This window comes from Staphylococcus sp. TCBT05 (assembly GCF_055179755.1).
This window is the reverse complement of the sequence record NZ_JBUQDQ010000038.1, coordinates 1-57,671: the sequence shown is the minus strand read 5'-3', so window position 1 is coordinate 57,671 and position 57,671 is coordinate 1. Positions and strand designations below refer to the sequence as shown.

Sequence of the window (57,671 nt, the reverse complement as noted above, 5' to 3'; positions counted from 1 at the left end):
TATTTGCTTTCGATGTCGCTTTTTCATCAATCGCTACAGTGGGAATCGTATTAGTGTCATATGCCATTAATTGGTCCAACGTTGCGAATGGTTCCTCCAAATAAAGAATGTCCGCTTCACTTAAAATCTGCAATTTATCTCGTTCATTATCCGTTAAACTTTCGTTAGCATCAATAGCTATCTGTAAATTAAATGGTAAAGCTTGAACCTTTTGAACATCATTCAATATATTATCAGACCATTTAAGTTTAACTCTTTGGGGCTCAGTCTCTCTCAATTGTAGTAAATTACTATCTGTTAAACCGCTCACAGTCGCACCATAAGGCACATTAAATTGTTCTAGTTTATAGAACATTTGATAAAACGCCATCACTAACATACTTCTTGTTGCAGGATAACCTTCCAATCCTTCCAAGGATGCTTGAACGGTTTGCATTGAATCAAAGGTCTGTCCTTGATAAGTTTTATACCAATATTTAACTTGAGATAAGACGTCTGATATTGTTTCATCATCATACCAGTTTGTTTCAAATGCATTGCACTCACCATAATACGCTTTACCATTACTCATCTTTAGACTCACAAATAATGATTTTCTATAGTCTAATTTGACTTTGGGTGTTATCACAGGATGTTTAAAATGTGTTTGATATTCAAATAGTTTCATCTCAATCAATTTCATAAGAAAACTCCTAGCTATGATTTAAATTGATTTCTTTGCAATTTGCCAGTAGATGTATATGGCAATGCTTGAACTCGTCTATATACTTTAGGTACTTTATATTTTGCTAAATGTTGTTCTAAGTAATCTTTTAAATCAAGTTCTTGAATCTCCTCTTGAGCCACATAATAAAGACATGGCACCTCGCCCCAAACATCATCTTTAATACCGATACATAATGCATCTTCTATTGTTGTATATTGTTTGGCAATTGATTCTATTTGATATGGATAAATATTTTCACCACCACTAATGATCAAATCCTTACGTCGATCATAAACCATTACATAACCTTCGCTATTAATTTCTGCAATGTCACCCGTTTTAAAATAGCCTTCTGAATCAAAGCTACCTGCAGTATTTTGCGGATATAAATACCCCTTCATCACATTACCACCTTTAATTAGTAGCTCACCATGACCATTATGATCTGGGTCTTTAATTTTCACTGCGACATTAGAGCTTGGCTTTCCAACAGTATCAAATCGCTCACTTAACATTTCAGGTGACGCTGTTAGAAATTGAGAACAAGTTTCTGTCATGCCAAATGAATTATATATTGGTAAATTATAAGCTAATGCCTCTTCAATTAATGCGCTAGATAATTTAGCACCACCTAATAAGATACGCTTGATATTAAACGGCTTGGTCAAACCACTATCCAATAGCCACTTCAACGTTTGTGGTACTAATGACACATGTGTAGGTCGTTCGTTCACAATAATATCAAGCATTTGCGCAGCATCAAATTTTTGTACAAGACGCACAGTAAAACCTGAAATCATCGCTCTTAATAGTACACTTAACCCTGATATATGATAGATTGGTAACACAGACAACCATTTCGTTTGTTCGTCAAACCCCAAACTTTCCTTGCAACTAAGTGCACTCGCAAAATGATTGGCAAATGTTTGTGGTACTGCTTTTTGAGGTCCAGTCGTACCAGAGGTAAACATAATAGAAGCAATACTTTCTAATGAAAAGTGAGGTACAATTTGTTGATCTGACATGTTAGACTCAAGCTCTGCTAACTGTATAATTTTAAAGTCCAATAATGACAATTCATGTGTCGCAATAATATATTTAACATTTATTGAAGACATTTGAGCCAACATTTCTTGTTGCGTTAATCTCGTATTCAACAATGCAACTTCAATACCAGCCGCCCAACAGGCATTGATTAACAAAGTTGATTTGATGGTATTATCTATATAAAGTCCCACCCTCTTAGGATTGTATTTGGCTAACACATAACCCAGTCTCGTTACATATTGATATGCATCCTTAAAGGTAACTTGATTTACTCCATCATCTAAAAAACATCCATCTCCATTTATTTCTGCTTGTTGTTCCAACCAAAATTTCACGCTAACATTCCTCCATCTCACCATTCATTATAACGCGTTTTATATTAATTAACAGGGTATCAGTTTCAATTTTTGCTTTGTCGTTGATATTCATTACACAGCATATTTAGATATACACTTGTTGTTAATTATTTAAATCAACATAAAATTTACTATTTTCAACTAATTTACATGACTATTGATATTTCTAAAAATCCCATTACTTATTGATATCAAATATTTAATTATTACTATTTTAAAAAAACAGTAATACTCCAAACTGTATTGTTGTACAATGTATTTATAACATTAAAATGTTGTCTGCATTTTAAAAATAAAATTATTAAGGAGATTATATTATGACAGGAGATAAAGATACACTGCCCTCTCACAAACAAAATCCAGACCAAAATAGACAATACGACAATACGCATCACCAACAACAATGGGAAGCATATCAAGCGCAACAGAATAAGAAAAAAAGCCGAAAATGGTTATGGGGTATCCTCGGTGGATGTGGCGGTTGTTTATTACTAATTATTATAACTATTATAGCCATTGCTATATTTTCTTCTGTTGTCGTAAACAACAATGGTTCTTCTGATGATGGTGCCCAAATAGAAAACGATAGCAATGCTACAAGACAGGAAAAAGCAGCTTTAAATAAAGCAAAAACATATTCCGATACGATGCATATGTCTAAGCAAGGTATATACGAACAGCTTACTTCGAGTTACGGAGAAAAATTTAATAGTAATGACGCACAGTATGCTATTGATCATCTCAAAGCAAATTACAAAGAAAATGCTGTAAAAAAAGCAAAAGATTATGCAGATTCACAAGATATGTCTAATGATGCTATCTATGACCAACTCACATCTAGCTATGGCGAGAAATTCACCCAAGAAGAAGCACAATATGCCATTGATCACTTAAATAAATAATGTAAAAATACTGAAATTTTAAACACTAGCTAATCATACAATAGGCTAGTGTTTATTTTTTACAGAAAATACTTAAATCATTCAAAGTTTTATAAAAACACAATATCGTTATTTCTTAAATCAAAAGTAATTCAATTTGTTAGTATAGACAAATACATTCCGACTAAAATACTTCTAATACATGTACATAAACAAGCTATTTGGGGCAATTACTTAGTTAACAAAAAATCTTCTTAAAGATATGACAATGATTTTGATTTAGCGCAATATATTAATTATAATAATTTGTAATAAGCAATGCATGGTGCAACTTAATACATTATCTATATTTACATCATTATTTTAATTGCGGAACGTTAGGAGAATTTATATGGTTTATTTCATCATCATTATGAGTTGTGTTTCACTATTTTTATTAATTACCAGTTGTTATGGTTTTATTAATCAGCACCAATATAAAAATTCTTTAGATTTTAATTCAATGGAGCATTTTGAAATCGAAGCATTTAAAAAACAACATCTAACAATGAAAATTTTTTCAATTAGCCTTTTTGTTTTGTCCATAATTGTATTTATTTTAGTGATTTATTTAATTAAATCACAGTTATAGCATATTTTATCCACGCATTCATCATGTCTAAATCCTTAAAATTTTATAATTAAACATGCAAAAAAGACCAACTGAATCCAATTGGTCTTTTAATTATTTAAAAGGTTGTTATACCTAAATTAACTTTTTAGTTATATACGATCCAAAGGTACTTATCATAAGCAATACGAAAAAGATTGTGAGACATAACAGTGATGTCCCCGTTACTTCAAAACCAATGTTGAACAATACATTCTCACTTGTTTCATAATAGAAATTTAAAATTAAAGTAACCAAAATCCCCATACTTGCAATCCAACCCATGATATTTGAGAGTATACTTACATACTTTAAAGTCTTGTTATTCATCTAATAATTGCAACTCCCTAATGAATGGTTTTGATGATATATATAATTTAGCATACAATATTATTCATAGAAAGTTTTTTTAAACCTAAAGCTAAAAATAGCTACTTGAATGTAAAATCAGCTTATAATTTCTTAACTAATCTTATTAAATCTCTACATAATATGCCATTTTCGTAAATCGGCTCTTCATAATTATTTGTAAAATAATTCATTTCAACTGCTACAATTCGAAATCCAGCCTTTTGATAAAAAGCCAATTGCCCAATACTTGAATTGCCTGTTGCTACATTTATCGACCTATAACCCCTTTGCTCAGCAGCTTTGCAAATCGCATCAACTAGATATTTCCCTACTCCTTGATTTTGTTTACTTTCCACAACAGCAATATTTGTGATTTCTAAACTATCTAATGATGATTTAATAATAAAACTTCCTATAATATCACCATTTTCAGTTAATACGTAACAACAACCTTCAGACAAACATTTTTTAAGTTGCTGCATGGAAGGATCCGCAGTTAACAATAACTCAAACGGAATATCCATTGTTTTAGATACCTTACGTAACATCACACTACCCCCTCTTTCCAACAAACTATAAATGCATTAATACGAATAAATAACTATCCTCTATTATGTCAGTTTCATTTAAAAAGAACATGCAATATCAGCTAACACAAAATGATTTAATTATAGAATTAGGTTAAAATTAAAAATAATTACCAATTGTACCAAACTTTTTTGTTATAATTTTATATGTACTACAATAATAATAATTTAACGCGAAAACGATAAGGAGTGAGATAAAATGAAAAAATTATCATTTTTATTTTTAGCAAGTTTTTTACTTCTAACTGCATGTGCGCACAAAGAAGAAAGTAAATTAGATGATACTAATGATAACAAATCTTCTAATAATGAACACAAGAAAAATAATGATAAAAAGAAAGACAACAACACGAAAACTAATAAAAAGTCAGATGAGGATAAGAAAAAAGAACAACAGACAGACGACAAAGAAAGCTTATCAAATAAAGACAGTGATAATTCAAATAATATAAGCCAAAACACTAATTCACAAGAAGTCGCAAATAATAACAACCAACAGAACGATCAAACACAACAAGAAACTAATCAACAAACTAATGCCACACAACAACAAGTAAATAATACAGAAAATAGTAATAACAAAAATTCTAGCACACAAACTCAAAATACTAACGATGTAAATGCTGAGATAAATGCAGCACAAACAGAAGATGAGTATTATAATGCACTAAGAAAAAAATATAATGGCGGACTCTCATCAGCTGAACTGCAGACAAAATATGCAATAGAAAATGGTTATTACGATGGTGATAATGCTGATCAAGTTTATGAAAAAATCCAAGAAGAAGAAAATAAAATTGAAAATGGTGTATACGATCAATATAGAAATAATTAACAACAGTATCAAATAATATCATTCTTTAACTATCAATTTAAACAATAACAAATATTACATGGCCAATTCCTACTAATCGATATAGACCTATAGCTAGAACAGAAAGGAATTTAAACGTAGCATATTAGTTATAGATGGATTTAGAATGTTATCTCTTGTAATAAACTTAAAATCCATTCTAAAACTTAAAAATCCTTGCTATTTCATCGACTAATCAATCGATAAAATAGCAAGGATTTTTTTATGAAAAGAGTTTTGAAAAATTTTAACTGCAGTTATCACCCATTTTTAAAATCAATTTCAATTGGCACATCAACTTAATCATAAACGTTTCACCTTATGTAATATTATTTATAAATGTGCTGCCTAGTACATCTCTAACATCATGTATAACTAAAAATGCTTTTTCATCCTCTTGGTAAACTAAATTTTTTATTTTAGTAACTTGTGATTGATGAACAACCACATAAAGCATGCCTGACTCATTTTTTGAGTATCCGCCTTTACTTGGTAAAATAGTAGTTCCTCTCCCAGTAAAACTATTAATTTTATCTGCTAATACTTCATTTTTTTCAGAAATTATAGTTACCGCCTTCTTAGGATTGAATCCTTCAATTATAAATGACGTTGCTCTTTCAGTGATAAATAACATTATAATCGTAAATAACACATTTCTTAATGGCAAGACAATTAAAAATGACAAAACAATTAGACTATCTAATAAAAAAATAGTCTTAGACGTTTTAAATCCAAAATATTTATTAAATATTCTAGCTACTACTGCTGGCCCACCTACTGTACTACCTGTAGACAATACAAAACCAACACTTATACCAATGATTGCTCCACCAAATACTGAATTAATAACAAAATCATGAATACCTAAATTAACATTTTTCGTTAATTCTAAAAATAATGATAGTGCTGTATTGGAAATAACTGTATAAATTGCAACTGTTTTACTAAGATATTTCCATCCAATTATAATAAGAATTACATTTATAATTAATGATGTTAATGCTGGTGAAAAACCAAGTGAGTATTTTAATGCTAACGATATACCTACAGTTCCACCATCGCCTAAATCAGATCCTAATAAAAAGCCGTTTACTCCAATTGCATTTATAAATGTTCCTATTAAACATATAATAATATTTTTATAATGGTTCTTTATCAGAGATTTCATAGCATTTACCTCCTCATTGTTAAAATAACTTATACATAATACCATATTTAAATATACAAATGATATACTTTTTAATACCATACAATCTTTTAAACATAAAGTTATACAGTCTTTATATATGATCTATTAGTTAAGATAATCCCAAAACTTTCGAAACAGTTCTTTTTTTATGATCAACTTCAACAAATTTAAATTATGAAAGTATCAATGTTTCTTTTTGCCTAAACCATAAAAAAAGTATTGTAGAAGATGATTTGAAAACAGTTATTTTCGATTTAACAATTACGTATGAAAATAAAATTATTAATGATGAATTTGTAGTATTCTCTCATGAAATTAATAAATCAAATAATTAAGCAAGCGACTTAAATGAGATAGACAATTATTTTTATGAACCTAACATATCATTTACAGTATTCGAAAGTATTACAGAAGATATCGTTTTCTATATAAATATAGATTCAGGATTAAAACATTCTAATAATCCTAATGACTCTGGTCTTTCTATAAGACTAGAAGTTGAAAAACAGAATTTAAATCATTCATTAGTCGAATATAAAATATTTATCATAGTAGAATTTCCGCTCTCCTATACTTTGTTACTAATACCTTTTTATCGCCTTTGGATTCTATCTCTACTTCAAGATATCCTATTTTATATTTGAGCTTTCCTACTCCATATTTTTTAACAACATTTACAATTAGCTACCAACTGAGATCACTGAAGAAAAATTACATAACAAGATAAAATTAATGCCCATTTTGATAATGAATGTGGTAATATCATAAGAAGTATCCATCATGAATTTGCATTAAGAGATATTATAGTTCAAATACAATTTAACAATATAGAATTCAAGAGTTTTGCTCGCAAAAGAGCATAGGAGTTACTAGTTTCTCTTATTAGAACAATTGATACATTCAAACAAGGCTATCACTCATTATATGAAATGGCTATTTTTTTTGAGATTTTAGAAAGTTTTGTACAATAATGTTTAGAGAATTATAAAATTAAGTACGATTTAACCACACTCTTCGGAGATTATCTAATACAGTTTTCTCCCCTACGTGTGCTTGAATATAAAAACTTATAGAATGGGAGCAATGTGGAATGAAAAAGGTTTTAATTTTATTATTAGCAAGCTTTTTAGTATTAGCAGCATGTGGCAACAAGGAAGAAAGTAAACCAGAAGGTAAAAAAGAAACTAAATCAACAGACGAAAATAAAAAGAAAGAGTCTAAAAAGCAAGATAGAAAGAAATCTGACAACGATAAGAAAAAGGATACTGACATTGACAAACAACAAGTAGCTAACAACACCGATAGTCAACAAGATAATGACAGCGTAAGCAATGAACAACAAGACAATGCAACACAAGCTACCGAAGATCAACCAGCACAAGCAAATTACCAACAATCCCAACAAAATATTACAACTACAGAAAATAACAATACTTCGAATACTAATACTGTACAAAAATATGATTACGAGAACAACGGTATATATAGAACACCGTCTCAGCAAAAGGCACACGAGGATTGGGTGAATGGTCAAGATGAATGGAATAATGCAACACCTGCTGAAAGAGTAGAAATTCAAAAGAGAAATGCAGCAGAGGCAGGCGTAGAATATAATCCAAAAGATTTTGAAGTTGAATAACCACACGGGCAGTCCCCACTGCCCTATATATTTTTACCTTTTTTAGGATAAAATTTTATGCCTGTTAATAAAAAAGAAGAAAATAAAATGCTAGAAGCCTTGCGCGATATGTGAAACATAGATCCATATGAACGAACTCTTGAATTTGACATATTTTACAAAAGCAATACAAAAAAAACACCGTACCTCTATTACATAAAGGTTACGGTGTTTCATAAAAAATTAGAAAATATAAGTAGCGGAGAGTGAGGGATTCGAACCCTCGAGACGCTTGTGGCGCCTACACACTTTCCAGGCGTGCTCCTTCGGCCAACTCGGACAACTCTCCATTTCATTGTATTAAAAAAACAGAAGCGATATTTCACTTCTGTTTATATGACCCCGACGGGACTCGAACCCGTGTTACCGCCGTGAAAGGGCGGTGTCTTAACCGCTTGACCACGGGGCCATGGCTCCACAGGTAGGACTCGAACCTACGACCGATCGGTTAACAGCCGATAGCTCTACCACTGAGCTACTGTGGATAAATATTATTGGAGCGGGTGATGGGAATCGAACCCACAACATCAGCTTGGAAGGCTGAGGTTTTGCCATTAAACTACACCCGCGTATTAAATTATTATGGGGCGGATGATGGGAATCGAACCCACGGGTGTCGGAACCACAATCCGATGCGTTAACCACTTCGCCACACCCGCCACAAAAATCAGTAATGGTTCAGGACAGAGTCGAACTGCCGACACATGGAGCTTCAATCCATTGCTCTACCAACTGAGCTACTGAACCATAATATGTAATGGCGGTCCCGACGGGAATCGAACCCGCGATCTCCTGCGTGACAGGCAGGCGTGTTAACCGCTACACTACGGGACCAAAAACTATGTAATTGCGGGAGGCGGATTTGAACCACCGACCTTCGGGTTATGAGCCCGACGAGCTACCGAACTGCTCCATCCCGCGTTAATATTATTTATAACGCCTACCCAATTAATATATCATGTTTGTTAAGTTAATGTCAACACTTTTTTAAAAATAATTTACATTCACTTAATAAGTTATTAAATATTAAATGCGATAATTGTCGTTTGGACATCGCGTCTATCTCTTAAGACTTTATTAGTATATAAAGTTTTCGGCGTATAGTCAACAACTTCAAGAAAGTATTTTGTGTAAAAAAGGAACATAACAATATATTTTTACTTTTAGTTCCTTATTTATACAAATATTAATGGTAAATAAGGATTAAATCCCTATTTTTTTAGCTTTAAATGAACATGACATTTTAGTTCAAAGCTATTTTTCGTCATATATTATATTGAACTGAGTTACTTTTTCTTTTCAGATTATAAAATTATTCATATTTATTAATACTTTATTTCGTCATTATAGCTTGCATTTTCATTTGTAACGCATTAAAAGTGTCAAAGCCATCAGATTCTAAAAAATGTCCCCCATGGCTCGTAATTTTACAGCTACCACCTAATGTATCCATCAAACGTTTTGTTTCTTGGTAGTTAACATATTTATCATCGACTGCACATAATCCATAAAATTGTTCTACTTTAGACTTAACATCCTTATAATCAATAGATACATCTAACTCTATATTTTCATCTATATCATGGGCATCCTCTTTGAAACCTGAAATACTGAATAACCCTTCAACCTTGCCAATCGCTGTCTTTTCAATATATTTTAGTGCTGCCAATGTTCCGTATCCGTGAGTTACAAAATATGTTTCATATTTTTGTACTTGTATTTGCTCTTCCATTCGCTTAACCCAAGTATTCATATTTTCTCGATCTTCTACCGGTATATTGAATAAAGTCACATTATACCCCTCTAATATTAAATTATTGGCTAACCATTCGTACCAATGATTTGTTGCATCGCCATATTTTGAATGGACTATTATTATATCTGTCATTATAAGTCCCCCACTTCACTAAATTAAAGCCTATCTTATCCTTTTTTATTACTATATTAATATGTATATCACATTATTATTATCTCATATCTTCTTTATGTTTTTAAATTTTTTAATTAAAAAAGTCATTTCTAACTCTTTTAAATATTGAGTAGAAATGACTGTCTGTTTATAAATTTAAATCTATGAATAATTCTTCAACTGCATCTTTACCTTGTCTAATACAGTCAGGTAAACCGACTGCTTCAAATGAAGCGCCTGTAATTCGTAGGTTTGGATAAGTTTTTTTCACATGCGTTTGAATGTCTTTTATTTTATCTATATGGCCAACTTTGTATTGAGGCATACTTTTTGGCAATCTATTTACAATACTAAATTCTGGATCACCTTTAAATTTCATCATTTGACTTAAATCACGTCTCACAATTGATACGATTTCTTCATCTGTATGATCTTGAACTACTGTATCACCTGGTTTACCAATATAGGCCCTTATCAATACTTTTCCATCCGGAGTAGTAAAAGGCCATTTCTTCGTTGTCCATGTACAAGCTGTAATATCAGTTTGACTTGTACGCGCAATTACGAATCCAGTACCGTCATGAGTATTTTCAATATTCTGCTGATCAAATGCCAAGACAACTGTAGCCACTGAAGTCGAATCCATCGATTTAAAATAATCAAATACTGGGTCGTTTTCAAACCATTTTGTAAATGTTTCATGAGGTGTAGTAATTAGTAATCCATCATGACTAAATGTAGAATTGTCATCTATAACTAAGTCATAACTTTTTTGATTTTTACGTATTGCTGATACTGGCGTATTATATTTTATTTCAACACCTTGTTTAATAACATAATCAACTAAATGCTCAATAAATGAACTTAAACCATGTCTAAATTGTTTAAATTGACCTTTTGGTGCACCTGGATATAATTGACGCTGTTTTTGACGTTGTTCCTTTTCATATTTCATACCTTTAATTAGGCTACCAAATTGTTCTTCTCTTTGTTTAAACTCAGGAAAGGTACTCATTAAACTTAAATCATCAATATCTGTACCATATATGCCACCCATCAACGGTTCAATTAAATTTTCAAGTATTTCATCGCCTAATCGTTCACGGAAAAACTGACCTACAGAGATATCATTATCGATACTTAATGATGGTTTAATTAAATCTTTACCCGCACGTAACTTACCTAATGGAGAAATTAATTTTGTCTTTAAAAAAGGCTTTATATCTGTTGGTATACCAAGTATTGAACCACCGGGAATTGGATATAGTTTATTTTTAGCATAAATATATGATTGCCCTGTTTGGTTTGTGATTAAATCCTCACCTAATCCAATCTCTTCAGCAATTTCTGTCATAATTTGCTTTCTGCCTAAATACGATTCTGGTCCCAATTCAATCGTATATCCATCTTTTCTATAGGTTTGTATCTTACCGCCTGCTCGATTCGATGCTTCATAAATTGTCACCGAACATTCTGGGTGTTGCTTTTTAATAAAGTAAGCACTAGACAAGCCAGTGATACCTGCACCGATGATTGCAATATTTTTACTCACAGTATTTCACGCTTCCTTTAATAAACATTTTTAACTTCGTCTACGATTGCACCTATAAATAAGGGGTCTGTATTTGGCATAGTCGGTCTATAATAATTTACTCCTAATTCATCACAGACGACCTTACATTCATAATCATTATCATATAGTACTTCTAAATGTTCACACACAAATCCCACTGGTGTGTAAATAAAATGTTTGTATTTATATTCATCATACAATTCACGTGTAAGGTCTTGCACATCAGGTCCTAACCAAGGTGTTCCAGTATTACCTTCAGATTGCCAACCTTCAGCAACATGTATAATATTTGAATGTTGTTGCAATAATTCTGCAGTATGATGTAATTCTTGTGGATATGGATCATTATTTCTTTCGATTAATCCTTTAGGTAAACTATGTGCAGATACTACAAGCACTGTATCTTCATGTTCAGTTGAAGGTATCTGTGTCAAAGTTTCGTTGATTTTTTGAGTCCAGTATTGAATAAATTTCGGTTGTTCATAATAATGTTCAACATGTTTGAAAGTTATATTATATTGTTCTGCTGCTTCTACTGCACGTTTATTATAAGAGCCTACAGAAAAGCTTGAATAATGAGGCGCTAAAACAACTGTAACCGCTTCAGTAATACCATCGTTATGCATCGCTTTTACTGCATCTTCGATAAATGGATGAATATGTTTCAATCCGATATAAAGTTCAAATTCGACATCTGAATATGCTTCATTTAATGCTTTACATAATGCTTCTGCTTGATTATTTGTAGTTCCCGCTAATGGTGATAAACCACCGATGAATTTATATCTATCTTTTAGGTCTTGCAACTCAGCTTCAGTTGGTTTTTTACCATGTCTAATATCAGTGTAATAAGCTTCAATATCACTTTCTTGATATGGAGTACCGTACGCCATAACTAATAAGCCTATTTTTTTTGTCATTTTAATATCATCCTTTGTATTGTTTTTATAGATGGACATGACATAATTACTTGTCTTTCTTGCTCGTTATATTTTATGCCTTACTATCTTTGTGTATATTGGTGAACAAACTGAGTTACCTTTTTCAAGGTCTCAGGATCAACTTGTGGGAATACACCGTGTCCCAAATTAAATATATGTTTACCGTGATTTAAACCTTCATCTAGTATCGGTTTTAATCTTTCCTCTATTACATCCCATGGTGCTAATAAAATAGAAGGATCTAAATTACCTTGTAACGTCTTATTAATATTCAAATTATTTGCTTCTTTAATCGACATTCTCCAATCCAAGCCCAACACATCGATAGGCAAATCATTCCATTCATTAACTAAATGACTTGCACCAACACCGAATAGAATAACAGGGACATCATGTTTCGCCTTTATGCCACTAATTAATTTGTTCATTGCTGGTTTGATATAATAACGATAGTCTTGGACATTTAATGCACCAACCCAAGAATCAAAAACTTGAATTAACTCAGCGCCTGCTTCTATTTGAGCAGATACATAGTTAATTGACATTTCTACAAGGTGATCCATTAAAGCAAACCACGTAGCTTCATCTCTATACATCATCGCTTTTGTGAAATTGTAATTCTTAGAAGGTCCTCCTTCTATCATATAACTCGCAAGTGTAAAAGGCGCTCCAGTAAATCCGATTAATGGTACATTTAATTTTTCTTCTGTTAATAATTTAATTGTATCTAATACATATGGTACATCTCGTTTTGGGTCAATCATCCCTAACTTTTCGACATCTTGAATGTTTTTAATAGGATTATGAATAACAGGGCCGATACCTGATTTGATTTCAACATCTACACCAATGGGTTGCAACGGTGTCATGATATCTTTATAAAGCACTGCAGCATCTGTATTGTAATTGTCTACAGGTAAGTGCGTAACGTATGCACATAACTCTGGTTGATGCGTGATTTCGAATAGTGAATACTTTTCTTTTAACTTTCTATATTCTGGCTGTGACCTTCCTGCCTGACGCATAAACCATACTGGCGTGTGAGTGACATCTTCACCATTTATCATATTTAAAATTGTATTATTTTTGTTATGCACCTTAATGCCCTCCTACATTATAATCATTCTTATCTATAATACCACATTGGCATATATTGCGTATTTCTTTGTGCTTAAATGTCATAAAAAATTCAAATCAACTTACATATATGTCTCAATCATTTGACTATTGTTTTCTAGTGAAAATCTATTATAATGTTATCTAAGCATATTTTATAATTATTTGGGAAAATAGATAGAAGTATATAAAAAGCATTTTATTCCTATTATATATTGTAAAACAAAGCAAGGGGGAAAATCTCATGAAAGTTTATGCATCATATGGTACATTTGGTTATTTAAATCAAATTAGACTTAACAATCCTGATCACAATTTATTACAATTCTCAGCATCTGATTCTTCAGTTATTATAGAAGAAACAGAAGACAAATCAGTGTTAAAACAGCCATTAGTTTACGATGTGTTGAAATCAGAAGGTGAATTAAATAAAGATCATTTCTTCTCAGTGATATTTATTCCAACATCTGATGATCACGCATATCAATTAGAGAAAAAATTAGAAAATGTTTCTACAGATTTTAACCAATACGCTGGTTATCGAAGCTATCGCTTTTTAAAACCCGAACAAGGTCTAACTTACAAAATTTATTTCGGTTTTGAAAGTAGAACAGCATATGAAGATTTTAAAGCATCTGATGTATTTAAAGATAATTTTGACAAACTTGCTTTAAGTCAATATTTCGGTTCAAGTGGTCAACATTCAAGTTACTTTGAGCGTTATTTATTCCCGATTGATGACAATTAATATTTAAAAATCAAAAAAAGTGGTTACTATTCATTTAAAATGAGTAGCAACCACTTTTTTTAGTCTCTTAAAAGTGTTTCTTGATATTTTAATTTTTTCACTACATTTCTAACTGTAAGCCAGCCTACTAGGAAAAAGATTACCCCAGCAAAACCATAAGTAGGATTTACAATAAAGTAAACGATTAAGAATATGATCCCTATAATGAACATAAGTCGATTTAAAAATTGCTCATATCCCCTAATCACTTTACTATCAGGAACTGGCCATACTTGAGGCCAAAGCCCATATGCTTGTTGTGTATAGAATTGTGCCATTTGCAGTAAGATAATATACATAAACAAACTACCTATGATGAGTGCTACCACTGGTTGTTGTAACCAAATGATTAATATAATTGCAATCACTACAAGACGCAATATAATATGAAATGCATCCTTCCCTCTAGCGAAGCTGCGCGTAAATAAATATAAATACATATGCTGTGCATTGAACTTTTTCTGTTTCGGTGTAGTTAATAATGGATCTAAATAACTTCGTCTTACCGCAGTCTCTTTTAAATGTTTGACGTCAGTAAACATATTTACAAATTTATAATAATTCATGTGATGTTGTTGTTCTATTTTAATTAATTTTTCCCAAGGGAATAAATGTTTATCTGTACTTTTGTATAAAATAATGGCTAACCCAATAAGGATAAATACTGCTACTATACTTGCTATGCTTTTCACTCCTAAAGCAACATAATAACTCGATGTATATATAATCAGGAGTAAGGTATATAATGACCAGCTTTCTAGTTTATATTTATACCATAACCATTTTAATACAAGGCCTAATAAAGGTAATAATAATGCCAAGATTGCAAATATAACGTAAAAACCAAATGTTTGACCATTTAAGACATAGAATAATGGAAACAATATCACTATCATTAATATCTGTAACCCAATTCGAGTAAAATAACTATAACTTATACTTTGTTTCATATATTCTGACATGTGTTTTTCAAATGGTAGTAAGAATAATCGATCTGCGTCTTTTAATAATGTTCTAATTGGAAAAATTGAAATCACAGCCATAACTACGCTAGCAATTAAGGCATAATTTATATGTTTAGGTATCGATTGTAACCAACCAGCATACCCCATAATAAAGGCACCGAGTAAAATAACTAGAAATACAGAGAAGTGGCCATTAAAAATAAATTTATTATAATATCTCTTCTCTTTAGCTATTTCACGTTTGCGTTGGATAAATAATTGTTTCGCATTTGTGGTCATCTATCGTGTCCACCCTGTGTAACATGAATATATATTTCATCTAATGTTTTTCCATGTAATCCAGTTTGTGCTCTTAATTCTTCTAAATTTCCAAACGCAACACGTTCACCTTTATCCATTATTAAAAATCGGTCGCAATATCGCTCGGCTGTAGCTAAAATATGCGTACTCATTAATACAGTTCTGCCTTCTTCTTTCTTTTCAACCATTAAATCTAACATTGATTGAATACCAAGTGGATCAAGGCCTAAAAACGGTTCATCAATGATATATAACTCTGGATCGACGATAAAGGCACAAATAATCATCACCTTTTGCTTCATGCCCTTTGAGAAGTGACTCGGAAAAATATTGAGTTCGTTTTCTAAGCGAAATGTTTTTAATAAAGGTAGTGCACGCTTCATCGCTTCTTCCTTATCTATATCATATGCCATAGCAGTCATATAAATATGTTCTTGTAAAGTCAATTCTTCATAAATAACGGGCGATTCTGGTATATAGGATAATTTCCTTCTATATGTTTCTACATCTTCATTAATATTTATATCAGAAATCGTTAATTCGCCTTCCATTGGTGTCAACAATCCAAGCATATGTTTGATAGTTGTACTTTTTCCTGCACCATTGAGTCCAATTAAGCCTACAATTTCACCTTTTTTTAATTCAAAATTCATATTTTTAATAACAGGTCGTTTACCATAACCGCCTGTTAAATTTTCTACTTTTACTGTCATGAGGCACCTCCATAAATTATATTGTATCAAAAAATGCGTGTTCTTCATAAATTTACAATGATAAATGACGGAAAGAAACGACTAATGCTATAATAGTCAGTAACTATCATAGAAGGAGTGAAGATTTATGTCAGAAACAATCTTTAGTAAAATTATAAATGGCGATATACCTAGCCATAAAGTATACGAAGATGATTATGTTTATGCTTTTTTAGATATTTCACAAGTAACTAAAGGTCATACATTATTAGTTCCAAAAAAAGTTTCTGCTAATATTTTTGAAACAGATGAAGAAACTATGAAACATATTGGGGTTGCTTTACCAAAAGTTGCAAATGCAATTAAGAAAGCTTTTAATCCTGATGGACTAAATATTATACAAAATAACGGTGAATTTGCCGATCAATCTGTTTTCCACCTTCATTTCCACCTGTTACCAAGATATGAAAACGATGTTGATGGTTTTGGTTATAAATGGACAACACACGAAGATAGTATCGATGATCAACAAAAAGCAAAAATTGCAAAAGAAATCGCTGCTCAATTCAACTAAACATGCTTACCACATAGTATAATGGGTATATAAAAAATGTTAATGAATAAGAGATATTTAGAAATGAGGAGAATTTTTATGAAAACAGCTCAAATTTTATTAGGAATTAGTGCTGGAGTTGCAACTGGTCTAGGTGTTGCATTAATGAATCGTGATAAAAAAGAGTCGATTGAATTAAACGCCCAAACTAGAAAGCCAACTGGCGCTGAATCAGAAGTAAGCAGAGAAATTAATTCTATCAAACAAAATATAAATGATATTGTAAATTATGTAGCTCAAATCAAATCTGAAAGTACAGAATTTGGTAGCTCAATAGGCGACGAAGTAAAAACAATGATTGGTGACTTTAAATCAGATATTGATCCTAATATTAAACGTCTGCAATCTCACATTGAAAACCTTCAAAATCGTGGCGAAGAAATCAGCAAAACATTTGAAAGTGATAAATAACTCTTATTGAATACTAAGCTACATCGTTTTATTATTATAAATCAAATCCAACTTACTCCTATTCTCTATGGAGTAAGTTTTTTTATTTCAATTTTAAACACTAATTTTCTATGAACACATTAATACCCTTTCGCTAGTAATTTGTAGGAAATTATAGCTTGACGTTTAAGAATTTAAGTTAGATAATACGAAAGTATATTAACTGTTCTTATTAATCAAAAGGAGTATGGTGTTTAAATGTATTTATGCTCTCGTCAAATTGATATAAATGCACGTTTCGGACTACCTAGAATTGCATTTCTAAGTATCGTTACAACGATTATTACTTTTTTAATTGCTTATGAAATTTTGTACTTCTTTTCAGATACAAAGTTAACGGATCGATATTTTATAATATTTTTAATTTTCGTCGTTTTTTTATATCCAATTCATAAGGCCATTCACTTAGCCTTTTTATTTCCGTATTATAAATCCTTTCGAAAATACAAATTAATTAGAGGTAAGTATGTCCCATTTTATAATACCTATGTAAACACTCCTGTGAATAAGTATTATTTTTGTTTTGATTTAATCACACCTGTGTTAGTCATCACACCGATTTGTGCATATATTAGTGCTTTATTTCCACAATATGGTCATTACCTCATGTTTATCATCGCTTTAAATATGGGTTACTCAGTGATGGATTTTCTTTATTTAAAAATAATTCTTTTTTCTAATGAAGGAAAATTTATCGAAGAGCACCAAACAGGTATAAATATTTTAAATAAAGTAGAAATGAATCAAAATTTACAATAACAATTTTATGTAACAAATTATCTGTTAACATAATTACAAAGCAACTTCTATTACATGGATATAGAAGTTGCTTTTTTTGTTTTTTAATTGTCATTAATACTTTGCTCAATATCATTTCTCAATTTATTATTTATTAATATTACGCATACACTATCAAATTATCGCTATGCTATATCTTCTAACTAACTTTAGTACATTTATTTAAATTACTTCCAAAATTGCAATTCCTCCTAGTACTATAGTCTTATTAACGGGGTTTCTAATTGGTGTATAATCAATAATATGTTATATTTACGTTGTTATTATTACAAAAGGAGTTTCCAACTATGAAATCATTTAAAAAAGTTTTACTTCCAATTACGGCAAGTGCCTTATTATTAAGTGCTTGTGGTAATAGTGCTACAGATTCTAAAGATGATACAATTATTTCTTCAAAAGCTGGCGACGTTAAAGTCGAAGATGTAATGAATAAATTAGGCGACGAACAAATCGCAAATAGTTCATTCTCTATCTTGTTAAACAAATTATTGGCAGATAAATACAAAGATAAAGTTGATACTAAAGATATTGATAAAGAAGTTGAAAAAGAACAGAAGCAATATGGCGGTAAAGACCAATTTGAAAGCATGTTAAAACAACAAAAAATGACACTTGATGACTACAAAGAACAGAAAAAATTACAAGCTTATCAAAAGGCATTGTTAAATGACAAAGTAGATATATCTGACAAAGATATTAAAGAGAATACTAAAAAAGCTTCACACATCTTAATCAAAGTTAAAGAAAACAAAGATGATAAAGAAGGCCTTTCAGATAAAAAAGCAAAAGCAAAAGCTGAAGAAATTCAAAAAGAAGTTGCTAAAAATCCTGATAAATTCGGAGAAATTGCTAAGAAAGAATCAAAAGATACATCATCTGCGAAAAAAGATGGTAGCTTAGGTTACGTAATCAAAGGTCAAATGGATAGCACATTTGAAAAAGCATTATTTAAATTGAAAGAAGGCGACGTATCTAAAGTCGTTAAAACAGATTACGGTTACCATATCATCAAAGCTGATAAAGAATCAGACTTTGATAAACAAAAATCAAAACTTAAATCACAATTAATCCAACAAAAAGTGCAAAAGAATCCTAAATTACTAACAGATGCTTACAAAGAATTACTTGATGAATATAAAGTTGACTACAAAGACAGAGATATTAAAAAAGCTATTGAAGATTCAATCTTAGATCCAGATAAGATTAAACAACAGCAGCAACAGCAGCAACAACAACAAGCTATGCAACAAAGTGGTTCTAGCATGTCAACTGGACAATAACGTATTATATCAAGAAATTATTGGTTCATTAGACAAGACGCTTATGCTACACATAGTAGACACTAAGACAATTTAATAAATATATACGTATGATATATATAATACAAATCAAATCATTAATATCATTAATGTAGTCAGTGACTTAATTACTTCTAACTACAAAATAAACGTCAATTTCTATCTTTTACTAATAGAAATTGACGTTTTGTTTTTCTGTACAGTTATTTTACGTCACACTGCCCTAGTCTGATACTATTCAACAAAATTGAACAATTTATAGATCAGTACATAGCGATATCTAACATAAATCAGATATGTACAATATATAATTAAGCTGTATACAGATTAGCATACTATCCTTTTAAAATTCACGTACCTTCAACCATGCTCTACACATCTATTATTATCAGCTAGCTCCAAATCATCATTTTTGATATTGATTCAATATCGCCTTCAACTTCGTCATATAATTTATTTTTAATGATTCAGGGTATAGAATTTTAACATTTTCACCAAGTGATATTAAATAATCAATCATATACTGTAGTTCACCTTCATTATATCCACCAACAATAAATGGTTTGTCCTCAATATATTCTAATGACATATTAGGATAGGATTTTTTTAAAAATAATTCCACTCCAAAGGCTGTTAATTCACATTTAAAGTTTATATCGTGATAGTTCTGTTCATAGTCAATTTCTAAATCAGACAATTGTGAGCGTGTATATTTAGCTAAATTATCTTCTACTTTTTCAAGCATATCTACATAATCACAGCGATATATGCCCCACTGACCACGAATCAAGTCCATGCCACTAAAAAACCATACACCACTTCTATAAAATAATTCATAAATCTGTATACGCTCATAAATAATTGGTTCATATTGGGAATAATGTATCATTACAACATCATTACTCTGGATAACTTCTAATATCGTAGCTAAATATTTTGTTTTTTTCACAGGTGAAACTGTATGAAAATGTATGTAATTTAGCGTTTCAGTAATTTCATTCCTTAAATTTGGCGATATTGTTGCGGACAATTTTTCACTAAGTTGAGCATACGTTTTTTCAAAAGGAGTTGTAGTTAATGCGCTCATTGATTTTAATGCATAAAATATTGCCAACATCTCATTATTATTGAAGTAAATTGGAGTCAATAAATTTTCAGAAATTATTTTATAACCACCGAATCGACCATTTTCAACATACAATGCTAATCCCATTTCTTCTAAAGCTTTTATATCTCTTATCGCTGTACTTTTCGAAATATTAAATTCGACCATAAGATCCTTTAAATGAAAGCTTGATTTATCTTTAAAAAAAATGAGCTCCATATTTAAACGTTCTGATTTTTTCATAAAATACTCCTTTCAATGGTTTCATATTCTGACACCTTTAAATAATATACTAAGTATATCAAATGAATAAGGAGCTATTACAATGAAAACACTATTAATTAATGCACATCCAAATTACTATAATATGAATACGTATTCTGCTAAATTACAAAATTTATTCAAGCACGAAATCGCAACACACTTCCCTGATACAGAAATAACTACTTTAAATATATATGAAACTGTAATTCCTAAGTTAGATAATCAACAATTATTAAACATTTGGGAAAAGCAAAATAATCATCAAAAACTTGATACCATTGAATCTCAACTGTTTAATATTTGGACCGAATTAATTACTCAATTTAAAGAGCATCACCGTATTGTAATTGTGATGCCTATGCACAATTTTAATATACCTTCAAAATTGAAGGACTATATGGACAACATTTTAATTGCTCGAGAAACATTCAAGTATACTTCTGATGGTTCAGTAGGATTAATGACTGATAATTATAAAGGCTTATTATTACAAGCGAGTGGATCCGTCTATACTAATAATGATCGTTATACCAAACTTGAATTTTCATATGACTATTTAAAAGCGATGTTTGAAGAAATAATGGGCTTTGATTCATTTGATATCGTTCGTGCAGAGGGTACAGCGATTTATAGCGATAATGAAGTAATGACAAATGCCCAACGAAAAATGTTTAACAAATTGCCAGCATTTTATAAATAAAAAAGTAACAATCGCTGTTTAAATGACTTATAACGCTTCTACAACAACTTATTTAAGCACATAAAAATCCCACTATAAACTATAATAATCACAGTTTATAGTGGGATTTTGTATTAATCGATTGACTTCGGATTATAAAATTGACGGCCTTCTAAACCAAAGATACGTTCAGTAAATTGACCTTTGTCAGTCTTTTTATAGGCTTTTTCAAACATATTCATCTTAGCATCTATGTTATCGATAAAGAATAATATTTCCGCTTCCTTTAAATGTGGTAATTTCGGTGATCCGAACTCCATTTTACCATGGTGGGCCAATATCATGTGTCTTAGTAACATAACTTCTTCACCATCAATTTTCAATTCTCTCGCTGCTTCTGCAACTTCATCACTCGCAATTGAAATATGCCCAAGTAAATTCCCTTCTACTGTATAAGAAGTAGCCACTGGACCACTTAGTTCTTTTACTTTACCTAAATCGTGCAAGATAATCGAACTGTATAACAAACTACGATTAAGTAACGGATAAATATCACATATTGACTTAGCCACACGTAACATTGTTAACACGTGATAGCTTAGACCACTAGAGAAATTATGATGATGCGTACTCGCAGCTGGAAATGTGAAAAATGCCTCCTGATACTTTCGGATTAAATGACGTGTAATACGTTGTAAACTCGCATTTTCAATTTCTAACATAAAGTGAGCAATTTCATCTTGTATTTCATCTGGCGATAATGGTGCTCCATCAATAAAATCGTGTGGTTTAAGGTTTTCTTCAGATGTTGCAAGACGAATTTTATTGATCTTCATTTGCTTTCTACCACGATAATTAATGACATCACCTTGTACATGTACAATTTTTTCTGGTTCTAATATTTTCATATCATCCTTAGTAACTGTCCACAATTTCGCCTCTATATCACCACTTTTATCTTGCAAGTAAAGTGTCATATAATCTTTCCCTTGTGCAGTAACACCCTGTGTCGCTTTGTGAATTAAGAAAAAGTGATCTACAGCATCTCCTGGGTTTAATTTCTCTACATTTCTCATTATTTACCGCCTTCCTCATATTTGTTCAGTGTGATTATTTGTTTTGAAGGCACACTTGTATCTTTCACACAAGTAAAGTATAACATTTGATAATTTGACGGCATTTGTCTTAAATAGTTCATCATGATTTCCTTTCTGCGCTTATCAAAATGAACAAATGCATCATCTATGATAATTGGGAATGGATAGTACGGTTTTAACGTCTTAATTAAACTAAGTCTTAATGCAATATATAAAATTTCTTTCGTTGACTGACTCAATTCAACAGGCTCATACATTTGTCCATTATAATGTTTAACCATTAATTCATCATTGGCATAAGTTACTTGTACATAATTACCATTTGTTAAATGACTAAAAATATCTGTTGCTTCATTTATCACTTGTGGCAAACGTTTATCTTTTATTTGCTTAATGTGGCCTTCTACTAATGACTGTAAGTAACTTAGGCTAGCCCAATCTTTGGCTTCATCATTAACCTTATTTTTGAGAATGTGGAACTTATGACGTAAGTCTGCTAAAGTCTTATCGGTCTCCATATCTGTAATTTTAGCATTTAAGTCACTCACTTCTGCCTGCATTTCTAAATATTGGTCATTATAATCATCTACTTGACGTGATAATGTTTCATCCTCTTCTTGAAGTTGAGCCAATGTTTTCTCACTCAATTTAGAACTCACATCATATGAATAATTTTGATTTTCAAGATATTTAGATAAATCATTAAATCTTGACATTTGTTGTTGATACGTTTGATATTGTACATGGTGTTGATAGTAGTCCTCTTCATTTTGAACATTTACAAATCCAAAGAGTTCACTAATTACATTATTATTTTCTGTCAAACGCTTTTGTAATTGACCAAGTTCACTTTGTAATAATTTAATTTGTTCATCATTGCGGTTCCATTTATCAACATTATTTGTCTCTTCTTTCAACCACTGATTCACATCGTGAAATAATGACAAATCACTTACATAAGTAAACTGATTTTTAGTAACTTCCTTTGCATGATTATAAAATGCTATAATTTCTTCTTTCAATTGACGCGCCTGTTCAGATAACTCAATAATGTGCGTGTCATGTTCTTTTACTTTATTCATTGTTGCAATACTATCTATGATTAATTCATCAGACATTTTATCAGAAAGGTATAAATCGGCTTTCACACTATTAATATTATTATCAGCAGTTTGATAGTGTTTTTTAGCTTGTTCTAAATTCGTCGTTAAATAGTTTGCTTTTTTATCTAATGCCTCTTTAGTCTTAATTGCATTTTGTAATTGTTCTCTAACTCTATATTGATCATCTAAGTCAAAGTCTAAATCATAATTATCTTCTAAATGCTTGATTTTATGTTGTAGGTCATCAATTTCTTTAGAAAAAGTTTCACTATGTCCAACTTCTTTTGATTTAACCATAAAAATACCAATTATAAAGATTACAGATAAAATTGCAAATATAACACCGAAAATGACATTTGCTGATACAAATGAAAATATAGTTAATCCAATGCCTATAACCGCTAAGATAATTAAACTCATACGGAATAGATTTTGTTTTCTCTCATTTTCACGTTGTTCAATATCAAAAGCTTCTTTCATTTTCTGATATAAATTATTTTTTTCTTGTAATTCAAATACACGCTTATTATATTGTTTCTTTTTCTCAAAGTTTTCTTCAGGAACAATATCCTTTTCTAATGCATCCATCTCTGCATTATTCGTATCTTTATCTATTTTATTTTCTTCAATATTGCGTTCTAACTGTTGAATAATAGCTGTTTGTTCTTGTTTATGCTTAATTTGATTACTAATATGACTCTTCATTGCTTCAGAACTATCAACGTGATGATGTACATCTTGCCAACCAATATTTGATTTTAAACCTGTTTTTTCGCGTTCTTTATCTGAAATGTCTTTTTCTAAGGATTTTAATTCATATTCCTTTTGCTTTATTTCATTTTCTTGTTGCTGAATATGATTAAATGCATCAATATCACTTTGCTTTGGTAAGTTAATTTTGTCGTTTTCTGCTGTTAAATGCGCTAAGCGTTCTTCACGTAAACCAATATCTCTTTTTAAGTTTTGTGTTTGAAGTTTAGCAGCTTCATATCGATCAATACCTTGTTCTGGAAATTGGATTGGTTCTATATTTAAATCCGCTTCCAATGCTTTCCATTCTTGAGTTTGTTCATGTAAAGCTAATTCTTTTTGTTTTTGATCGTGCATTTTAGATAATTGGGTTAAATTTTGTTTCAAATGATTCAAACGGCGTTCTGACTTATCTTTATCATCGACAAAACGTTTATAGTTTGTTAGCTTTGCTTCTTCTTCTCTAATTTGAGTTTCTAATTCTCTCAATTGCTCAATTTGTTGATTAATTATAGGGTTACGACCATTTTTCTTATACAACAATTCCTTCTTCTCATTCACTAGTTCACGCATACTTGTGAATTCTGTCGAACCTAAAGCGCCTGCTTGTAATAAATAATTTTGAAGCTGTGTTTCATCCATTTTCTTATGAATATCTTGTAAGCCCAATACATCAAAAGAAAATATGCCTTGATATGTACGTTTAGAGATATAATTCAACTCTTTTTTCAGCCATGCCTCATCTTTAATCATACCATTTGGTAAATAAACCTTTACATCGCCTACTGCACTACCTTTAATACGTTCAACCTCTACTTGTGAGCCATCATCTTGGATTAAGGTTAACTTTCCACCATATTGATTGCCCATACGTGGTTCTAATCTTGGTTCATTTTCCTTTTTAGTCGGGAAACCGAATAGTATTGAGTGAATAAAGGCTTGTATTGTAGACTTACCAGTTTCATTTTCACCATAAATCTCCGTAAAATGATCATCAAAATCAATTTTCCTCTCTACAAAACGACCATAACCATAAATTTCTAATGATTTGATTTTCATTTTATTCCCCCCTCATATCTGACTTCAATAGTTGTTCAGCGTGTTCAATCAACTGACGTCGATCAAAGTCATTATAATTTTCAAGGTACTTAGAAGCTTTAGGGTTTAAATATAAGTCATTCATCGCTTGATCGAAAACACTATTGTCTGCTATAAGTTCTGGCGCAAACTCTTTAACTAACGTATTTTGATCTTCAAATTGGTTGCGGATAGTCAAGTCTTCAATAAATACAAAATTATGTTCATTTTCTTCATAATCACTAATCATTTCTTCAACTTGAATTAAATCTTGTTCAGACACAAATTGGTCAGTGGTAATTTCTACTGTAAGTTGATAAATTGATTTACCATTCTTTCTTACTTGTTCCTTGAAGGCCTGTATCACTTCAAATAAACCTTGCTTCGAGGTTTTATCCGTTTCTATTGTTGCCTTTTCAAAACGAATAAATTGAGTAGGTACAAATGTTACGTTGAGCTTTAAATTGTCTCCTTCTACTAGTAAGCAGCCTTTCTCGCCAAGTTCCTTAAAATGACGACCTTGAATATTACCAGCATAATGAATTTGAGGCATATCACTTAATGCTTGCCTTTCATGAATATGACCGAGTGCCCAATAATGATATAACTTACTATTTAAATCTTCTAATCTAAATTCCGTATATCGATCTTTTGAATTTGTCTTACTGTATGTTCCATGTAAGATACCTATATGAATACCTTTTTGACCTTGACTTGATGGATAAGCATCTATTTTATTTTCATAACTGGCATCATTTTGGTAACTGAAACCATGTAAATAGATTTCTTCTCCACTTTTAGTAATAGTTTGATATGTTTCAACATTTTCAGAAAACACCGACACATTTTCTGGCCATTCAGTACCAATATTTGCAGATAATGGATCGTGGTTTCCATGACATATATATACAAAAATTTGCTCTTTTGCTAATCTATTAAATTGTTCTTTTAAAAATACTTCTGCTCGCAATGTACGATTCTCTTGATCAAATAAATCACCAGAAATAATTAGAAAATCAACTTCTTCATTCAATGCTAAATCTATAATTTTTTTAAAGCTTTCATAAGCACTATTTTGCATATCTTCAAATATAGACTGACTCAAATAACTTCTAGATTTAAAAGGGCTATCTAGATGTAAATCAGCACAATGAATAAATTTAACCATATGATATATGTTCTCCTTTATAGAAAGGTATTTGTAGCTATGTATGCTATGCTATAAAATTAATTTCAACAAAAATAATTTGCTTATTAAAAAGCACACATGTCACCACCTAGTATCTATATATTTTACCACAATGGTAAAGCATCAGTCGATAAAACAAGTAATGACAATATATTACATTTACTGTTGATGAAATCACTCAATACAAAAAAAGCTGTCGACAAAGTTTGAAACTTTGTCGACAGCTTGAAAGTTGTACAATATTAACTATATGTTAACTTTCACAAATCATTTCCACGATAAAATTTTGTATTAGTCAGCGTAGATTTCGTCTAAAGGTTTAACGATGATTTGGTTGATTTCTTGGAATACTTGGCTCATGTTTTGCTCAGCAGCCATTAATTCAGAAATATTAGAGTCATTTTCGATTTTTTGAGCTTGTTCTTGTGCTTTTTGTAGCTCTTCTTCACCGATTTCTTCACCTTGCATTTGTTTTTGTTGGAAGCTTAATTGAGTTTCACGGAACTCATCGAATAAGTCTTTTGATTCTTGATTTTCTTTAACTTTAGTATAAGCGTTTTGAATTGCTTTGTATTCATCACTTTCTCTTAAAGCTTGTTCTAATTGATTAGCATGATCGTATAAATTTACTGCCATTCTGCTTCACTCCTTTTGTGTTTATGTGTTAAAACCACATCGCTATTACAATAACATAATTTATTATGTTATACAAAGATAGCAATTACGCCTTGTAATAGACCAATAATACCACCCAATAAAAAACCAAGAAACATGATTAATTTTAATTCTTTATTGGCGATATCAATAATTAATTTTTCAATATAGTCTAAATCGAATGTGTTGATTTGTTCCTCTACCAATTGTCTTAAATTGATCTTTTTCATTATTGGTGAAAGATGTTCTGATGCATTTTCTATAATTACATCTGTTAATTTCTTTGCTACTTTATTTTCTAAGAAAGATATAAAGTTTGGCATTAATTGATGTAATGGTTGTTGCGCTTTGTCATCTATAGCTAGATAGCTTACTGCTAAATCACTTGCTGACTGCTTAAACGAATCAAATTGAGTGGCAGTCACTAATTCAGATAGGTGTTTGGTTTTAATCGTCTGATATTCACTATCAATCACTTGAGTTGCAATTGACTTCGCTTTCGGATGCTGTGTCAATCTAATTAATTCTTGCTGTATACGTTCAGCGATACTTTCCTTCGTCATAAACATTTGTAATAACCCTACGATTTTCCCCTTTTCTTGGAAAAATGTATCTAACATCGATGCAATATCTGTTGCACCTTTATCAGATTGTAAATAAACACGTGCCCTCGAAAATAATAAATCCGGTAATAACGTAACTTTTTCATCAATTGCTTGTTCAATTTCTTCAGGCAAAATCATATTCACTGGTTGGTCTTTATGTTCTAAATAAAATTTATCCAAATTAGTATGAACTAACTGTTGTAATTTATCGTTTGTATAGTCAGTGACATCAACGTCTAACTTATTTGCAAAATATTGTATTGTTGTAGAATCTTGTTTTAATTTAGCTATTTGTTGTAGTAATAATGCCTCTATCGCTTCTTTAGAAGACGGTGCATTTAATTTTGATTTAAATACTGATTCTGTAAGTAAATGCTCCTCTACAACTTGTCCTATTTTATCTGCGATTTCACCACGTCTTTTAGGAATAAGACCTGGTGTGAATGGTACTCTTTTTTTAAATATATAGTATGTTTTAAAAGGATGGAATAACATTCGAACTGCAATTACATTTGTTACACCACCAATTAACGCACCTATAACCATCATAAATATTATGATCAGAAATGCATGCATTTACATAAACTCCTTTAAATATTATCTTTATAAGTCTTATTTATACGTAAAACTATTTTCACATTGTATAACATACCATACTTGAATGTGTAGCATAACACCTTTTTATGTTTATTAATTTGTTTATAAAAATAAAAAAGACCTAAATCTCTGTTTAGGTCAAATTTATAATATAGTGACTAAATCATTCAAATATAATTTAAGCACTTTCTTATCTTTAAAACTAAATCATATAAATAATGATTCTTCTATCACTTTATAATGCATTCATTTATACGTGCATTAATTCTTCTTTAGAAATTCTACCGAAATATGTTTCCGCTTCTCTCATTTTTGAAGTACCAAAAATAGGTTGCGTTTCTTTATTAAGCACACGATAGATATCGCTAACTTTGTTACTTTGTAAAATAAAACCATTTCGAGTATCTACAGTATTCCAATAAATATCACTTGTAGTTGAATGATTTGGATATGCACAATGGTTACGAGAAATTGTTTGTACCATTTCTAATGGATCACAGCCAAACGTACTATTTAGTACATCTGAATCTCTAAATAATGCACAAATTGACACACATGTTGTCCAGTTAGGTAATACTCTCTCTTTTTCTATTTGAACTAATGTCTTCTTTGAAAGACCTATAGTCTGAGCCATAGTATCTTGCGTATAACCCGCTTCGATACGAACCATTTTAAATTTTGTTTGAATTAAATCTGTAAAAGTCTGTCTATCCATTACTTTAATCTACCTTTCATAAAAGAATATTTTATCCGGACACAAGAAATTGCAAAAATACACGCTTCTTGAAACACAAATTACATCTTAATATAAATTTTAATAAAATAAAAGAGTGAAATGAAATTTTCATTGTTTTTAATTATTGGCGAAATTATCAAAATAATCAATCTTATTCCCTATATTGCCTTAACAACCGACAACAGGCATTGTGAAAGCGTATTAATTCATTATGTAGTATCGCATACTAATTACTTTTTACTTTTTTGAAGTAAAAAGACCATAATTATTATAGCCTAATTCACTACGTCTCGTACAGTTAAAAATTAATTTCTTATAAAATTGCAAAATACAATTATATTGATTTACTTTATTCAGAATCTTCATTATAATTTGAATTACTTTTAAAATTTGAGGTGTCCATATAAATGAAAGATAAATACATATTATTAGCAACTTGTTCAGATAAAGTCGGCATTACGTCACTCATTACCAACATTATTGCTAAACATAATTCAAATATTTTACACCTTGATCATTTTACAGAATATGACAGTGATCAAGATTCAGAAGGTAAATTATATTTAAGATTTGAATTTGAAAAGGTTGATACATTGAAACAAGCCTTAGAACAAGAGTTGCAAGACAATAATATCGAATTTGAATTATTTGATAATAGTAAAAAAACAAAAATTGCATTATTTGTTTCTAAAGAAGACCATGCTTTTAACGAAGTATTATTAAGAGTACAACGTGGTGAAATTCCTGCCGAAATCGTTTGTGTTGTAAGTAACCATGAAAATAATAAGCATTTTGCTGATGCTTTCAATATTCCTTTCTTCCATGTACCAAGCACACAACCTAAGGAAGAAGTTGAACAAAAAATCTTAGATATATGTGCGCAACATGAAGTAGAATTAATCATTTTAGCAAAATACATGCAAATATTAACAGATAACTTTGTTAGTCACTATCCAAATCAAATTATAAATATTCACCACTCATTCTTACCTTCGTTTATCGGGGCAAACCCTTATAAACAAGCTTGGGAACGTGGTGTGAAACTTGTTGGTGCTACAAGCCATTATGTTACTTCTGATTTAGATGAAGGGCCAATAATTGATCAAGATGTTACACGAATTAACCACAGATATAATGTTAAAGATTTACGTAAAATTGGCCGTCATGTAGAATCACGTGTCTTAGCTCAAGCTGTTGAGTTACATGTACAACATAAAGTTATTGTCACTGAAGGTAACAAAACAATTGTATTTGCTTAAATCTACATTCGAACAATATTAAATATAACACAACTGTTTAATTATGCATTTCACTATTCATTAATTGGAATAAATACATGAGTTGTGACACTGTTTTATAATAAATTGTCTATCTCGCTAGATATTAATATCAATGTCTGGCGAGGTCTTTTTTTTATTTAAAATGAATTTCGACATTAAAAATATTGACAACTAAATGATTTAAAGCGCATTCTTTTTAGTAATAATATTGTTTTAGTTAAAATTAATATTTAACTATTTGAAAAAACCTGATAATATAAAAAAATTTTCTAAGTTTAAGCACTATCATATTATTGTAAATCTGTATTTCATTTGATATATATATGCATAATTATCCATACAATTTTATATTACTTATTATTGATCACTTTCAATATATTAGCTTTTTATAAATATTACTCCCCTTTAACTCGCTTTTTTTTCTAATTAAGAAGATTTTAACGACCATTTATACTTAAAAATATTTCGTTTATTTTCTATTATGTATTAAACTATTTGAAATATAAAAACCAACCCACTCAATTGCTTTAAGTAGGCTGGTTTAAATTCGTTCTGTCTTATCCTATATCAATTTGTATTATTGAAATTAGCTTGCGTTTCTGATTCTAAGCGTTGTAATATATTTTTATAAATTCTTAAATTATTGCTTTGGTCAATATTTGTAAAGATAGATTGCTTATTAACCGGTTTAACATCATTTGTTCCTTCAACATATGATTTAATTAAAGTCACCAGACTTTTCTCATCATTTACAATATCTCCGAGGAAGGTTTCATGAATCGGTCTTAGAATTCCTTTTCTAAAGAAGCGTTTAACGTCGAAATGATAGAATATTACTGGTTTATTCATATAAGTAAAGTCAAAGCTCACACTGCTATAGTCGGTAATTAGCAAGTCATGTTCAATTAACAATGATTGTACCGTACGTTCACCCAACTCTACATATTTCACTCTAATATGGTTATTCGTTAAGAATAATTTGAAATAATGCTGCGCTCTATAATGTGGATAAAAATTAATTTCTATATTGTTATTTTCAATTAATTGATTTAGATCTCTATTTTTTGTTAAATTCAAATATCTCTCTAAATATTCACTATTTTCAAAGGCAATATCACTATTCAACCAGTCTCTCCATGTCGGCATAATTAATACCTTTTTAATTTGTTGATTATCTTCGTTAATTGGTAGTTCATCAAATCTCGACAATCCTGTCACATATACGTTTTGTGGAGCGTATCCCATTTGATTCACTACAACGTCTTGCTTCTCACTTTCACTACTTACATTAAACATATCAAATGGCAAATCATAGAATGCTTTATGATATTCAACATTTTTACGACCTAACACACCATGCTGTAAAAATACTTTCAATGTATGCTCATAACCATAAAAACCTTTCGCAGGCTTATATGGAAGTACATTTTCTAAATCGTGTGTTGAGATTAATACCTTCGCTTTATTTGCAATTTCAAAGTGTTTCAACGAACCAAACTCTAAAACATTATCATAATCTTTTATTTTTGAATAATCTGCTGATTCCGTATCTATTACATAATAAGCGTCAATATTCGTATATTGCTGCAACCATTTAAAGAACACAATGCCATTATCTTGAGCATTATCAAATCTTTCAGAAATCAACCAAGTATTATTATCTTTTTTAGCAGCATTCATAACATTCATTTGTTCTTTTGTAATAGAAAATCTCTCTAATTTTATATTTTTGAATGGCGTAATTGTGCTTAAATAAAATACCCTCTCATTTATTGAATCAAATACATGTTGCGAGAAAAATGCATCCTTCTTATAATTAACGGTTCTATATCGTATTTTTTCTTTTCTTACAATTGTGTCCTCTTCTTTTATATTAATAAATAAGTCCACAACAGTTTTTGATTTTGACACTATTTGATCTATTGCTTCATAATCTAATTTTAGTTCAGTCTCACCAACATCAATTTGATATTCAACGCAATCATTCGTGTATCTATCTTCAAATGTAAGCGTAAATGTACAATGTGAATACAAATCATCCGCTTTAATGAAGAAATTGATTTTATCATTTTTAATATAGTTTATTCCATTTTTGAAAAAAGGCTTCCTATATAATAATTCAATGCCTCTTTTAGAATAGAATTCCATAATGTAATACTGATTGTTAATACTAATATTTGATTGATAAACGGCCCTATCAGCATATTGTTCGCGTATACTATAAATTACACTTCGTTCCGTATCTCCATCAATTTCAATACCTTCTATATATAGTTTCTTTTTAGATGCATTTTCAGTCAATGTCTCAAAAGGTATTTTCGCTGTTAGATGATCATCAAATGTTCTTACCGGATAAGTTTCAATTGTATGATTTTCATTATTCATTAAAACTAAATTTTCGAATTTAATTATCGGTTCTGTTTCAGTTTTATTAATTTTAACTATATAGCCAGTCTTGTTTGGCGCCTCGTTAATAACAATATTAGAAACGTTCAATATTTTGTGATACACATAGAATTGTCTATCATTTATTTGAATATGATAGTGATATAAATTAAACTCATATTCATCATTAAATTTAACCCTATAGGCAACGTCATCTTTGATTAAAAATACTCGATCAAATTCTTGCATAACAAGGGATTCGATATTCTCAATTGGAATTGTAAATTGAGCGTCACCAATCTGTTTTATATCAATTAAAATATTATCTGATTCTTTTACCAACAGTAATTGGTTGAAATTAATATTTTTGCTCGTATTAAAAATCAAATTGGAACCTTCAATATATGCTCTACTTTTAACATATTTATTTAAAAATAGTTGAGATTCATTGACCTTTTTAATAAACATATCTTTGCCCGTTTTAAATTTACACAGTACGTTATCTAAAGAAAGGTATAACTCATTTTCTACAGTATTCTTAACCCATAACTTTTCATTGTTATAATATAAATTCAATTTCAAAAAAGGCTCATATTCTTGAAATACTAAATCCGCTTTATCCACTTCCATTACTAAATGATTGAGTTTAGCTTTTCGAAATTTAGCAGCAGTCTTTTTATTTTGAACTCTTAGCTCAAAACCTGATTCCTTAGGTAAGATGAAATTTTTATATTTAAAAACAATTTCAATCTTATGACCTTTATCATATAGATCTATACAATCAAACTTTTTAATTAATAAGTTCTTTACGTTATATAGTATCCCCATTAACATCTCTCCTATTCATATTTAATAATTTAAATATCGTAGTTGCAAAGAGACATAATTTTAATTATCTATATTTCACTTTTATAACTTCCCAGTTACTTCGATGTATAACATGTTTATTCCCGTTATTAAAAGAATTTATATAATATTTTGGTATGAATTAAAATATTCCCTAATTTCAACACAACTAAAATAAAATGTAATATAAAATCATTTTTCAGGACTTTCATCAAAATTTAAAGTTTTATATCCATCAAAATTATATCATTCAAAAATTTATCAAAAACATATATTTTCATATGTGGAAAATGACACTAAAACATATTATCACTATCTCAAATTATTTCCAATACATTTTTTTGTTTTTATAAATGTATACGATGAATATAACGTTTTCATTCAAATGTTCTCTATTAAATATTAATTAAAATAATCAAATTCACTAAAATAAATATAATATTCTTTATTTGTCGAAAGAGCATATAGTACTTCTATGATGTATAAAAATTGTTTTTTTTTTTATTTTTGACCATATTTACTTGTCCACTATCGTTTCGGTATAGCTAGTTAAAGAAACTAACCCTTAATTGTTCAGTGTTTTTAATTTTTAATATCCTATAACATGATTCATATGTCTATTATTTTTGTTCATATGGTACGCAAGAATAGTTTGTCTTCTATACTATTTCATTTGAGTGTCAGACTTTACAGAATCTAAAATTTTAACGGTTTATGGAGTTTAAGACCAAAAAAAGCACTCAGATGAATGAATTTATCTGAGTGCTTTTTATTAAATGTTTTCGTGTTTTTGGCTCGCTTTCCTAGGGGGAGCAGCTTCAGCCTCTAGTCTTCTGTCCTGTCCCCTCAGGAGTCACGCCACAATACAATCTAAAAATGATAATTTTACTTTAAGATGCATTAAAAAATAAGACCCTTTCATATAATTTAATAAACACTACACTACTAAATTATCAATACTGCTTATTTTTAACATGCATTGTTAAGTCAATAATACTAATTTGAATGAACTAACATTTTTTCATAATTATTATGCTCTAATTGCGAACATTTACATTTTTTTAAATATAGTAGGTTTTCTTTGTGATGCTCACTAAGTACTTCACATAATAAATTATATGACTTTAATTCTTGCTTTAACTGCTCAAACTCTACTTTTGACCAGTGAAATAGTGCTTCAGCTTCTGCTATAGACATGTGGGTGTAGTATTGATTTTTATTATTTTTAAGCCCTTTTTGAATACTCACTTTTAATCTATCATGTAAAAAAATATATAATTTAAAAGCATTGGTACTCATATTAATGTAATAGTCCGTATACATTAATATTTTTGGTGCTAAACAATAATCTAAGTTATTAGTGTCATTATCCGTATAATATATATTTGACATGGTTTACACCACTTTCTTTAATTTATGAAAAACTATCCAATAATTTCCCTGTAAAAGCCAACGCTAAAGTCTTCCCTTTAACCAAAATTTGCTGAGCGATTGTTTTATTACTAAATTAATGTTTTGTGGTCTTTCAGCCAATCTCCTCATAAAATAACCGTACCAGTCCTTGCCATAAGGCATATATACACATACTTGGTAACCTTGTTGTGCCAATTGTTGTTGCAGGTTTGTTCTAAATCCATAAAGCATTTGGAATTCAAAATTCGATTTAGAAATTTCATTTTGTTCAATATATCGAATCAACTTAGTTATTAAATCATAATCATGCGTAGCGATTGAGGTAAATTTCCCATCTTGTAGATGTGATTTGCATAATTCTAAATAATTAATGTCAATCTCCTTAGATGTTTGATATGCAACCTTTCCGCTTTCTTTATATGCACCTTTTACAATTCTTAGTCTTAAATACTTATGTTCACGTCGATCCTTTTTTGCTCTTAGTAGAGAGGCTTGAATTACCGTTCCAAAATTATTAAAAACTTGCTCACAGTCATCAATTATTTGCCAGCTTGATTGAATATGACCATAATCTTCCATATCAATATTTATAAAAATATGTGCTTCATTGGCTTTTGCTAAAATGCGCATTAAATTTTGTTTGCAAATTTCTGAATTAATATCTAAACCAATTTGTGTTAACTTTAAAGATATATGAGCATTTAAATTTTGCTCATTTATTCTTTCTATAACTTTAATTATGTGATAAGTGGCATTGTAAGCTTCTGACTCTGAATAGACAAATTCACCTAGATTATCAACAGTTACCGCTATATTTTGTTTATTTAAGCGCACAATATTCATTTCTAATTCATCTAAAGTAGTGCCAGCTATAAATGATTTAATTCCTATTTTTGGTCCCATTTTAGTGGCTAATTTATTTATATTACTATTTTGCGATAATGAAAAGAGACAAGATTTAATAACTGTCATAGAACTACCTCCCTTAATCTTTGAAACAGGTATTTTTTTACTATAAAAAGCTATTAATAAAGATTTTATCTTTATTGAATACATCATATATTAAAAATATGTAAAAATAAAATTTGTGTGAATATATATAACATAAATTGTAATATTTTTTGACATAAGCGTTTCATAAATAAATGAGCGTAACATTTCCTCACACTGCAATTTATTGTGTTGATAAGGTTTTTACATCACCTGAGTATTTTAAATCATTGATTTACATCCATTTATCTTGCCAAGTTACAACTTTAAATTATATCGTTAGTTTTTACTCAACGGAGCGTAATTTTCATTGTTATTAAAATTATGAGTACTTTAACATTTCGTACTCAAGAGCGCTTTACAATCTTAGAAAATTTATTATTGTGGAACAAAAGTATGAGATTTCTACACTTGCTTCGAATTAGTTCTCAGTATTGAATGTGTATCAATACTTTGGTTCGACTTAGCCCTTGGTATGCTTGCTAGTCAATACAAAGTCTAATAAAAAAAGTCAGTAAATGAGTTAATATAAACTCACTTACTGACAAGTTCTCTAGTAGCTTTATTACAAAAACATGTTAAATACTAATATTTCCATATTTAGCTAATACTTTGATCAAAATTATTGGTATCTACTCTATTTCCTTTTTGTAATTATTTAACAATAACAAAGAAAATAAAGCATATTTTTATCGTGTCATAGCTCATAGAATACACCATTACAGACATGTAATTATATTTAACGTTAATATATACCTACTATTAATTACTAGCAGTTGTGTCACCTGTTGTTAGACCATCTGTTTTCCTAATAGTTAAGACCCTATTTTGGTCCGCTTCATCCTCTTTACCATATTTCACTTTATATACAGAGCCATCATCTTTAACCGAATCTACATTAATATTAATATTTCTAAATCCTAACACTCTTTTTGCAACAGCTTTTGCTTCTGATTCATTTTTAACACCATCACTAAAATCTACTTGATTATCTGTTGCCTTAATATTTTCAATACCTTTAATTTTATTATTTTCGACATATACTTTGATCATAAAATCATTTTGCTTATTGTCGTCAAATGTATATATACCGGAATTATTTATATTAGTAGCTTGACCGTGGTAACTAATAAATGATTGAATCGTTGTCTCTTTAGGAATTACAAAAATATGTCCAACTTTATTATCTTTATATGACACACCTAAATTTCCATATTTCAATACATTTTGATCATTTATTCTACCTATTTTTTCACCCTTACCATATTTCGCTACAATTGATTTTTTACTTGCGCCTATTTCAAAGCCTTTATATCCTTTTACATGATTACGATTCATATAATTATCATGAAAATCTTGAGAAAGTACATCAATTTTTGGTGATGCTACTTTCCTCTTTGGAGTATGATGCTTAGTATCTTCATTATTATGATTTAAACTACCTGCTACAAACCGGTATGCGCCAAATAAAATGCCAATTACAATCAGAAAAAAACAAAGACTTGCAAGAATAATCATTACTAATTTAGTTACGGAATTACTGTTTTTCGAATGTCTTTGCTTTTCATAATTATGTTGTCCTTTATTACTAAATTCATTACGAATATGTTGTTTTTTCACACTTTATGCCCCTTCACTTTTTATATAATAATCATATTATAATCTTACACTTTAATAGGAACAACCTTTGAACGTCTTTATATTTTTATAAATAAATGACGTAATATATATTATTTTTACATTGCATTACTTACATAATAAATTATAATGTTGAATAAAGAATGGAGTTGATTAAGTGATGATGACGAATAAACCAATTATTTCAATCTATGTAGCACTTCAAATTTTTACGACCCAAGCTATTCCTGGAGAATTAATTTTATATTCGGATCATATTAAGTTTAAAGCTTCTGGAATGGTTGAAGGTAATGAAGTTAAAGATACATTCTTGTTGAGTGAAATTAATGAAATACAACTACAAAGAGGCATTATTTTACATAAATTGGTTATTATAGATAACGAAAATGATGTATGGCCGTTTAAACAAATAAATAAATCAGATGCACAGCACTTTATTACTCAATATAAAAAGTTAATGACTAATTAACTTAATCACTATAAGTTTATCCTTTTATTTATAAATACACTTAGTTAATACGATGCAAATTTGTATATAAATGGTTAACTAAAATGAACTCTAATTTCAATTATTGATTTTTTATAATATAATTGTTTATGAAGTTAAACGAAAGTGAGTTTTTAACAATGAATGCAGTTTGGACTGTTTTTAAAGAACATTTTCAAAATGTCTACTTAATAAAAAGATTAGCAGAATTTCAATTACGTATATCTAATCACAGTAATTATTTAGGCATTGCTTGGGAACTGATAAATCCGGCTATGCAAATCGCTGTATATTGGTTTGTCTTTGGTTTAGGCTTTAGAAGTAATCGTCTTATGGAAGGCGTGCCGTTTATTTATTGGCTAATAGTTGGTATTAGTATGTGGTTCTTTGTAAATCAAGGTGTATTGGAAGGAACGAAAGCAATTGCTTCAAAGTTCAATCATGTTGCTAAAATGAATTTTCCTATTTCAATCATACCTAGTTATATCGTAGTCAGTCGATTTTATGGACATCTTGGCCTACTAATATTGGTAATGATGATATGTTTCTTTGGAGGTTATCACCCTAGTATTTATACATTACAGTTATTACTCTATGTTCCATTTTCTTTATTATTGACTATGTCAATTGCATTAGTTACATCTACTTTAGGAGTACTTATTAGAGATACTCAAATGGTTATGCAGTCTCTGATGCGAATAATTTTCTTTGTATCGTCTATATTATACTTACCTAATAATGTAATTGTTGAAAAGGTAATGCAATTTAATCCTATTTACTTTTTAGCTGAAGGCTATAGAGCTGCTGTATTACACCATGAATGGTACTTTCTGACTCATTGGCATATCGCTATTTACAATGTAGTGTTAGTACTTATTTTGTTTATTGTAGGATCATTATTGCACATGCGTTATAGAGACCATTTTGCTGATTTTATGTAAGTGTTTTGGCTCAAGGCATCAACTTATCACAAATTACGATATATAAAAATTTATACTAAAACAACTAAACACAAAATAGCGACTTAATTCATTTACTGGATTAAGCCGCTTTTTCTATTTTTTAAACTGAACTAACGATATACAACTTTTATTTCATCTTCATCATAATTATCTATTGAACTCACAAGATAGACATGTGTTTTTAACACTAATTTTTTAGGATTATGTTTTAAATCGTTAGTATTTACTTTAAAGGTAAATGATTGCTTATAGTTTTCCTTTTCACCTATTTTAATTAACTCTTTAATTTCAAACCGTTCAACCTCATTTTCTAAAATTTGAAAATCACTCGTAGCATCGCTATTCTCTATTTTCTCAATTAAAGTCAGTTCAATTTTATCAATCACTTCTTCAGTTGACCCTCCTTTAATATATATTGTTCCAGTTAATTGGCCATGTATATTAAATTTATCCCCTTTTACTTTAGTATCAACCTTTAAGTTACTAACGCCAAAAGAACTTAATAATTTTTCAAACATCGTACATCACCTCACTTTACGCTACCCACTTATATCTCTGTTTAATCAAGGTAGATTTCAACGTGAATTTCTTAATTTTCTTAATTATAAATAAAAACAGACTATGATATTTTAACATCATAGTCTGTTTCAAGTTTGTTTCATAGTTAGCTTTGCTGTTGTTCTTGACTAACAATTTATAACACATTCAATTGTTAACTTAATATGCTACTAGCAAAAGTACATTATGGTTTAGCCGCGCCTTTTACTTTAGCTAGTTTCTTTTCTTCAGAGTTAGATACGATTAGCGCACAAGCTGCATCCCCAGTTATATTTACTGATGTACGTGTCATATCAAGCAATCTGTCGATACCTAATATTATACCAATAGCTGCAGGGTTTAAATCGACTGCGTTTAATACCATCGCTAACATAATTAAACCCACCCCTGGTACACCGGCTGTACCAATTGATGCCACTACTGCCACAATAACAACAGTAATTAATTGTCCGAATGTTAAATTGGCACCTGAAATTTGTGCAATAAATATTGTTGCGACCCCTTGCATAATTGCGGTACCATCCATGTTGATTGTAGCTCCAAGTGGTTGTACAAATGAAGCGATTTCTGGTCTAACTCCCATCTTTTTCGTACAATTCATGGAAACTGGTAAGGCAGCATTCGAACTTGAAGCACTAAATCCAAGTGTAATAGCAGGTATAAAACCTTTAAAAAACTTGGCAGGACTATACTTTCCAAGGAATTTTACCGCTGCACCATAAACGACAAAGAAATGAATTGCTAATGCTAACAACACGATAAAGAAATACATGCCGAGTTGTTGAATTGCACCGAAACCTGCACCAGTAAATGCATGAGCAACCAAACCAAACGTCCCAATTGGGGCAAATAAATTCATAATCATTGTAATTATAAACATCAAGACTTCATTTGTCTGATCAAATAGCCGGTAAACCGCATCAGCTTTAGAACCTACCATAATTATTCCTATACCTATAAATATCGCAAAAGTTATAATTTGCAACATATTTCCATCAGTCATGGCCTGAATTGGATTTTTTGGAAACAGATTAATTAATGTTTGATCAAAAGTTTGCTTTGCTGGTGAATCTTGTGCTTCATTTTGCTTATTTAATGTTTGTTGATAACTTGAAACATCATCACTCTTCAATAATTCAGACTTCCCTGCTCCTGGTTTAAATATAAGTGCAAGTGCGATACCAATAATAATTGCAAGCGCAGTTGTGGTTAAAAAGAATGTTATAGTCTTTAATCCAATACCTCCTAATAACTTTGGATCCCCTACTCCAACTACACCTAATACAATAGAAACAAATACGACTGGGACAACTAACATAAATATTAAATTCAAGAAGATTTGTCCAATAACATTAAAAAAGTACTTATCAATATTAGTTACAAATGCTGAACCTTCAAACATATTAAAAATTGATCCTGCAGTGATACCTAATACCAAAGCAATAACAATCCTTAATGAAAGATTTTTTGTTTTCATAGCAACATCCCCTTTGCTTTATTACTCTTCATTATATAGTAAATATACACAAATTAAAGTATTTTTTCAGAAAATTAAAAAAATAAAATTGCATGTTGCTATTTTTCATTTACTAACACTATAATTTAAAAATTAAAACTAACATCATGCTATTACACCCATTCCTATTACTATCAATGTTTGAACAGCATGATAGAATTCAGTATATTATTCCACAAAAAATAATAGTAATTATATACTATTTTCAAATTTTCAAATGCAATATGTTTTGCAAAGTTATATAATCTTAATTATAAAATTAAGAGGAAGTAACTAATATGGGATTAACATTGATGATTTTAGCATTTTTACTATTTTGTTTAGTTATTGCAATTATTGTATTATTATCAATATTTAACTTAACTAATTTAGGTAAAAATTTTGCAATTATTGCACTTATAATTTTAATGATTTCGATTATTTTTCTATATGAAAAAGGGTCCAGTATAAGAAAAACTGAAATTGATCCTCTAGAATATAGTGAAAAATTTTAAGCATTAATATTTTTATTTATCTCATTTCCTTACTAATAAGTAATTGGAAACTAAATCGAATAACCAACAAAAAGTAGTAATCCGTATAAACATTGATGGATTACTACTTTTTCGCTTTCACTTACTGAATATTATTTTTTATAAAATATAGAACAACTTTTAACAAGTATAATTTGTACTTTAAATCAAATTATTTTGCATTGCATAAATGGCAGCCTGTGTTCGGTCTCCTACTTCTAATTTACTAAATATATGACTAACATGTGTTTTTACAGTCTTTTCTGAAACAAATAAGGTTTCTGCAATTTCCTTATTTGTTTTACCTTTAACCATTTCCTTCAACACTTCTGACTCTCTGTTTGATAACTTATTTGTAAAATGTGGTTTTTTCCTTACTGATTCAATAACACTCTGTGCTTGAGGATGAATTATTTTTTCTCCAGCTATAACACTTTTAATCGTTTCAATTAGCTGTTTTGGTTCTACATCTTTCATTTCATATCCATCTGCGCCTTTATCGATTGCTGAAATTACATGTTCATCATCTACATAACTCGTCAATACCAGAATTTTAACTTCTGGATATTGTTGTTTCATAATTTCGGTAATTTCAATACCATTCATTTCAGGCATTACCAGATCTAACAACACTAGATCTGGTAATTCATTTTCCTCCAGATACTTAAAAAATGTATTTCCATCAGAAAATCCACCAATTACTTCTATATCTTCAACTGTAGACAGTAAAAATTCTAATCCTTGTCTTACAATATGATGATCATCTACTAATATTATACGGTACATGTCTAACTTCCTTTCACATTCGTCAAAGGAACATTGATTTCTATCGTAGTTCCTACTTTGGGTTCAGAAATAATATTTAATTTGCCATCAATTACTTTGGCCCTCTGTCTCATATTACTTATTCCATGAGACTGGTATATATTTGTGGATTGTACATCGAAGCCACAACCATTATCTTTCACTGTCACAACAATATAATCGCCTTGTTGATTTAGTATTAATTCTACAATGTTAGACTTACTATGCTTTTGAGTATTGTTTATTGCTTCTTGAATAATTCTATATAAATTTTCTTCAATCATATTAGGTAAATTAATTAAACCATCAACATGGACCTGTAAATCAATTTGTAATATATCACTATAATTTTTCAACGCTTTAATTAATCCATGTTCTAATCCAACTGGTTTTAATTGCCAAATTAATGCCCGCATCTCATTAACAGCTTGTTGACTCGTTTCTTCTATAACTTTAAAAGCTTGTTTTGAAACAGATTCTTGGCTCATTTCATTGGCTGCATGTGCTGTTAACTTTACTGAGAATAACATTTGATTTACCGAATCGTGTAAATCTCTTGCTAATCTATTACGTTCACTCACTCTAGCCGCTTCTTTTTCTTGATCTGTCAATAGTATACGCTTAATTGCAGAACCAATTTGAAAAGCTACAGATTCTAATAATTCCAAGTCTTCCTCACTATAATGACTTGTATGTGGTGTTGCAACATTTAATAATCCAAATAATTCTTCACCTGACCTTAAAGGCACTGTAGCATGATGTGTAATACCATTGGTTTCTTCATGGTATGCATGATTTGCAAGATTAATTCTTGAGCAATTTATAATATTTGAAGCCTTAGTTAAGCGCTTATTATGATAAGCTTTTACACACCAACAAGAACCTTCCTTCATATATTTACAATTATGTTTGGATAATGCTCCCGGTAATTCAATATCTGAAACTAATTCATGTTGTCCTGATTCATCAATAAAGAAAATCCATCCAGTAGTAAAATCACTACCATTTATTAGTGACTTTAGCGCACCATTTAGCATCGTATATGTTTCAGTTTCTTCATTTAAAAACTCTGCAATTTCCTTTAATAATGCCAATCTCGTTGGTTTTTCCATTTAACCATTCCTCTTTTTACGAAATCACTTATATTACCTATTTTATGCTATGACTTGAAATTTACACAAGCATAGCGTTTAAATTAATAGATTTTGAGAAATTGAAAAGAACAATATTTTTAAATAGTCGTATGTGGTATGATTATTAGTGATAAATTGAGGAGGATACTATGAAATTTGAAATCCCAAGTAAATATAATGCATTAACATTAAGAGAAATATTCCAAAGTTTGCATTTACCGAAAAAAGATTTGCACAATTTAAATATGTCAAAAGAAATAACACTAAATGGTGAAGCAGCAACCTTAATGACTAAGGTACAAACTGGTGATATCGCTTATATTCCTACACCAGAAGAAAAGAGTAATTACGTACCTAGTTATCGCTTTGCTCAAATCTATTTTGAGGATGATGATATTGCAATTGTTATGAAACCTAAAGGTGTTAAAACACATCCAAATGATTTAAAAGAAAGTAACACATTGATGAATCATGTTATTTATACTATCAAAAGTGACTATGTAGAGCCTATACATAGATTGGACCAAGAAACAGTAGGATTATTAATTGTTGCTAAAAATCCATTAATGAAGAAAATTCTTGATCGCATGTTGGAAGAAAATGAGATTAATCGTATTTATAAAGCAAATGTTCACAGTCTATTACCAATTAAGCCACAAACGATAGATAAACCTATTGGTAAAGATAAATTTCATTCAAATCGACGTCGTGTTTCACCAACTGGGCAACGTGCTATCACACATATCTTAAGCTCTAAAATGGTTAAAGAAGGCGTTTGTGAATTAGAATTAAAACTAGATACCGGGCGAACACACCAAATTCGTGTTCATCTTGCTGAAATTGGTCATCCAGTAATCGGCGATCCATTATATGGTGACTCTACTTTGAGACAATTACAACTAAATAGTTACAAAATTGAATTTACACATCCACTTACACAAGAACAAATTTCTATTAGCTTAGATGATGAATTATAATTGATTTATTACCTATAAAAATTCAAATATTACTGTGTAGAATAAATTTTCAAACATTAATAATCGACAATTTCTATTAACACACTAAAGAAATTGTCGATTATTTTTGTACAAAAAATTTAGAGCAAATCCAAATTTTCGGATTTGCTCTATTATTCATCGATACTTATTTATGTTCTTACTTTAAGTTAGTAAAGTTATAGCTTAATTTACACTATATAATGTTATTATTTTGGTTCAACCATATCTTCAGGTTTTATCCATGCTTCAAATTGTTCTTCTGTTACATAGCCAGATTGAATTGCTGATTCTTTTAACGTTAAACCTTCTCTATGTGCCTTTTTAGCAATCTTCGCAGCATTTTCATAACCAATATGAGGATTTAATGCTGTAACTAACATTAATGATTGATTTAAATAATTATCAATATTTTCTGCGATAGGTTCAATACCAATAGCACAATTATCATTAAATGTTTGCATACCATCAGCTAATAAATAAATTGATTGTAATGTGTTGTGTAAGATGACTGGTTTGTAGACATTTAATTCAAAGTTCCCTTGTGAACTAGCAATACCTACTGCAGTATCGTTACCCATAACTTGTACAGATACCATTGTTAACATTTCACATTGTGTTGGGTTCACTTTACCAGGCATAATTGATGAACCGGGTTCATTTTCTGGAATCGAAATTTCTGCTAAACCAGCTCTTGGACCTGATGCTAACCATCTAACATCATTAGCAATTTTCATTAAGTCTGTTGCTATAGCTTTTAATGAACCATGCAATTGTACAACTTCATCATGAGCAGTTAACGCATGGAATTTATTTTCAGATGATACAAATGGATAGCCTGTATTTTCAGAAATGAATTTAGCAACTTTATCACCAAACTCAGGGTGTGCATTGATCCCTGTGCCTACCGCTGTACCACCAATTGCCAGATTTAAAATATGAGCTTTTGACTCACTTAACAATGTTTCACATTTATCTAACATATAACGCCATCCACTTATTTCTTGTCCTAATCTAATAGGTGTAGCGTCTTGTAAATGTGTGCGTCCAATTTTAATAATGTCATTAAATTTTTCTTCTTTTTCTTTAAATGTGTTGCGCAAATTATTTAAAGCGGGTTCTAATTTAGTTTCAACTTCATTATACAATGCGACATGCATTGCAGTTGGAAATGTATCATTAGAACTTTGTGATTTATTCACATCATCATTTGGGTGAATTGTTTCATCGCTACCATTCTCTTTTAAATAAGCATTAGCCACAAAACTTACAACTTCATTGACGTTCATATTGCTTTGTGTACCACTTCCCGTTTGCCATACAACTAGAGGGAAATGTTCATCTAATTCCTTGTTTAAAATACGATCGCAGGCATGTACGATTGCATCTTTTTTAGCATCAGAAATTTTTCCTAATTCGTGATTTGCTAAAGCAGCACCTCTTTTAAGTTGTGCAAATCCGTATACGACTTCAATAGGCATTTGCTCTTTACCTACTGGGAAATTACGTTTACTTCTTTCTGTTTGTGCACCCCAGTATTTATCTGCAGGTACTTCAATTTCACCAAATGTATCATGTTCAATTCTTACTGACATTACAAATTCTCCCCTTTATCTTTACTATGTTCAATTGTAGTATATCATTATTTAATTTACTGGGGCAATCGTATTATATAGCGTTTTCATAAACTTTTAATTTGCATTTAATCTCTACTATAAATTCTAGATTTCACTGTAAAAAAAACGCTATTTACATTTGAATATGTAAATAACGCTGTTTATTTATTCGCTATCTTTAACTATTTGTATATCTTTAAAATGCGCTTTTGCAGCTTGAATAACACCAATCGCAGTAAGAATTAACAATATTGCACCTATAATCATCGTTGCTGGACTAATCAAGACTAACATGCCTAATATCCCATCTAAACTGTTATAAAATGAACCCAGCGGTTTAAATAAAACCACAGTGACTAAAATACAACATATCACACTAATAATGACTCCAGTTTGATTACTTTTTACAAAGGTTGAAGCATTTACTTGATCAACTAATCCCTTAGATAAATTAATTTGTAACTTTATTATTTTGAATAATATTGGTAAATATAGTGCGCCTATTGCCATAGGAAACCCTTTAATTGAAATTAAACTTATAATGGCTGCACTAATCATAAAAACTTTCCAATACTTACTTAACATAGGTACGTATCTCCTTATAATAAATCGAATTGCTCTAATCATAACATATTCAAATTTAACATTGCATAACTTTTTTAGGAATGAACGAGGTCATAGCCAACAAATAAAAATCCTACCAACATAAAAGTTAGTAGGATTTAGTTCATTTTATTAACAAAATATCAGTTAAACTAGTAATTAATGAGCATCATCAGATAAATCTGAACGCACCTTTGAATCATGAGATTGATTTAACTTCTCTTCATCATTTTGTTCAGATATTTGTTCCATTTCTTTTCCTAATTCAACAACATCTTCGTAATCATCAACCATTTCATTATCTGCTTGATGTTCTAGTTTTTTTGAAAATTTATTTTTGTCGGTCATTTCCATCACCCATTTATACTTTTAAGCAAAACGTGCAGTAAAGTAGTGTCTAACATCCTCAGGTAGACCTTGAGCTGCCGCTTCATCTAAAACGACATTTACCATTCTATGTGCTTTTAAATCTGAAGGTTCGAAACTTGTTTTACCATTTTCTTCATATAGTTTATGCACTAATTCTTGCTTCTCACTACCTGTTATTACTAAAATAATTTCACGTGCAGAGAATAAACCTTGTCTAACACTAATATCTAAATTACCATTTGTATCAATAGATAATACTTGTGTGATAAGTTTACCTTTGTTTTCTTTCGTTTTAATTTTGTCACCAATAAATGATTCTGTATCCTCATTAAAAGATACTTCATAAATTTGACCTTCTGGTACGCCTAAAGCTTCATAAAATGATTTATTGTTGTCATAATCTAAAATATTAATTTGACTAAAATCAACTGCATGTTTATCTACATTCTTTTTCAATTCATCTAATACTGGTGAATTATCTTTAGAAAGGTGTACACCTGCAATTGTTGTAGGATTGTTGTTAAATTGCTTTCTTAAAATATCTGCTGTATATTCAGCTACAATGTTTTCATTTTTTAAAATTTTAAAATTCATTGCCATAGTAATTACACTCCTCTTATTCTATTCAGACACGTTCTAGCATTATTTTTTATTACCCTTGTTGTTACAGTCATAAACAACCTTGAATACCTTCAAAAAATTTCATTTATAAAAATTTTCAAAGTCTTACGTCTATTATACAAATGTCGAGCAATATTTTCATTCATTTACTAAAATTATTAAATTAAATCAGGAAAATTTTGTTGTCTTAATGCTTCGTAGATTAATAATGAAGCTGTATTAGATAAATTTAATGATCTAATATTGTCATTCATTGGAATACGCAACGCCGTTTCATGGTATTCTTCCTTAACCCAATCGGGCAAACCAGTTGTTTCTCTTCCAAAAATAAAGAAATGATCTTTTTCAATATCTGTAAAGTCAAAATCAGAATACGTCTTCTTGCCAAACTTTGTTATTAAATAGTATGTACCTTCTGTTGACTCAAAAAATGCCTCAATACTTTCATGATAAGTAATATTGACTGAATCCCAATAATCAAGCCCTGCACGCTTTAGCATTTTATCGTCTGTACTAAATCCCAATGGCTTAATTAAGTGTAAGTTTGTGTACGTACCAGCACAAGTTCTTGCAATACTCCCTGTATTACCTGGTATTTCTGGTTGAAATAATACAATATGATTTGTCATTCTGTTATTCGCTCCTCATTTCCAGTCCTTTTATCATTTCTTGTTGGACTTCTTCAATTTCTTTGTCATAATGTGCTTCTATAAAAGGTCTAGCTAGTTCTCCTTGTATTTGGCCAATCGCCCAATATGCCGTTGCACGAATCATTGGTCTTGGATCCTCAAGCGCAACATTTTGTAATTCAGGTATAGCAGACTCTTCCTTAAAATGTGCTAATGCAATAATTGCATTTCTTTGTATTGGTTTTTTACCTCTCCACGCTCCAGCTAGATGACCATAAGTATTTTTAAATTCTTTATTACTCATTTTCAATAACGGTACAAGTCTAGGCTTTAATATTTCTGGTTCTAGCACAATATCATCATGCTGTGTATTAATGCCTCTATTTCTAGGACAAACTTGTTGGCACGTATCACAACCATATAAGCGATTACCTATTTTATAACGATATTCATCCTGCAAATAACCTTTTGTTTGAGTCAAAAAGCTGATACATTTTTGACTATTCAGCTGTCCATCTCCTACAAGTGCACCAGTAGGACATCGATCAACACATAGCGTACATTCGCCACACCTGTCTAGCAGTGGATCATCAGGTTCAAATGGAATACTAACTAACATTTCTCCTAAATAAGTCCAAGTACCCAAATCAGGATTAATAACAAAGCCGTTTCGACCAACGTAACCTAAGCCTGCTCTTTCTGCAACTGCTCTATCAGATAAGACACCCGTATCAACCATTGATTTGATTTCTACATCTTTCACTCTTGACTGTAAATATTCCGATAATTTATCTAACCTATTACGCATAATAGAATGATAATCTTGTCCCCAAGATGCGCGTGCAAACATACCTCTTCGATCTCCTCGAACACTTTTTGGAGCACCTTTTAATTTATTTGGATATCCAACAGCAATCGCAATGATAGATCTTGCAGTAGGTAACGTTAACTTTGGTTCTGTTCTTAAATTAATATCTGATTCTTCAAACCCAGATGCATAACCTTTAGCATGGTAATCTACAAGCTTTTGTTTCAGTTCATCAAAAGGATCTGCCGTCGTAAATCCTATACTATCTATACCAATTGAATGTGCATAGTCAATAACATCTTGCTTTAATTGCTTTAAATCGATTTTTTACACCCCACATCAAAACATACATCCTACATTTTAACATAATCGTATCAAATTGAACGTCTATAAATCTCACTTTATTAAAATTTATAATAAAAAAATAGTTAATACTTGGTCTAGAATTAAACCTGTGTATTAACTACTTTTTATTTAACTTATAGAACACGCGCTAAAAAGTTTTTAGTTCGTTCGTGCTGCTGATTTTCAAATATTTCATGTGGATTACCTGATTCGACGATGACACCATCAGCCATAAAGACTACTTTATCACTGACATCTCTTGCAAAGTTCATCTCATGCGTTACAACAACCATAGTCATGCCTTCTTTTGCTAGATCTTTCATAACCTTCAACACATCACCAACTACTTCTGGATCGAGGGCTGATGTTGGTTCATCAAATAATAATACTTCTGGATTCATTGCCAACGCTCTCGCAATAGCTACCCTTTGTTTCTGTCCACCTGACAATTGTGCTGGATAAGCATCTGCTTTATCTTCTAATCCAACTTTTTTCAATAATGCTTGTGCCTCCTGTTTCAAATTGGCCTGTGAACCTTTTTTTAATAAACTAGGTGCTAAAATTATATTATCTATGACCTTCTTATGTGGAAATAAATTAAAGTTTTGAAACACCATACCCATTTGTTGTCTTAATTTTTCTAATTCTGTATGTTTACTATTTAATTTATTTTCTTTAAAAAGTACATCTCCACTCGTTGGTGTCTCTAATAAATTCATACAACGTAACAAAGTGCTTTTACCACTACCAGAGGGACCAATAATCGCTACAACTTCACCTTTATCTATTGTTAAATCAATACCTTTTAATACTTCGTTTTTTCCAAAAGATTTATATAAGTTTTTAATATTAATCACTGACTTTCAATCTCCCTTCGAAGAAATACATTACTCTAGATAACGTAAACGTAAGTATAAAGTATAAGATAGCTGCTACAATTAAAGGTGTGAAAGGATCGAATGATGCACCTTGAACTACTTGTGCGTTAAACATAATCTCACTAACACCAATTACTGATACAATTGATGATTCTTTAATAACAGTTACAAATTCGTTACCTAATGCAGGTAATATATTCTTTATCGCTTGAGGTAAAATAACGGACTTCATTGTTTGACCGTAACTAAGCCCTAAACTACGTGCTGCTTCAGTTTGTCCCTTATCAACTGCATTGATACCTGCTCTAATAATTTCTGCAATATAAGCTGAACAGTTAATCACTAGCGCAATCATCCCACAAATTAAAGCTGAAATATCTAAGCCTAATACTGCAGTAGTACCAAAATACACTAAAAATACTTGTACTAATAAAGGTGTACCTCTTAAAAATTCTATATACGTAGAAGCTAACCATCTTAATGGTTTCACTTTGCTCAATTTAAGCAACGCAATCATTGCTCCAAATACTGTACCTAACAACACTCCTACAATTGATATTAATATTGTATTTTTAATCCCTTTTAGGAAGAAACTACCATATTTTGTAATGAAGTTCCCATCATCTTTTTTCATAGCTTCTGCTGCTTTTTCTTTATAATCTGCAATTAATCCTTTATCTTTAACATCTTTTATTGAACTATTTAATTTATTCATTAATACTGGTGAATTTTTTGGAACTGCAATAGCTGTATTCTTCGTTCCTTCATTAAATTTGACTCCATCAGCAAATTGTAAATCATTATTCTGTTTCAAATAAGCTTCAGCTACTGGTCCTTCGATTACCATACCATCAACTTTCCCACTTTTAAGTGACATGATAACTTCAGGTACTCTTGTTAATGATTGTACTTGCGCATTTTCAATTTCATTTTGAGCAATTGTTTCTTGCTGTGTTTGCTTTTGCACACCTATCTTTTTATTAGCAAAATCATCTATCGTTTTAAGATGATCAGCTTCTGACTTTTTAATAATCATCTTTTGAGTAACTGACATATAAGGATCAGAAAAATCCACTTCTTTCTTTCTCTCCGGTGTTGGTGTCATCCCAGAAATAATTAAATCAATTTTCCCTGTTTTGATAGCACCTAATAAACTATCAAATTGCATATTTACAATCTTTAATTTTAAATTATTATCTTTTGCTATTTTCTTTGCTAATTCTATATCAATTCCTGCATATTCACTTTTGCCATTTACATTATGTTCAAATTCATATGGCGCATAGTCTGCAGATAGCCCCACTCTTAATTCTCCACGCTTTTTAATTTTTTCCCAATGATCATCTTGTGCTGCTTGTGCCTCAGGATTTATGTAGGTAAAAATTGCGCTTACGAATACAACAAAGACTAACATAAGCTTCCCTAGTTGTTTCATATTCTAAACCCCTCTCTATATAATTTATTATTATACACATTAACGTAATATTATTCAATATTAATTTTTAATTAACGCTAACTACAGCCTATATAAAATAAAAATGAGTTAATATGCAATATTTGTGTATAAAAAAAGGTCTAATTTATTAAATTAGACCTTATAATACTAACTTTTAGGAATTTCAAATTTATATATTTCATCTGTATAGCTATAAATAAACTTTTTACATAATTCATGTACAAAGAATGCTGAAACAAAAGGAATTATTAAGTATCCAAAGATTAATAACACAATATTCATTGTTGGGTCTCCAGACATCCTATTAAAAGCATTTATCGGACCTACTAAACCAGTATATCCAAATCCTGCCGACATAGGTGTTCCTTTTATTCCAATAAAGTAAGCTACAATACCACCTATAACGCCGTTTATGATTAAAGGTATTGCAATGATTAAATGTTTAAAGTAAACAGGAATCATCATTTTTGCTGCTCCGATGATTAGTACTAAATTTACACCGGCAGCATTTACTCTCAATGATCCAAATAAAAACGTCACACATGCTGCTACAATACCCATATTTGCTGCTCCACTACCTAATCCAGATAAACCTATCGCAGTTGCAATAGCAACAACAGAAATTGGTGTAACCATTAATAATGAATAAGTAACACATATCAATATAGACATAATCAAAGGATTAAATTCAGTAAATGTACTAACAACATGGCCAATACCCTTTGTAACCTTTGAAACATAGCCTAATGTATAAAGTCCTACAACTCCACTAATTACAGGAATCAAAACTGGGAGTATCAACATCTCTAGTGATCCTAGTTTATTTTGTAAAATTAAATATAAAAAACACGCTACAATAACTACTAAAATCGTATTAATAATATCCCCTATACCATTTAAAACGAAACCATTTGAAGTAACTTTAACAGCACCACTACCTAACATTGCTGAAACACCTATCATAGCTGCTCCAGGACCATTAAATCGGAATTGATGCGCTGCCAAAATACCAATAATAAATGCCATAAAAGACTGTATTAATACAACGAGTTGATAAATACTTTCTAATAATTGATTACCTTCTTTAAAGAATTTAAGTAATTCACCTAATAAGGCATTTGGTATTAATGCAATAACAACACCAGTACCTACAGCCTGTAATATATTACTAAAAAACTGTTTTCCACTATGATTACTCGTTTGTTTTGACATATTTTTTCCCATCTAATATTCTTCCTCCAAATATAACAATAGACTTATAATATTATATTTTACATCAAACCACAATATTTACTTTTAAGATTAATTTAATGTGAAAAATCCAGCTATACAACAAATAAAATGCCGATCTACTTGAGTAGATCAGCATTATTTAAAATAGATTTCAATTGAAGTTAAAAGGATTTAAAAAAATCTCACTTCAACATTATATATTTAAACGATATAGTATCTTCGAAGATAATTGTGAGTCATCAACTAGTTGTTCATTAATTATATTGTTCTTTTTATTCGAAAGTTTAACAGAAATATAATCGCCCACATGCATACTTTCTTGCAAATCATCAGACACTCTTAGATGCTCAATAATATCTCCTTTGTCACTAACTAAATTACTAACAATGCCCTGATTATTTTCAACCTTACCATAATAGATTGTAGATTTATCATCTAGTAAAAATATAAATAACAACACAATTATAAATATTAATAAAAAATAACCGGTTATCATAGATGTTCTCATCATAAGCTGTCACCTCAAATTATTATATTAACTGAGTTGTGATAAAAATAAATCAGACTAAAGCATTATAAAATAGCTCTTATATCCATAAAGTGACCAAAATATTTGAATTTTATTTATAGTAAAGCAATGTATAAAAAAAGAACCCCTTTGTTAAGGGGTTCTCTATTACCGTTGATGGCTAATGTTAGCCTAGTTATACCGGCGGTCGGGGTCGAACCGACACTCCAATGAAGGAACGGGATTTTGAGTCCCGCGCGTCTGCCAATTCCGCCACGCCGGCCTGATATTATCAGGTAATTGGTATTGATACATCAAATTATAAAACGTATCAACTCGAAATAGCATAAATATATTATATTACGCTAAGCTTTTGTCGTCAATAGTAAACAAAACAAAATAGCGTAATAATAACACTTTTGATGTATTTTTAACCATTATAAGTTATTTTAATGTCACCTTTTAACAAATTAAAAATCACACTTAAAAATTTACAAGTGTGATTCAAATAAATTATTCTAAAATAGTCTGATTTTCTTTTTCATGTAACATTTGAGTAATTTCATTATATTCATTTAAAACGGCTACTTTTGGTTCATGATGTTCAATTTCTTCTTCGTTTAATTGAGCATATGTCATGATGATAACGACATCATCAACTTCAACTAATCGTGAAGCAGCACCATTTAAACAAATTTTTCCACTTCCTCTTTCCCCTTCTATTACATATGTTTCAAAGCGAGCACCATTATTATTATTCACAATGGCTACTTTTTCATTAGCTAATATATCAACAGCATCAAGTATATCTTTATCAATAGTAATACTACCTACATAATTCAAATTAGATTCAGTTACTCGTGCTCGGTGTATCTTTGAATTCATTAATGTTCTGATCATTATTTAATCTCTCCTATTTCATATTACTTTTTCGTAGTTACAAGTATCGGCGACTATCATATAATACCACCAACATTTTCAACGAAACGTTGTTCAATGTCTTATTGAGTGCATTTAAATCGATCATAAATTAAGAGAAATTCCACAATAAAATCATTAATTCCCATAAATTACCAATTCACAATCGTACAAAAACATCATTAAAGTAAAACAACACAAATACATAAATATTTCCATTCTCTAAATTTCAATATATATTTTCTAAACTATGTATACTTAAAAAAGGGTAAAAAAAAACTCCCATATCTGGAAGAAAAAATGGAGCGGAAGATAGGACTTACACCTACACCTCGTTCCGGGAAGGAACGTGTTCTAAAAGTTGAACTACTCCCGCATGGGATTATAAATATGGAGCGGAAGGTAGGACTTACACCTACACCTCGTTCCGGGAAGGAACGTGTTCTAAAAGTTGAACTACTCCCGCATGGGATTATAAATATGGAGCGGAAGATAGGACTTACACCTATACCTCATTCCGGGAAGGAATGTGTTCTAAAAGTTGAACTACTCCCGCATATTCATGGAGGCGGCAACCGGATTTGAACCGGTGATAAAGGTTTTGCAGACCTCTGCCTTACCACTTGGCTATGCCGCCAATACTAACTGGGCTAGCTGGATTCGAACCAGCGCGTGACGGAGTCAAAGTCCGTTGCCTTACCGCTTGGCTATAGCCCATTAATAATATTAAGGGCGGCTGATGGGAATCGAACCCACGAGTGTCGGAACCACAATCCGATGCGTTAACCACTTCGCCACAGCCGCCATGGCAGGGACAGTAGGAATCGAACCCACATCAAAGGTTTTGGAGACCTCTATTCTACCGTTGAACTATGTCCCTATAAAAAATAAATGGTGGAGGGGGGCAGATTCGAACTGCCGAACCCGAAGGAGCGGATTTACAGTCCGCCGCGTTTAGCCACTTCGCTACCCCTCCAAAAACTGGTGCCGGCCAGAGGACTTGAACCCCCAACCTACTGATTACAAGTCAGTTGCTCTACCAATTGAGCTAGGCCGGCTTGTATAATAAAATGGTTCAGGACAGAGTCGAACTGCCGACACATGGAGCTTCAATCCATTGCTCTACCAACTGAGCTACTGAACCATAATGGCGGTCCCGACGGGAATCGAACCCGCGATCTCCTGCGTGACAGGCAGGCGTGTTAACCGCTACACTACGGGACCAAAAAGATAAAATTGCGGGAGGCGGATTTGAACCACCGACCTTCGGGTTATGAGCCCGACGAGCTACCGAACTGCTCCATCCCGCGTTAATATTAATGGCGGAGGAAGAGGGATTCGAACCCCCGCGAGCCGTTAAGCTCCTGTCGGTTTTCAAGACCGATCCCTTCAGCCAGACTTGGGTATTCCTCCAAAAATATTAGGTAATAAATTATATTTAATTTTAATTTTAAAAATGGCGGAGGAAGAGGGATTCGAACCCCCGCGGGCCGTTAAGCCCCTGTCGGTTTTCAAGACCGATCCCTTCAGCCGGACTTGGGTATTCCTCCAAAAATTATATGGACCTTGCAGGACTCGAACCTGCGACCGAACGGTTATGAGCCGTTAGCTCTAACCAACTGAGCTAAAGGTCCTAAATATAATTTACAACTAATAATAGTGGCGGTGGAGGGGATCGAACCCCCGACCTCACGGGTATGAACCGTACGCTCTAGCCAGCTGAGCTACACCGCCGTTGTAATTTAGTTTCTTTAGTAAAAATGGTGGAGACTAGCGGGATCGAACCGCTGACCTCCTGCGTGCAAAGCAGGCGCTCTCCCATCTGAGCTAAGCCCCCATTATTCATTGGGTTATCGGGAAGACAGGATTCGAACCTGCGACCCCTTGGTCCCAAACCAAGTGCTCTACCAAGCTGAGCTACTTCCCGTTTATAATTGGGTGAAGTAATTATCTTTAAATGGCGCGCCTGATAGGAGTCGAACCCATAACCTCTTGATCCGTAGTCAAGCACTCTATCCAGTTGAGCTACAGGCGCTATTTAAAAAATATGGTGCCGAGGACCGGAATCGAACCGGTACGGTGATCTCTCACCGCAGGATTTTAAGTCCTGTGCGTCTGCCAGTTCCGCCACCCCGGCACATATAATGGAGCAGAAGACGGGATTCGAACCCGCGACCCCGACCTTGGCAAGGTCGTATTCTACCGCTGAACTACTTCTGCATATGCGGGTGAAGGGAGTCGAACCCCCACGCCGTAAGGCGCTAGATCCTAAGTCTAGTGCGTCTGCCAATTCCGCCACACCCGCGATATATGATTAAAATGGTGAGCCATAGAGGATTCGAACCTCTGACCCTCTGATTAAAAGTCAGATGCTCTACCAACTGAGCTAATGGCTCTTAAATAATGGTGCCGGCCAGAGGACTTGAACCCCCAACCTACTGATTACAAGTCAGTTGCTCTACCAATTGAGCTAGGCCGGCTTATTAAGATGGTGGAGGATGACGGGTTCGAACCGCCGACCCTCTGCTTGTAAGGCAGATGCTCTCCCAGCTGAGCTAATCCTCCGAATATAA

The 57,671-nt window shown here is 30.9% G+C and carries 50 protein-coding genes and 34 tRNA genes (1 of these 84 running past the window's edge); 14 read left to right on the top strand and 70 right to left on the bottom strand.

What is annotated here, in order from left to right:
* Nucleotides 1-682 carry the 5' portion of an o-succinylbenzoate synthase gene (menC, locus tag ACY191_RS07425; protein WP_229367305.1) on the bottom strand. The gene continues 323 nt to the left of window position 1, outside the view, so only the first 682 of its 1,005 coding nucleotides appear in the window; the start codon lies at nucleotides 680-682; its stop codon lies off the left edge, out of view.
* 14 nt (nucleotides 683-696) lie between these two features.
* A complete protein-coding gene (gene menE, locus ACY191_RS07420) occupies nucleotides 697-2,088 on the bottom strand; it encodes an o-succinylbenzoate--CoA ligase (RefSeq protein ID WP_229367306.1) in 1,392 nt (463 codons plus the stop codon).
* A gap of 338 nt (nucleotides 2,089-2,426) precedes the next feature.
* On the opposite strand from menE, the gene ACY191_RS07415 reads away from it, so the two are divergent.
* Nucleotides 2,427-3,011, top strand: coding sequence for an Ltp family lipoprotein (locus ACY191_RS07415; RefSeq protein WP_232165195.1), 585 nt, complete (start codon nucleotides 2,427-2,429; stop codon nucleotides 3,009-3,011).
* Between the two features lie 1,080 nt (nucleotides 3,012-4,091).
* Here ACY191_RS07415 and ACY191_RS07410 read toward each other — a convergent pair.
* Nucleotides 4,092-4,538, bottom strand: a complete 447-nt coding sequence (locus ACY191_RS07410; protein ID WP_107589542.1) for a GNAT family N-acetyltransferase — start codon at nucleotides 4,536-4,538, stop codon at nucleotides 4,092-4,094.
* 238 nt (nucleotides 4,539-4,776) lie between these two features.
* Between ACY191_RS07410 and ACY191_RS07405 the strand changes: the two genes are divergently transcribed.
* The gene (locus tag ACY191_RS07405) at nucleotides 4,777-5,412 is read left to right on the top strand and encodes a hypothetical protein (RefSeq protein WP_229367308.1); all 636 of its coding nucleotides are present in this window, start codon (nucleotides 4,777-4,779) and stop codon (nucleotides 5,410-5,412) included.
* A 337-nt stretch (nucleotides 5,413-5,749) separates the two neighbouring features.
* Here ACY191_RS07405 and ACY191_RS07400 read toward each other — a convergent pair whose 3' ends face one another.
* A complete protein-coding gene (locus tag ACY191_RS07400) occupies nucleotides 5,750-6,598 on the bottom strand; it encodes a YitT family protein (RefSeq protein WP_042738349.1) in 849 nt (282 codons plus the stop codon).
* A 1,111-nt stretch (nucleotides 6,599-7,709) separates the two neighbouring features.
* Between ACY191_RS07400 and ACY191_RS07395 the strand changes: the two genes are divergently transcribed.
* On the top strand, nucleotides 7,710-8,258 hold the full coding sequence (locus ACY191_RS07395) for a hypothetical protein (protein WP_229367309.1): 549 nt from the start codon (nucleotides 7,710-7,712) through the stop codon (nucleotides 8,256-8,258).
* A 239-nt stretch (nucleotides 8,259-8,497) separates the two neighbouring features.
* On the opposite strand, the gene ACY191_RS07390 is transcribed toward ACY191_RS07395, so the two are convergent.
* From ACY191_RS07390 to hemE, 12 genes are all read right to left on the bottom strand, one after another.
* A tRNA-Ser gene (locus ACY191_RS07390) sits at nucleotides 8,498-8,586 on the bottom strand.
* Nucleotides 8,587-8,634: 48 nt separating this feature from the next.
* Nucleotides 8,635-8,706, bottom strand: a tRNA-Glu gene (locus tag ACY191_RS07385).
* 1 nt (nucleotide 8,707) lies between these two features.
* A tRNA-Asn gene (locus ACY191_RS07380) sits at nucleotides 8,708-8,782 on the bottom strand.
* A 10-nt stretch (nucleotides 8,783-8,792) separates the two neighbouring features.
* Nucleotides 8,793-8,866 (bottom strand) — tRNA-Gly (locus ACY191_RS07375).
* Between the two features lie 14 nt (nucleotides 8,867-8,880).
* Nucleotides 8,881-8,956 (bottom strand) — tRNA-His (locus ACY191_RS07370).
* A 15-nt stretch (nucleotides 8,957-8,971) separates the two neighbouring features.
* Nucleotides 8,972-9,044, bottom strand: a tRNA-Phe gene (locus tag ACY191_RS07365).
* Nucleotides 9,045-9,055: 11 nt separating this feature from the next.
* Nucleotides 9,056-9,131, bottom strand: a tRNA-Asp gene (locus ACY191_RS07360).
* 13 nt (nucleotides 9,132-9,144) lie between these two features.
* Nucleotides 9,145-9,218 (bottom strand) — tRNA-Met (locus tag ACY191_RS07355).
* 412 nt (nucleotides 9,219-9,630) lie between these two features.
* Nucleotides 9,631-10,185: an RBBP9/YdeN family alpha/beta hydrolase gene (locus ACY191_RS07350; protein ID WP_042740039.1), complete on the bottom strand. Its 555-nt coding sequence runs from the start codon at nucleotides 10,183-10,185 to the stop codon at nucleotides 9,631-9,633.
* Between the two features lie 169 nt (nucleotides 10,186-10,354).
* Nucleotides 10,355-11,758 carry a protoporphyrinogen oxidase gene (gene hemY, locus ACY191_RS07345; RefSeq protein WP_229367361.1) on the bottom strand — a complete coding sequence of 468 codons (1,404 nt, stop codon included), beginning with the start codon at nucleotides 11,756-11,758 and terminating at the stop codon, nucleotides 10,355-10,357.
* 17 nt (nucleotides 11,759-11,775) lie between these two features.
* Nucleotides 11,776-12,699: a ferrochelatase gene (gene hemH, locus ACY191_RS07340; protein ID WP_107580215.1), complete on the bottom strand. Its 924-nt coding sequence runs from the start codon at nucleotides 12,697-12,699 to the stop codon at nucleotides 11,776-11,778.
* Between the two features lie 83 nt (nucleotides 12,700-12,782).
* A complete protein-coding gene (gene hemE / locus ACY191_RS07335; RefSeq protein WP_042740036.1) occupies nucleotides 12,783-13,817 on the bottom strand; it encodes a uroporphyrinogen decarboxylase in 1,035 nt (344 codons plus the stop codon).
* Nucleotides 13,818-14,080: 263 nt separating this feature from the next.
* On the opposite strand from hemE, the gene ACY191_RS07330 reads away from it, so the two are divergent.
* The gene (locus tag ACY191_RS07330; protein WP_042740035.1) at nucleotides 14,081-14,584 is read left to right on the top strand and encodes a signal transduction protein TRAP; all 504 of its coding nucleotides are present in this window, start codon (nucleotides 14,081-14,083) and stop codon (nucleotides 14,582-14,584) included.
* 59 nt (nucleotides 14,585-14,643) lie between these two features.
* Here ACY191_RS07330 and ecsB read toward each other — a convergent pair whose 3' ends face one another.
* Nucleotides 14,644-15,867 carry an ABC transporter permease EcsB gene (gene ecsB / locus ACY191_RS07325; protein WP_042740034.1) on the bottom strand — a complete coding sequence of 408 codons (1,224 nt, stop codon included), beginning with the start codon at nucleotides 15,865-15,867 and terminating at the stop codon, nucleotides 14,644-14,646.
* Nucleotides 15,864-16,601 (bottom strand): ABC transporter ATP-binding protein EcsA, encoded by a 738-nt coding sequence (gene ecsA, locus ACY191_RS07320; RefSeq protein WP_229367362.1) that lies wholly within the window; start codon nucleotides 16,599-16,601, stop codon nucleotides 15,864-15,866. The genes ecsB and ecsA overlap by 4 nt, the downstream gene beginning before the upstream one ends.
* Before the next feature lie 127 nt (nucleotides 16,602-16,728).
* Here ecsA and ACY191_RS07315 point away from each other — a divergent pair, with 127 nt between their 5' ends.
* The 4 genes from ACY191_RS07315 to prsA all read left to right on the top strand — a co-directional run bounded on the left by ACY191_RS07315 (nucleotide 16,729) and on the right by prsA (nucleotide 19,721).
* Nucleotides 16,729-17,154, top strand: a complete 426-nt coding sequence (locus tag ACY191_RS07315; protein ID WP_042740032.1) for an HIT family protein — start codon at nucleotides 16,729-16,731, stop codon at nucleotides 17,152-17,154.
* Nucleotides 17,155-17,232: 78 nt separating this feature from the next.
* Nucleotides 17,233-17,604 (top strand): YtxH domain-containing protein, encoded by a 372-nt coding sequence (locus tag ACY191_RS07310; RefSeq protein ID WP_042740031.1) that lies wholly within the window; start codon nucleotides 17,233-17,235, stop codon nucleotides 17,602-17,604.
* Nucleotides 17,605-17,841: 237 nt separating this feature from the next.
* Nucleotides 17,842-18,402: a DUF3267 domain-containing protein gene (locus ACY191_RS07305; RefSeq protein ID WP_042740030.1), complete on the top strand. Its 561-nt coding sequence runs from the start codon at nucleotides 17,842-17,844 to the stop codon at nucleotides 18,400-18,402.
* 326 nt (nucleotides 18,403-18,728) lie between these two features.
* Nucleotides 18,729-19,721: a peptidylprolyl isomerase PrsA gene (gene prsA, locus ACY191_RS07300; protein ID WP_042740029.1), complete on the top strand. Its 993-nt coding sequence runs from the start codon at nucleotides 18,729-18,731 to the stop codon at nucleotides 19,719-19,721.
* Between the two features lie 424 nt (nucleotides 19,722-20,145).
* Here the strand turns inward: prsA and ACY191_RS07295 are convergent, their stop codons facing one another.
* Nucleotides 20,146-21,087 carry a helix-turn-helix transcriptional regulator gene (locus ACY191_RS07295; protein ID WP_463269992.1) on the bottom strand — a complete coding sequence of 314 codons (942 nt, stop codon included), beginning with the start codon at nucleotides 21,085-21,087 and terminating at the stop codon, nucleotides 20,146-20,148.
* Nucleotides 21,088-21,169: 82 nt separating this feature from the next.
* On the opposite strand from ACY191_RS07295, the gene ACY191_RS07290 reads away from it, so the two are divergent.
* Nucleotides 21,170-21,808, top strand: coding sequence for an FMN-dependent NADH-azoreductase (locus ACY191_RS07290; protein WP_229367364.1), 639 nt, complete (start codon nucleotides 21,170-21,172; stop codon nucleotides 21,806-21,808).
* A gap of 113 nt (nucleotides 21,809-21,921) precedes the next feature.
* On the opposite strand, the gene yhaM is transcribed toward ACY191_RS07290, so the two are convergent.
* The 6 genes from yhaM to xdrA all read right to left on the bottom strand — a co-directional run bounded on the left by yhaM (nucleotide 21,922) and on the right by xdrA (nucleotide 29,574).
* A complete protein-coding gene (gene yhaM, locus ACY191_RS07285; RefSeq protein ID WP_042740026.1) occupies nucleotides 21,922-22,863 on the bottom strand; it encodes a 3'-5' exoribonuclease YhaM in 942 nt (313 codons plus the stop codon).
* A complete protein-coding gene (locus tag ACY191_RS07280) occupies nucleotides 22,863-25,796 on the bottom strand; it encodes an ATP-binding protein (RefSeq protein WP_229367365.1) in 2,934 nt (977 codons plus the stop codon). The genes yhaM and ACY191_RS07280 overlap by 1 nt, the downstream gene beginning before the upstream one ends.
* A gap of 1 nt (nucleotide 25,797) precedes the next feature.
* Nucleotides 25,798-26,982, bottom strand: a complete 1,185-nt coding sequence (locus ACY191_RS07275) for a metallophosphoesterase family protein (RefSeq protein ID WP_042740024.1) — start codon at nucleotides 26,980-26,982, stop codon at nucleotides 25,798-25,800.
* 312 nt (nucleotides 26,983-27,294) lie between these two features.
* On the bottom strand, nucleotides 27,295-27,639 hold the full coding sequence (locus tag ACY191_RS07270; protein ID WP_042740023.1) for a YlbF/YmcA family competence regulator: 345 nt from the start codon (nucleotides 27,637-27,639) through the stop codon (nucleotides 27,295-27,297).
* Between the two features lie 68 nt (nucleotides 27,640-27,707).
* Complete coding sequence (locus tag ACY191_RS07265; protein WP_463269991.1) at nucleotides 27,708-28,838, bottom strand: DUF445 domain-containing protein; 1,131 nt, start codon at nucleotides 28,836-28,838, stop codon at nucleotides 27,708-27,710.
* Nucleotides 28,839-29,109: 271 nt separating this feature from the next.
* Nucleotides 29,110-29,574, bottom strand: a complete 465-nt coding sequence (gene xdrA, locus ACY191_RS07260; RefSeq protein ID WP_042740021.1) for an XRE family transcriptional regulator XdrA — start codon at nucleotides 29,572-29,574, stop codon at nucleotides 29,110-29,112.
* A gap of 428 nt (nucleotides 29,575-30,002) precedes the next feature.
* Between xdrA and purU the strand changes: the two genes are divergently transcribed.
* The gene (gene purU, locus ACY191_RS07255; RefSeq protein WP_042740020.1) at nucleotides 30,003-30,854 is read left to right on the top strand and encodes a formyltetrahydrofolate deformylase; all 852 of its coding nucleotides are present in this window, start codon (nucleotides 30,003-30,005) and stop codon (nucleotides 30,852-30,854) included.
* Between the two features lie 588 nt (nucleotides 30,855-31,442).
* Here purU and ACY191_RS07250 read toward each other — a convergent pair.
* The 4 genes from ACY191_RS07250 to ACY191_RS07235 all read right to left on the bottom strand — a co-directional run bounded on the left by ACY191_RS07250 (nucleotide 31,443) and on the right by ACY191_RS07235 (nucleotide 38,129).
* Nucleotides 31,443-34,088: a CDP-glycerol glycerophosphotransferase family protein gene (locus ACY191_RS07250; RefSeq protein WP_463269990.1), complete on the bottom strand. Its 2,646-nt coding sequence runs from the start codon at nucleotides 34,086-34,088 to the stop codon at nucleotides 31,443-31,445.
* A gap of 1,014 nt (nucleotides 34,089-35,102) precedes the next feature.
* Complete coding sequence (locus tag ACY191_RS07245; protein ID WP_042740018.1) at nucleotides 35,103-35,498, bottom strand: replication initiator protein A; 396 nt, start codon at nucleotides 35,496-35,498, stop codon at nucleotides 35,103-35,105.
* 63 nt (nucleotides 35,499-35,561) lie between these two features.
* Nucleotides 35,562-36,491: a proline dehydrogenase family protein gene (locus ACY191_RS07240; RefSeq protein WP_042740017.1), complete on the bottom strand. Its 930-nt coding sequence runs from the start codon at nucleotides 36,489-36,491 to the stop codon at nucleotides 35,562-35,564.
* A 780-nt stretch (nucleotides 36,492-37,271) separates the two neighbouring features.
* The gene (locus ACY191_RS07235; protein ID WP_052495454.1) at nucleotides 37,272-38,129 is read right to left on the bottom strand and encodes a hypothetical protein; all 858 of its coding nucleotides are present in this window, start codon (nucleotides 38,127-38,129) and stop codon (nucleotides 37,272-37,274) included.
* 178 nt (nucleotides 38,130-38,307) lie between these two features.
* Here ACY191_RS07235 and ACY191_RS07230 point away from each other — a divergent pair, with 178 nt between their 5' ends.
* Together ACY191_RS07230 and ACY191_RS07225 are read left to right on the top strand one after the other, a co-directional pair.
* A complete protein-coding gene (locus tag ACY191_RS07230; protein WP_325960619.1) occupies nucleotides 38,308-38,616 on the top strand; it encodes a hypothetical protein in 309 nt (102 codons plus the stop codon).
* Nucleotides 38,617-38,774: 158 nt separating this feature from the next.
* Complete coding sequence (locus ACY191_RS07225) at nucleotides 38,775-39,575, top strand: ABC transporter permease (protein WP_107513468.1); 801 nt, start codon at nucleotides 38,775-38,777, stop codon at nucleotides 39,573-39,575.
* Between the two features lie 131 nt (nucleotides 39,576-39,706).
* Here the strand turns inward: ACY191_RS07225 and ACY191_RS07220 are convergent, their stop codons facing one another.
* Nucleotides 39,707-40,114: a sporulation protein gene (locus tag ACY191_RS07220; protein ID WP_042740015.1), complete on the bottom strand. Its 408-nt coding sequence runs from the start codon at nucleotides 40,112-40,114 to the stop codon at nucleotides 39,707-39,709.
* 224 nt (nucleotides 40,115-40,338) lie between these two features.
* On the bottom strand, nucleotides 40,339-41,631 hold the full coding sequence (locus ACY191_RS07215) for a dicarboxylate/amino acid:cation symporter (protein WP_107589522.1): 1,293 nt from the start codon (nucleotides 41,629-41,631) through the stop codon (nucleotides 40,339-40,341).
* A 317-nt stretch (nucleotides 41,632-41,948) separates the two neighbouring features.
* Between ACY191_RS07215 and ACY191_RS07210 the strand changes: the two genes are divergently transcribed.
* Complete coding sequence (locus tag ACY191_RS07210) at nucleotides 41,949-42,164, top strand: hypothetical protein (RefSeq protein WP_042740013.1); 216 nt, start codon at nucleotides 41,949-41,951, stop codon at nucleotides 42,162-42,164.
* A 180-nt stretch (nucleotides 42,165-42,344) separates the two neighbouring features.
* Here ACY191_RS07210 and ACY191_RS07205 read toward each other — a convergent pair whose 3' ends face one another.
* Together ACY191_RS07205 and ACY191_RS07200 are read right to left on the bottom strand one after the other, a co-directional pair.
* A complete protein-coding gene (locus ACY191_RS07205) occupies nucleotides 42,345-42,968 on the bottom strand; it encodes a response regulator (protein ID WP_042740012.1) in 624 nt (207 codons plus the stop codon).
* Nucleotides 42,969-42,970: 2 nt separating this feature from the next.
* Nucleotides 42,971-44,098, bottom strand: coding sequence for a GAF domain-containing sensor histidine kinase (locus ACY191_RS07200; RefSeq protein ID WP_229367369.1), 1,128 nt, complete (start codon nucleotides 44,096-44,098; stop codon nucleotides 42,971-42,973).
* A gap of 170 nt (nucleotides 44,099-44,268) precedes the next feature.
* On the opposite strand from ACY191_RS07200, the gene ACY191_RS07195 reads away from it, so the two are divergent.
* A complete protein-coding gene (locus tag ACY191_RS07195) occupies nucleotides 44,269-45,096 on the top strand; it encodes an RluA family pseudouridine synthase (protein ID WP_042740010.1) in 828 nt (275 codons plus the stop codon).
* 227 nt (nucleotides 45,097-45,323) lie between these two features.
* On the opposite strand, the gene fumC is transcribed toward ACY191_RS07195, so the two are convergent.
* The 37 genes from fumC to ACY191_RS07010 form a co-directional block, all read right to left on the bottom strand.
* Nucleotides 45,324-46,709, bottom strand: a complete 1,386-nt coding sequence (gene fumC / locus ACY191_RS07190; protein WP_229367370.1) for a class II fumarate hydratase — start codon at nucleotides 46,707-46,709, stop codon at nucleotides 45,324-45,326.
* Between the two features lie 186 nt (nucleotides 46,710-46,895).
* Complete coding sequence (locus ACY191_RS07185) at nucleotides 46,896-47,315, bottom strand: hypothetical protein (protein ID WP_042740008.1); 420 nt, start codon at nucleotides 47,313-47,315, stop codon at nucleotides 46,896-46,898.
* A gap of 177 nt (nucleotides 47,316-47,492) precedes the next feature.
* Complete coding sequence (locus ACY191_RS07180; RefSeq protein ID WP_042740007.1) at nucleotides 47,493-47,681, bottom strand: SAS053 family DNA gyrase inhibitor; 189 nt, start codon at nucleotides 47,679-47,681, stop codon at nucleotides 47,493-47,495.
* A 21-nt stretch (nucleotides 47,682-47,702) separates the two neighbouring features.
* On the bottom strand, nucleotides 47,703-48,302 hold the full coding sequence (locus ACY191_RS07175) for a sugar phosphate isomerase family (protein WP_042740006.1): 600 nt from the start codon (nucleotides 48,300-48,302) through the stop codon (nucleotides 47,703-47,705).
* 179 nt (nucleotides 48,303-48,481) lie between these two features.
* Nucleotides 48,482-48,952 carry a tRNA (uridine(34)/cytosine(34)/5-carboxymethylaminomethyluridine(34)-2'-O)-methyltransferase TrmL gene (trmL, locus tag ACY191_RS07170; RefSeq protein ID WP_042740005.1) on the bottom strand — a complete coding sequence of 157 codons (471 nt, stop codon included), beginning with the start codon at nucleotides 48,950-48,952 and terminating at the stop codon, nucleotides 48,482-48,484.
* Between the two features lie 4 nt (nucleotides 48,953-48,956).
* The gene (gene queG, locus ACY191_RS07165) at nucleotides 48,957-50,084 is read right to left on the bottom strand and encodes a tRNA epoxyqueuosine(34) reductase QueG (protein ID WP_229367388.1); all 1,128 of its coding nucleotides are present in this window, start codon (nucleotides 50,082-50,084) and stop codon (nucleotides 48,957-48,959) included.
* A gap of 155 nt (nucleotides 50,085-50,239) precedes the next feature.
* On the bottom strand, nucleotides 50,240-50,962 hold the full coding sequence (locus ACY191_RS07160) for an amino acid ABC transporter ATP-binding protein (protein ID WP_042740003.1): 723 nt from the start codon (nucleotides 50,960-50,962) through the stop codon (nucleotides 50,240-50,242).
* A complete protein-coding gene (locus ACY191_RS07155; RefSeq protein WP_229366468.1) occupies nucleotides 50,955-52,418 on the bottom strand; it encodes an ABC transporter substrate-binding protein/permease in 1,464 nt (487 codons plus the stop codon). The genes ACY191_RS07160 and ACY191_RS07155 overlap by 8 nt, the downstream gene beginning before the upstream one ends.
* A gap of 168 nt (nucleotides 52,419-52,586) precedes the next feature.
* On the bottom strand, nucleotides 52,587-53,651 hold the full coding sequence (locus ACY191_RS07150) for a PTS sugar transporter subunit IIC (RefSeq protein WP_229367389.1): 1,065 nt from the start codon (nucleotides 53,649-53,651) through the stop codon (nucleotides 52,587-52,589).
* 214 nt (nucleotides 53,652-53,865) lie between these two features.
* A complete protein-coding gene (locus ACY191_RS07145; RefSeq protein WP_229366469.1) occupies nucleotides 53,866-54,183 on the bottom strand; it encodes a hypothetical protein in 318 nt (105 codons plus the stop codon).
* Nucleotides 54,184-54,379: 196 nt separating this feature from the next.
* Nucleotides 54,380-54,463: transfer RNA gene (locus ACY191_RS07140), tRNA-Leu, on the bottom strand.
* 230 nt (nucleotides 54,464-54,693) lie between these two features.
* The gene (gene panD, locus ACY191_RS07135; RefSeq protein ID WP_042740060.1) at nucleotides 54,694-55,080 is read right to left on the bottom strand and encodes an aspartate 1-decarboxylase; all 387 of its coding nucleotides are present in this window, start codon (nucleotides 55,078-55,080) and stop codon (nucleotides 54,694-54,696) included.
* Nucleotides 55,081-55,399: 319 nt separating this feature from the next.
* Nucleotides 55,400-55,474, bottom strand: a tRNA-Gly gene (locus tag ACY191_RS07130).
* Nucleotides 55,475-55,489: 15 nt separating this feature from the next.
* Nucleotides 55,490-55,564 (bottom strand) — tRNA-Gly (locus ACY191_RS07125).
* Between the two features lie 15 nt (nucleotides 55,565-55,579).
* Nucleotides 55,580-55,654: transfer RNA gene (locus ACY191_RS07120), tRNA-Gly, on the bottom strand.
* A 7-nt stretch (nucleotides 55,655-55,661) separates the two neighbouring features.
* Nucleotides 55,662-55,735, bottom strand: a tRNA-Cys gene (locus ACY191_RS07115).
* Nucleotides 55,736-55,743: 8 nt separating this feature from the next.
* Nucleotides 55,744-55,815, bottom strand: a tRNA-Gln gene (locus ACY191_RS07110).
* Between the two features lie 14 nt (nucleotides 55,816-55,829).
* A tRNA-His gene (locus ACY191_RS07105) sits at nucleotides 55,830-55,902 on the bottom strand.
* Between the two features lie 2 nt (nucleotides 55,903-55,904).
* Nucleotides 55,905-55,978 (bottom strand) — tRNA-Trp (locus ACY191_RS07100).
* A 12-nt stretch (nucleotides 55,979-55,990) separates the two neighbouring features.
* Nucleotides 55,991-56,074, bottom strand: a tRNA-Tyr gene (locus ACY191_RS07095).
* 6 nt (nucleotides 56,075-56,080) lie between these two features.
* Nucleotides 56,081-56,156 (bottom strand) — tRNA-Thr (locus ACY191_RS07090).
* A gap of 13 nt (nucleotides 56,157-56,169) precedes the next feature.
* Nucleotides 56,170-56,242: transfer RNA gene (locus tag ACY191_RS07085), tRNA-Phe, on the bottom strand.
* A 4-nt stretch (nucleotides 56,243-56,246) separates the two neighbouring features.
* Nucleotides 56,247-56,322, bottom strand: a tRNA-Asp gene (locus ACY191_RS07080).
* Nucleotides 56,323-56,334: 12 nt separating this feature from the next.
* Nucleotides 56,335-56,408, bottom strand: a tRNA-Met gene (locus ACY191_RS07075).
* A gap of 10 nt (nucleotides 56,409-56,418) precedes the next feature.
* Nucleotides 56,419-56,511, bottom strand: a tRNA-Ser gene (locus ACY191_RS07070).
* Between the two features lie 44 nt (nucleotides 56,512-56,555).
* Nucleotides 56,556-56,648 (bottom strand) — tRNA-Ser (locus ACY191_RS07065).
* Between the two features lie 10 nt (nucleotides 56,649-56,658).
* Nucleotides 56,659-56,732: transfer RNA gene (locus ACY191_RS07060), tRNA-Ile, on the bottom strand.
* Nucleotides 56,733-56,758: 26 nt separating this feature from the next.
* A tRNA-Met gene (locus ACY191_RS07055) sits at nucleotides 56,759-56,832 on the bottom strand.
* Between the two features lie 27 nt (nucleotides 56,833-56,859).
* Nucleotides 56,860-56,935: transfer RNA gene (locus ACY191_RS07050), tRNA-Ala, on the bottom strand.
* 16 nt (nucleotides 56,936-56,951) lie between these two features.
* Nucleotides 56,952-57,025 (bottom strand) — tRNA-Pro (locus ACY191_RS07045).
* Nucleotides 57,026-57,056: 31 nt separating this feature from the next.
* Nucleotides 57,057-57,133, bottom strand: a tRNA-Arg gene (locus ACY191_RS07040).
* A gap of 13 nt (nucleotides 57,134-57,146) precedes the next feature.
* Nucleotides 57,147-57,235: transfer RNA gene (locus ACY191_RS07035), tRNA-Leu, on the bottom strand.
* Between the two features lie 8 nt (nucleotides 57,236-57,243).
* Nucleotides 57,244-57,318 (bottom strand) — tRNA-Gly (locus ACY191_RS07030).
* Nucleotides 57,319-57,321: 3 nt separating this feature from the next.
* A tRNA-Leu gene (locus ACY191_RS07025) sits at nucleotides 57,322-57,403 on the bottom strand.
* A 15-nt stretch (nucleotides 57,404-57,418) separates the two neighbouring features.
* Nucleotides 57,419-57,494: transfer RNA gene (locus tag ACY191_RS07020), tRNA-Lys, on the bottom strand.
* An 8-nt stretch (nucleotides 57,495-57,502) separates the two neighbouring features.
* Nucleotides 57,503-57,578: transfer RNA gene (locus tag ACY191_RS07015), tRNA-Thr, on the bottom strand.
* Nucleotides 57,579-57,587: 9 nt separating this feature from the next.
* Nucleotides 57,588-57,663 (bottom strand) — tRNA-Val (locus ACY191_RS07010).
* Nucleotides 57,664-57,671 lie beyond the last annotated feature (8 nt).

Coding starts and splice junctions, on each gene's coding strand:
- ACY191_RS07415 (WP_232165195.1), top strand. CDS start 2,427: ATGACAGGAGATAAAGATACACTGCCCTCTCACAAACAAAATCCAGAC.
- ACY191_RS07410 (WP_107589542.1), bottom strand. CDS start 4,538: ATGTTACGTAAGGTATCTAAAACAATGGATATTCCGTTTGAGTTATTG.
- ACY191_RS07405 (WP_229367308.1), top strand. CDS start 4,777: ATGAAAAAATTATCATTTTTATTTTTAGCAAGTTTTTTACTTCTAACT.
- ACY191_RS07400 (WP_042738349.1), bottom strand. CDS start 6,598: ATGAAATCTCTGATAAAGAACCATTATAAAAATATTATTATATGTTTA.
- ACY191_RS07395 (WP_229367309.1), top strand. CDS start 7,710: ATGAAAAAGGTTTTAATTTTATTATTAGCAAGCTTTTTAGTATTAGCA.
- ACY191_RS07350 (WP_042740039.1), bottom strand. CDS start 10,185: ATGACAGATATAATAATAGTCCATTCAAAATATGGCGATGCAACAAAT.
- hemH (WP_107580215.1), bottom strand. CDS start 12,699: ATGACAAAAAAAATAGGCTTATTAGTTATGGCGTACGGTACTCCATAT.
- ACY191_RS07330 (WP_042740035.1), top strand. CDS start 14,081: ATGAAAGTTTATGCATCATATGGTACATTTGGTTATTTAAATCAAATT.
- ecsB (WP_042740034.1), bottom strand. CDS start 15,867: ATGACCACAAATGCGAAACAATTATTTATCCAACGCAAACGTGAAATA.
- ecsA (WP_229367362.1), bottom strand. CDS start 16,601: ATGACAGTAAAAGTAGAAAATTTAACAGGCGGTTATGGTAAACGACCT.
- ACY191_RS07315 (WP_042740032.1), top strand. CDS start 16,729: ATGTCAGAAACAATCTTTAGTAAAATTATAAATGGCGATATACCTAGC.
- ACY191_RS07310 (WP_042740031.1), top strand. CDS start 17,233: ATGAAAACAGCTCAAATTTTATTAGGAATTAGTGCTGGAGTTGCAACT.
- ACY191_RS07305 (WP_042740030.1), top strand. CDS start 17,842: ATGTATTTATGCTCTCGTCAAATTGATATAAATGCACGTTTCGGACTA.
- prsA (WP_042740029.1), top strand. CDS start 18,729: ATGAAATCATTTAAAAAAGTTTTACTTCCAATTACGGCAAGTGCCTTA.
- ACY191_RS07295 (WP_463269992.1), bottom strand. CDS start 21,087: ATGAAAAAATCAGAACGTTTAAATATGGAGCTCATTTTTTTTAAAGAT.
- ACY191_RS07290 (WP_229367364.1), top strand. CDS start 21,170: ATGAAAACACTATTAATTAATGCACATCCAAATTACTATAATATGAAT.
- yhaM (WP_042740026.1), bottom strand. CDS start 22,863: ATGAGAAATGTAGAGAAATTAAACCCAGGAGATGCTGTAGATCACTTT.
- ACY191_RS07280 (WP_229367365.1), bottom strand. CDS start 25,796: ATGAAAATCAAATCATTAGAAATTTATGGTTATGGTCGTTTTGTAGAG.
- ACY191_RS07275 (WP_042740024.1), bottom strand. CDS start 26,982: ATGGTTAAATTTATTCATTGTGCTGATTTACATCTAGATAGCCCTTTT.
- ACY191_RS07270 (WP_042740023.1), bottom strand. CDS start 27,639: ATGGCAGTAAATTTATACGATCATGCTAATCAATTAGAACAAGCTTTA.
- ACY191_RS07265 (WP_463269991.1), bottom strand. CDS start 28,838: ATGCATGCATTTCTGATCATAATATTTATGATGGTTATAGGTGCGTTA.
- xdrA (WP_042740021.1), bottom strand. CDS start 29,574: ATGGATAGACAGACTTTTACAGATTTAATTCAAACAAAATTTAAAATG.
- purU (WP_042740020.1), top strand. CDS start 30,003: ATGAAAGATAAATACATATTATTAGCAACTTGTTCAGATAAAGTCGGC.
- ACY191_RS07250 (WP_463269990.1), bottom strand. CDS start 34,088: ATGGGGATACTATATAACGTAAAGAACTTATTAATTAAAAAGTTTGAT.
- ACY191_RS07245 (WP_042740018.1), bottom strand. CDS start 35,498: ATGTCAAATATATATTATACGGATAATGACACTAATAACTTAGATTAT.
- ACY191_RS07240 (WP_042740017.1), bottom strand. CDS start 36,491: ATGACAGTTATTAAATCTTGTCTCTTTTCATTATCGCAAAATAGTAAT.
- ACY191_RS07230 (WP_325960619.1), top strand. CDS start 38,308: ATGATGACGAATAAACCAATTATTTCAATCTATGTAGCACTTCAAATT.
- ACY191_RS07225 (WP_107513468.1), top strand. CDS start 38,775: ATGAATGCAGTTTGGACTGTTTTTAAAGAACATTTTCAAAATGTCTAC.
- ACY191_RS07220 (WP_042740015.1), bottom strand. CDS start 40,114: ATGTTTGAAAAATTATTAAGTTCTTTTGGCGTTAGTAACTTAAAGGTT.
- ACY191_RS07215 (WP_107589522.1), bottom strand. CDS start 41,631: ATGAAAACAAAAAATCTTTCATTAAGGATTGTTATTGCTTTGGTATTA.
- ACY191_RS07210 (WP_042740013.1), top strand. CDS start 41,949: ATGGGATTAACATTGATGATTTTAGCATTTTTACTATTTTGTTTAGTT.
- ACY191_RS07205 (WP_042740012.1), bottom strand. CDS start 42,968: ATGTACCGTATAATATTAGTAGATGATCATCATATTGTAAGACAAGGA.
- ACY191_RS07200 (WP_229367369.1), bottom strand. CDS start 44,098: ATGGAAAAACCAACGAGATTGGCATTATTAAAGGAAATTGCAGAGTTT.
- ACY191_RS07195 (WP_042740010.1), top strand. CDS start 44,269: ATGAAATTTGAAATCCCAAGTAAATATAATGCATTAACATTAAGAGAA.
- fumC (WP_229367370.1), bottom strand. CDS start 46,709: ATGTCAGTAAGAATTGAACATGATACATTTGGTGAAATTGAAGTACCT.
- ACY191_RS07185 (WP_042740008.1), bottom strand. CDS start 47,315: ATGTTAAGTAAGTATTGGAAAGTTTTTATGATTAGTGCAGCCATTATA.
- ACY191_RS07180 (WP_042740007.1), bottom strand. CDS start 47,681: ATGACCGACAAAAATAAATTTTCAAAAAAACTAGAACATCAAGCAGAT.
- ACY191_RS07175 (WP_042740006.1), bottom strand. CDS start 48,302: ATGGCAATGAATTTTAAAATTTTAAAAAATGAAAACATTGTAGCTGAA.
- trmL (WP_042740005.1), bottom strand. CDS start 48,952: ATGACAAATCATATTGTATTATTTCAACCAGAAATACCAGGTAATACA.
- ACY191_RS07155 (WP_229366468.1), bottom strand. CDS start 52,418: ATGAAACAACTAGGGAAGCTTATGTTAGTCTTTGTTGTATTCGTAAGC.
- ACY191_RS07150 (WP_229367389.1), bottom strand. CDS start 53,651: ATGTCAAAACAAACGAGTAATCATAGTGGAAAACAGTTTTTTAGTAAT.
- ACY191_RS07145 (WP_229366469.1), bottom strand. CDS start 54,183: ATGATGAGAACATCTATGATAACCGGTTATTTTTTATTAATATTTATA.
- panD (WP_042740060.1), bottom strand. CDS start 55,080: ATGATCAGAACATTAATGAATTCAAAGATACACCGAGCACGAGTAACT.